Annotated in this window: 54 protein-coding genes (2 of these 54 running past the window's edge); 18 read left to right on the plus strand and 36 right to left on the minus strand. The window is 67.7% G+C overall.

Annotation, left to right across the window (positions count from 1 at the left end; all coding sequences use genetic code 11):
* The 5 genes from N7640_RS11975 to sdhC all read right to left on the minus strand — a co-directional run.
* Positions 1 to 279, minus strand: partial view of a 2-oxoglutarate dehydrogenase E1 component gene (locus tag N7640_RS11975; RefSeq protein ID WP_279904462.1) — the beginning only. The gene continues 2553 nt to the left of window position 1, outside the view; 279 of the gene's 2832 nt are visible here — the first part of the coding sequence; it begins with the start codon at positions 277 to 279; the stop codon falls past the left edge of the window.
* A gap of 245 nt (positions 280 to 524) precedes the next feature.
* Positions 525 to 1244 (minus strand): succinate dehydrogenase iron-sulfur subunit, encoded by a 720-nt coding sequence (locus tag N7640_RS11980; protein ID WP_220814497.1) that lies wholly within the window; start codon positions 1242 to 1244, stop codon positions 525 to 527.
* Between the two features lie 11 nt (positions 1245 to 1255).
* Complete coding sequence (gene sdhA / locus N7640_RS11985; protein ID WP_220814498.1) at positions 1256 to 3031, minus strand: succinate dehydrogenase flavoprotein subunit; 1776 nt, start codon at positions 3029 to 3031, stop codon at positions 1256 to 1258.
* Positions 3032 to 3034: 3 nt separating this feature from the next.
* Positions 3035 to 3403, minus strand: coding sequence for a succinate dehydrogenase, hydrophobic membrane anchor protein (sdhD, locus tag N7640_RS11990; protein ID WP_220814499.1), 369 nt, complete (start codon positions 3401 to 3403; stop codon positions 3035 to 3037).
* Positions 3397 to 3783, minus strand: a complete 387-nt coding sequence (gene sdhC, locus N7640_RS11995; RefSeq protein ID WP_220814500.1) for a succinate dehydrogenase, cytochrome b556 subunit — start codon at positions 3781 to 3783, stop codon at positions 3397 to 3399. The genes sdhD and sdhC overlap by 7 nt, the downstream gene beginning before the upstream one ends.
* 347 nt (positions 3784 to 4130) lie before the next feature.
* On the opposite strand from sdhC, the gene gltA reads away from it, so the two are divergent.
* Positions 4131 to 5420, plus strand: a complete 1290-nt coding sequence (gene gltA / locus N7640_RS12000; protein WP_220814501.1) for a citrate synthase — start codon at positions 4131 to 4133, stop codon at positions 5418 to 5420.
* Between the two features lie 54 nt (positions 5421 to 5474).
* On the opposite strand, the gene N7640_RS12005 is transcribed toward gltA, so the two are convergent.
* From N7640_RS12005 to N7640_RS12015, 3 genes are read right to left on the minus strand one after another with little or no spacing between them, the layout of a single operon-like run.
* Positions 5475 to 6083, minus strand: coding sequence for an START domain-containing protein (locus N7640_RS12005; protein ID WP_279904463.1), 609 nt, complete (start codon positions 6081 to 6083; stop codon positions 5475 to 5477).
* A 59-nt stretch (positions 6084 to 6142) separates the two neighbouring features.
* The gene (locus N7640_RS12010) at positions 6143 to 6394 is read right to left on the minus strand and encodes a YkgJ family cysteine cluster protein (protein WP_279904464.1); all 252 of its coding nucleotides are present in this window, start codon (positions 6392 to 6394) and stop codon (positions 6143 to 6145) included.
* Positions 6395 to 6452: 58 nt separating this feature from the next.
* The gene (locus N7640_RS12015) at positions 6453 to 8648 is read right to left on the minus strand and encodes an alpha-glucosidase (RefSeq protein ID WP_279904465.1); all 2196 of its coding nucleotides are present in this window, start codon (positions 8646 to 8648) and stop codon (positions 6453 to 6455) included.
* Positions 8649 to 8769: 121 nt separating this feature from the next.
* Here N7640_RS12015 and N7640_RS12020 point away from each other — a divergent pair, with 121 nt between their 5' ends.
* Positions 8770 to 9111 carry a DMT family protein gene (locus N7640_RS12020; protein ID WP_279904466.1) on the plus strand — a complete coding sequence of 114 codons (342 nt, stop codon included), beginning with the start codon at positions 8770 to 8772 and terminating at the stop codon, positions 9109 to 9111.
* A gap of 78 nt (positions 9112 to 9189) precedes the next feature.
* Here the strand turns inward: N7640_RS12020 and N7640_RS12025 are convergent, their stop codons facing one another.
* Positions 9190 to 10062, minus strand: a complete 873-nt coding sequence (locus N7640_RS12025; protein ID WP_220814506.1) for an NAD(P)-dependent oxidoreductase — start codon at positions 10060 to 10062, stop codon at positions 9190 to 9192.
* Positions 10063 to 10287: 225 nt separating this feature from the next.
* Here N7640_RS12025 and N7640_RS12030 point away from each other — a divergent pair, with 225 nt between their 5' ends.
* The 3 genes from N7640_RS12030 to rhtA all read left to right on the plus strand — a co-directional run bounded on the left by N7640_RS12030 (position 10288) and on the right by rhtA (position 12224).
* Complete coding sequence (locus N7640_RS12030) at positions 10288 to 10830, plus strand: exonuclease domain-containing protein (protein ID WP_279904468.1); 543 nt, start codon at positions 10288 to 10290, stop codon at positions 10828 to 10830.
* 68 nt (positions 10831 to 10898) lie between these two features.
* Positions 10899 to 11180 (plus strand): pyrimidine/purine nucleoside phosphorylase, encoded by a 282-nt coding sequence (locus N7640_RS12035; protein ID WP_220814508.1) that lies wholly within the window; start codon positions 10899 to 10901, stop codon positions 11178 to 11180.
* 183 nt (positions 11181 to 11363) lie between these two features.
* On the plus strand, positions 11364 to 12224 hold the full coding sequence (gene rhtA, locus N7640_RS12040) for a threonine/homoserine exporter RhtA (protein WP_279904470.1): 861 nt from the start codon (positions 11364 to 11366) through the stop codon (positions 12222 to 12224).
* Here the strand turns inward: rhtA and N7640_RS12045 are convergent, their stop codons facing one another.
* The 6 genes from N7640_RS12045 to N7640_RS12070 are packed head-to-tail and all read right to left on the minus strand — an operon-like array spanning position 12225 to position 17692.
* A complete protein-coding gene (locus N7640_RS12045; RefSeq protein WP_279904471.1) occupies positions 12225 to 13331 on the minus strand; it encodes a saccharopine dehydrogenase NADP-binding domain-containing protein in 1107 nt (368 codons plus the stop codon).
* Positions 13332 to 13345: 14 nt separating this feature from the next.
* Positions 13346 to 15121, minus strand: a complete 1776-nt coding sequence (locus N7640_RS12050; RefSeq protein WP_220814510.1) for an ABC transporter transmembrane domain-containing protein — start codon at positions 15119 to 15121, stop codon at positions 13346 to 13348.
* Positions 15118 to 15558 (minus strand): thiol-disulfide oxidoreductase DCC family protein, encoded by a 441-nt coding sequence (locus tag N7640_RS12055; RefSeq protein ID WP_279904472.1) that lies wholly within the window; start codon positions 15556 to 15558, stop codon positions 15118 to 15120. Before N7640_RS12055 ends, N7640_RS12050 begins: the two co-directional genes overlap by 4 nt.
* Before the next feature lie 33 nt (positions 15559 to 15591).
* Positions 15592 to 16164 (minus strand): DUF1287 domain-containing protein, encoded by a 573-nt coding sequence (locus N7640_RS12060; RefSeq protein WP_279904473.1) that lies wholly within the window; start codon positions 16162 to 16164, stop codon positions 15592 to 15594.
* Between the two features lie 3 nt (positions 16165 to 16167).
* Positions 16168 to 16566: a GFA family protein gene (locus N7640_RS12065; protein ID WP_220814513.1), complete on the minus strand. Its 399-nt coding sequence runs from the start codon at positions 16564 to 16566 to the stop codon at positions 16168 to 16170.
* A gap of 13 nt (positions 16567 to 16579) precedes the next feature.
* On the minus strand, positions 16580 to 17692 hold the full coding sequence (locus tag N7640_RS12070; RefSeq protein ID WP_279904474.1) for an ATP-NAD kinase family protein: 1113 nt from the start codon (positions 17690 to 17692) through the stop codon (positions 16580 to 16582).
* Positions 17693 to 17805: 113 nt separating this feature from the next.
* Between N7640_RS12070 and N7640_RS12075 the strand changes: the two genes are divergently transcribed.
* A complete protein-coding gene (locus tag N7640_RS12075) occupies positions 17806 to 17979 on the plus strand; it encodes a PA1571 family protein (RefSeq protein ID WP_279904475.1) in 174 nt (57 codons plus the stop codon).
* A 3-nt stretch (positions 17980 to 17982) separates the two neighbouring features.
* Here the strand turns inward: N7640_RS12075 and pdxB are convergent, their stop codons facing one another.
* Positions 17983 to 19113 carry a 4-phosphoerythronate dehydrogenase PdxB gene (gene pdxB, locus N7640_RS12080; RefSeq protein WP_279904476.1) on the minus strand — a complete coding sequence of 377 codons (1131 nt, stop codon included), beginning with the start codon at positions 19111 to 19113 and terminating at the stop codon, positions 17983 to 17985.
* A gap of 124 nt (positions 19114 to 19237) precedes the next feature.
* Between pdxB and N7640_RS12085 the strand changes: the two genes are divergently transcribed.
* On the plus strand, positions 19238 to 20605 hold the full coding sequence (locus N7640_RS12085; protein ID WP_279904477.1) for an MATE family efflux transporter: 1368 nt from the start codon (positions 19238 to 19240) through the stop codon (positions 20603 to 20605).
* A 63-nt stretch (positions 20606 to 20668) separates the two neighbouring features.
* Here N7640_RS12085 and tusA read toward each other — a convergent pair whose 3' ends face one another.
* The 3 genes from tusA to N7640_RS12100 form a co-directional block, all read right to left on the minus strand.
* A complete protein-coding gene (tusA, locus tag N7640_RS12090) occupies positions 20669 to 20920 on the minus strand; it encodes a sulfurtransferase TusA (RefSeq protein WP_220815997.1) in 252 nt (83 codons plus the stop codon).
* Positions 20921 to 21028: 108 nt separating this feature from the next.
* On the minus strand, positions 21029 to 21571 hold the full coding sequence (locus N7640_RS12095; protein WP_220815998.1) for a FlgO family outer membrane protein: 543 nt from the start codon (positions 21569 to 21571) through the stop codon (positions 21029 to 21031).
* Positions 21568 to 22236 (minus strand): hypothetical protein, encoded by a 669-nt coding sequence (locus N7640_RS12100; protein WP_279904478.1) that lies wholly within the window; start codon positions 22234 to 22236, stop codon positions 21568 to 21570. The genes N7640_RS12095 and N7640_RS12100 overlap by 4 nt, the downstream gene beginning before the upstream one ends.
* Before the next feature lie 235 nt (positions 22237 to 22471).
* Here N7640_RS12100 and N7640_RS12105 point away from each other — a divergent pair, with 235 nt between their 5' ends.
* Complete coding sequence (locus N7640_RS12105; RefSeq protein WP_279904479.1) at positions 22472 to 22822, plus strand: helix-turn-helix transcriptional regulator; 351 nt, start codon at positions 22472 to 22474, stop codon at positions 22820 to 22822.
* A 147-nt stretch (positions 22823 to 22969) separates the two neighbouring features.
* Here the strand turns inward: N7640_RS12105 and rlmM are convergent, their stop codons facing one another.
* Entirely contained in the window at positions 22970 to 24019 is a 1050-nt protein-coding gene (gene rlmM, locus N7640_RS12110) for a 23S rRNA (cytidine(2498)-2'-O)-methyltransferase RlmM (protein WP_279904481.1), read from the minus strand.
* Positions 24020 to 24149: 130 nt separating this feature from the next.
* Here rlmM and acnA point away from each other — a divergent pair, with 130 nt between their 5' ends.
* The gene (gene acnA / locus N7640_RS12115; protein WP_279904482.1) at positions 24150 to 26891 is read left to right on the plus strand and encodes an aconitate hydratase AcnA; all 2742 of its coding nucleotides are present in this window, start codon (positions 24150 to 24152) and stop codon (positions 26889 to 26891) included.
* Between the two features lie 105 nt (positions 26892 to 26996).
* Here the strand turns inward: acnA and N7640_RS12120 are convergent, their stop codons facing one another.
* From N7640_RS12120 to N7640_RS12175, 12 genes are all read right to left on the minus strand, one after another.
* On the minus strand, positions 26997 to 28439 hold the full coding sequence (locus N7640_RS12120; protein ID WP_220816003.1) for a mannose-1-phosphate guanylyltransferase/mannose-6-phosphate isomerase: 1443 nt from the start codon (positions 28437 to 28439) through the stop codon (positions 26997 to 26999).
* A gap of 81 nt (positions 28440 to 28520) precedes the next feature.
* The gene (locus tag N7640_RS12125) at positions 28521 to 29624 is read right to left on the minus strand and encodes a mannuronate-specific alginate lyase (protein ID WP_279904483.1); all 1104 of its coding nucleotides are present in this window, start codon (positions 29622 to 29624) and stop codon (positions 28521 to 28523) included.
* 14 nt (positions 29625 to 29638) lie between these two features.
* Positions 29639 to 30289, minus strand: a complete 651-nt coding sequence (locus tag N7640_RS12130) for an alginate O-acetyltransferase AlgF (RefSeq protein WP_220816005.1) — start codon at positions 30287 to 30289, stop codon at positions 29639 to 29641.
* Between the two features lie 22 nt (positions 30290 to 30311).
* Positions 30312 to 31469 (minus strand): alginate O-acetyltransferase, encoded by a 1158-nt coding sequence (locus N7640_RS12135; RefSeq protein WP_279904484.1) that lies wholly within the window; start codon positions 31467 to 31469, stop codon positions 30312 to 30314.
* 12 nt (positions 31470 to 31481) lie between these two features.
* Positions 31482 to 32975, minus strand: coding sequence for an MBOAT family protein (locus tag N7640_RS12140; protein WP_279904485.1), 1494 nt, complete (start codon positions 32973 to 32975; stop codon positions 31482 to 31484).
* 39 nt (positions 32976 to 33014) lie between these two features.
* Positions 33015 to 34427: an alginate O-acetyltransferase gene (locus N7640_RS12145; RefSeq protein ID WP_279904486.1), complete on the minus strand. Its 1413-nt coding sequence runs from the start codon at positions 34425 to 34427 to the stop codon at positions 33015 to 33017.
* Positions 34424 to 35959, minus strand: coding sequence for a mannuronan 5-epimerase AlgG (gene algG / locus N7640_RS12150; protein WP_279904487.1), 1536 nt, complete (start codon positions 35957 to 35959; stop codon positions 34424 to 34426). The genes N7640_RS12145 and algG overlap by 4 nt, the downstream gene beginning before the upstream one ends.
* Positions 35960 to 35969: 10 nt before the next feature.
* Positions 35970 to 37388: an alginate export family protein gene (locus tag N7640_RS12155; RefSeq protein WP_220816010.1), complete on the minus strand. Its 1419-nt coding sequence runs from the start codon at positions 37386 to 37388 to the stop codon at positions 35970 to 35972.
* An 18-nt stretch (positions 37389 to 37406) separates the two neighbouring features.
* The gene (locus N7640_RS12160; RefSeq protein WP_279904489.1) at positions 37407 to 38759 is read right to left on the minus strand and encodes an alginate biosynthesis protein AlgK; all 1353 of its coding nucleotides are present in this window, start codon (positions 38757 to 38759) and stop codon (positions 37407 to 37409) included.
* Positions 38756 to 39979: a PilZ domain-containing protein gene (locus N7640_RS12165; RefSeq protein ID WP_279904490.1), complete on the minus strand. Its 1224-nt coding sequence runs from the start codon at positions 39977 to 39979 to the stop codon at positions 38756 to 38758. The genes N7640_RS12160 and N7640_RS12165 overlap by 4 nt, the downstream gene beginning before the upstream one ends.
* 64 nt (positions 39980 to 40043) lie before the next feature.
* Complete coding sequence (locus N7640_RS12170; RefSeq protein ID WP_220816012.1) at positions 40044 to 41525, minus strand: glycosyltransferase family 2 protein; 1482 nt, start codon at positions 41523 to 41525, stop codon at positions 40044 to 40046.
* A 90-nt stretch (positions 41526 to 41615) separates the two neighbouring features.
* A complete protein-coding gene (locus N7640_RS12175) occupies positions 41616 to 42926 on the minus strand; it encodes a UDP-glucose/GDP-mannose dehydrogenase family protein (RefSeq protein WP_220816013.1) in 1311 nt (436 codons plus the stop codon).
* 669 nt (positions 42927 to 43595) lie between these two features.
* Between N7640_RS12175 and N7640_RS12180 the strand changes: the two genes are divergently transcribed.
* A complete protein-coding gene (locus tag N7640_RS12180; protein ID WP_220816014.1) occupies positions 43596 to 45161 on the plus strand; it encodes a PAS domain-containing methyl-accepting chemotaxis protein in 1566 nt (521 codons plus the stop codon).
* Between the two features lie 35 nt (positions 45162 to 45196).
* Here N7640_RS12180 and N7640_RS12185 read toward each other — a convergent pair whose 3' ends face one another.
* Positions 45197 to 45703 (minus strand): DUF1993 domain-containing protein, encoded by a 507-nt coding sequence (locus tag N7640_RS12185; protein ID WP_279904492.1) that lies wholly within the window; start codon positions 45701 to 45703, stop codon positions 45197 to 45199.
* A gap of 246 nt (positions 45704 to 45949) precedes the next feature.
* Here N7640_RS12185 and N7640_RS12190 point away from each other — a divergent pair, with 246 nt between their 5' ends.
* Positions 45950 to 46288 carry an MmcQ/YjbR family DNA-binding protein gene (locus N7640_RS12190; RefSeq protein WP_279904534.1) on the plus strand — a complete coding sequence of 113 codons (339 nt, stop codon included), beginning with the start codon at positions 45950 to 45952 and terminating at the stop codon, positions 46286 to 46288.
* Here the strand turns inward: N7640_RS12190 and N7640_RS12195 are convergent.
* Positions 46285 to 46968, minus strand: a complete 684-nt coding sequence (locus tag N7640_RS12195; RefSeq protein WP_279904493.1) for a DUF1294 domain-containing protein — start codon at positions 46966 to 46968, stop codon at positions 46285 to 46287. The genes N7640_RS12190 and N7640_RS12195 overlap by 4 nt on opposite strands.
* A 2-nt stretch (positions 46969 to 46970) precedes the next feature.
* Complete coding sequence (locus tag N7640_RS12200) at positions 46971 to 47801, minus strand: undecaprenyl-diphosphate phosphatase (protein WP_220816017.1); 831 nt, start codon at positions 47799 to 47801, stop codon at positions 46971 to 46973.
* A gap of 185 nt (positions 47802 to 47986) precedes the next feature.
* Here N7640_RS12200 and N7640_RS12205 point away from each other — a divergent pair, with 185 nt between their 5' ends.
* From N7640_RS12205 to N7640_RS12220, 4 genes are all read left to right on the plus strand, one after another.
* Positions 47987 to 49618, plus strand: coding sequence for a methyl-accepting chemotaxis protein (locus N7640_RS12205; protein WP_279904494.1), 1632 nt, complete (start codon positions 47987 to 47989; stop codon positions 49616 to 49618).
* Positions 49619 to 49625: 7 nt separating this feature from the next.
* Positions 49626 to 50240 carry a hypothetical protein gene (locus N7640_RS12210; protein WP_279904495.1) on the plus strand — a complete coding sequence of 205 codons (615 nt, stop codon included), beginning with the start codon at positions 49626 to 49628 and terminating at the stop codon, positions 50238 to 50240.
* A gap of 110 nt (positions 50241 to 50350) precedes the next feature.
* The gene (locus N7640_RS12215; RefSeq protein ID WP_279904496.1) at positions 50351 to 52228 is read left to right on the plus strand and encodes a di-heme-cytochrome C peroxidase; all 1878 of its coding nucleotides are present in this window, start codon (positions 50351 to 50353) and stop codon (positions 52226 to 52228) included.
* A gap of 11 nt (positions 52229 to 52239) precedes the next feature.
* Entirely contained in the window at positions 52240 to 53385 is a 1146-nt protein-coding gene (locus tag N7640_RS12220; protein ID WP_279904497.1) for a catalase family protein, read from the plus strand.
* A 40-nt stretch (positions 53386 to 53425) separates the two neighbouring features.
* Here the strand turns inward: N7640_RS12220 and N7640_RS12225 are convergent, their stop codons facing one another.
* Positions 53426 to 53653: a PLDc N-terminal domain-containing protein gene (locus tag N7640_RS12225; RefSeq protein WP_279904498.1), complete on the minus strand. Its 228-nt coding sequence runs from the start codon at positions 53651 to 53653 to the stop codon at positions 53426 to 53428.
* Positions 53654 to 53795: 142 nt separating this feature from the next.
* Between N7640_RS12225 and N7640_RS12230 the strand changes: the two genes are divergently transcribed.
* The 3 genes from N7640_RS12230 to N7640_RS12240 form a co-directional block, all read left to right on the plus strand.
* Complete coding sequence (locus tag N7640_RS12230) at positions 53796 to 54320, plus strand: sigma-70 family RNA polymerase sigma factor (RefSeq protein WP_279904499.1); 525 nt, start codon at positions 53796 to 53798, stop codon at positions 54318 to 54320.
* 2 nt (positions 54321 to 54322) lie between these two features.
* Positions 54323 to 55279, plus strand: coding sequence for a FecR domain-containing protein (locus N7640_RS12235; protein ID WP_279904500.1), 957 nt, complete (start codon positions 54323 to 54325; stop codon positions 55277 to 55279).
* Positions 55280 to 55358: 79 nt separating this feature from the next.
* Positions 55359 to 55638, plus strand: the 5' end (the start) of a protein-coding gene (locus N7640_RS12240; RefSeq protein ID WP_279904501.1) for a TonB-dependent siderophore receptor. It continues 2186 nt past the right edge of the window; only the first 280 of its 2466 coding nucleotides appear in the window; its start codon is at positions 55359 to 55361; its stop codon lies beyond the right edge, outside the window.

A 55638-nucleotide genomic window follows, 5' to 3' on the forward strand; every position in this document is an offset into this window, starting at 1 on the left:
CTGCTTCTTCTCGTGCTCGCTGCTGACGCTTCCGGCGGAAACCGGCTGGGCGCGGCGCTGGTTCTTGGCCAGCAGCACGAAATGATCGCGGACGGTGGAGTGCGAAACGTCGGTGGCGGCGTCGCCGTCGGCCGGCAGCTTCTGGAAGTAGGTGCGCCACTCTTCGGGCACAGCGTTGGGATCGTGCAGGTAGAGCTCATAGAGCTCTTCCACGTAGGCCGCGTTGCCACCGGATAGGTGGGCGCTGTCCCACATGCGCTGCATCACGCTTTCTTGCATGCTTGGTCACCCTCGGTAAGGGGACACCACCGGCGTAGAAGCCGTAGCTGGGCCATTCGAAGTCCTGAAGCAGCGACCTGGTAAGCCACTACGGATCCCGCAGATAGTCCGGGTACCAGCCCGGATGCCCCTGCTGGTCGTCATTTTTCTTTCAAAATAAGAACCCTGGCTTTGTGAGCTGGGGCTCTGGCTTTACTGCGCCGGCGAATCGCTCCGCCGACGCAGGTGCAACGTGAAACGGTGTATCAGGTACCGCTCTGCAGCAGCATGTTACGTACGTGACCGATGGCCTTGGTCGGGTTCAGACCCTTGGGGCACACGTTGACGCAGTTCATGATGCCGCGGCAGCGGAACACGCTGAACGGGTCATCCAGGGACGCCAGACGCTCGGCGGTCTTGGTGTCGCGGCTGTCGGCCAGGAAGCGATAGGCCTGCAGCAACGCAGCGGGACCGAGGAACTTGTCCGGGTTCCACCAGAAGGACGGGCAGCTGGTGGAGCAGCACGCGCACAGGATGCACTCGTACAGACCGTCCAGCTTCTCGCGCTCTTCCGGCGACTGCAGACGCTCGATGGCCGGCGACGGCGTATCGTTCTGCAGGTAAGGCTGCACCTTCTCGTACTGCTTGTAGAAGATGCTCATATCGACGACTAGGTCACGAATGACCGGCAGACCCGGCAGCGGGCGGATGACCAGCTTGTTGCCCTTCACCACGGTGGAGATCGGGGTGATGCAGGCCAGGCCATTCTTGCCGCTGATGTTCATGCCGTCGGAACCGCAGACGCCTTCGCGGCAGGAGCGACGGTAGGAGAAGCCCTCGTCCTGCTCCTTGATCAGGGCCAGCACGTCGAGAACCATCAGGTCCTTGCCGTCGATCTGCACCTGGAAGTCCTGCATGAACGGCGAGGAATCCTTTTCCGGGTTGTAGCGATAAACGCTGACTTGCAAAGTGTTACCAAGAGACATGGTGGCCACCCTTAATAAGTACGTACTTTGGGTTCGAACGCCGGAACGGTCTTCGGCGCGAAGTTGACGGCGCGCTTGGAGACGCGCTTCTCACCCGGGAAGTACAGGGAGTGGCACAGCCAGTTGGTATCGTCGCGATCCTCGTAGTCCTCGCGGGCATGGGCGCCACGGGATTCGGTACGGGTGTCGGCGGCGATGGCGGTGGCTTCGGCCACTTCCAGCAGGTTCTGCAGCTCCAGCGCTTCGATGCGCGCGGTGTTGAAGGCCTGGCTCTTGTCGGCGATCTTGACGTTGGCGATGCGCTCGCGCAGCTCGGACAGCTGGGCAATACCCTTCTTCATGTATTCGCCGGTACGGAATACGCCGAAGTAGTTCTGCATGCAGGCCTGCAGCTCTTTACGCAGCGGAGCCACGTCTTCGCCGCTGCTGCGCTCGTTGACGCCGGACAGGCGCTTGAGCGACTGCTCAATGTCGGTTTCGCTGGCACCACGGACTTCCACGCCTTCCTTCAGCGCTTTTTCCAGGTGCAGACCCGCGGCCCGACCGAACACCACCAGGTCGAGCAGCGAGTTGCCGCCCAGGCGGTTGGCGCCGTGTACCGATACGCAGGCGACTTCGCCCACGGCGAACAGGCCTTCGATGATCCTGTCGTTGCCGTTGGCGTCCTGGGTGATGGCCTGGCCATGGATGTTGGTGGCAACGCCGCCCATCATGTAGTGGCAGGTCGGGATCACCGGAACCGGAGCGAGCACCGGGTCGACGTGGGCGAAGGTCTTGGACAGTTCGCAGATGCCCGGTAGGCGGCTGTGCAGCACTTCCTCGCCGAGGTGGTCGAGCTTCAGCAGCACGTGGTCCTTGTCCGGGCCACAGCCGTTGCCGGCGATCACTTCCTTGACCATGGAGCGGGCGACCACGTCGCGACCGGCCAGGTCCTTGGCGTTCGGAGCATAGCGCTCCATGAAGCGCTCGCCGTGGGCGTTGATCAGGTAGCCACCCTCACCGCGGCAACCCTCGGTGACCAGTACACCGGCGCCGGCGATGCCGGTCGGGTGGAACTGCCACATCTCGATGTCCTGCACCGGCACGCCGGCACGCAGGGCCATGCCCACGCCATCACCGGTGTTGATCAGGGCGTTGGTGGTCGAGGAATAGATGCGACCGGCACCGCCGGTAGCCAGAACCACGGCCTTGGAGCGGATGTAGACGGTCTCGCCGGTCTCGATGCAGATGGCGATGACACCGACCACCGCGCCGTCCTGGTTCTTCACCAGGTCCACGGCGTACCACTCGTTGAGGAACGAGGTACCGGCCTTCAGGTTGGCCTGGTACAGGGTGTGCAGCAGGGCGTGACCGGTACGGTCGGCCGCGGCGCAGGTACGGGCAGCCTGGACGGACGGATTGTCCGGGCCCTTGGACTGACCACCGAACGGACGCTGGTAGATGCGGCCCTGCTCGGTACGGGAGAACGGCAGGCCCATGTGCTCAAGCTCGAACACGGCCTCCGGGCCGACGGAGCACATGTATTCGATCGCGTCCTGGTCACCGATGTAGTCGGAGCCCTTGACGGTGTCGTACATGTGCCAGCGCCAATCGTCGTTCGGGTCGGCCGAGGCGATGGCGCAGGTGATGCCGCCCTGGGCGGATACGGTGTGCGAACGGGTCGGGAAGACCTTGGTCACGACGGCGGTCTTGTGGCCGCCCTGTGCCAGTTGCAGTGCGGCACGCATGCCCGCACCACCGCCACCGACGATGATGGCGTCATAAGGAAGAGTACGAATGCTAGACATGGATCAGAAACCCCACAGGATCTGCACACCCCAGACGAACACGACGAACTGGAGCACGCCGCAAACCGCCTGGACGAGAAAACGCACACCGGTCGCCCAGCGGCCGATGGCCATGGGCGTCAGGTAATCGGTGGTGATGGTCCACATACCGACCCAGGCGTGCACGATGAGCGCGACCAGAGCCAGCAGGCTGAAGATGCGCATCGCAGTGTGGGAGAACAGACCATGCCAGTCGGCGTAGGTGAGGCCCGGATGAGCCACCACGAATCCGATCAGGAACAGGAAATAAGCCGCGAGAACGACCGCAGAGACACGCTGGACCATCCAGTCATAGAGGCCCGAGCGCGAGAAGTTGGTTACGTTGGTTACCATACCCAGACCCCCGCCAGAACGATGATCACAACCGATACGGCGATGACGATCTTCGAGCCCAGCTTGCCGCCTTCCAGCGACTCGCCGACACCCAAGTCCATGATCAGGTGGCGTACACCGGCCACCAGGTGGTACAGCAGGGCGGACAGCAGGCCCCAGATGATCAGCTTGGCCAGCGGGCTGGCGAGACACGCCTGAACTTCTGCAAAGCCTTCCTCGGACGCCAGGGATTTGTCGAGTGCGAACAGCACGATGACGATACCCAGGAAGAGGATGACACCGGAAACACGGTGCAGAATGGACGTATAAGCTGTGATCGGGAGTTTGATTGTCCTGAGATCTAGGTTTACAGGTCGTTGGCTATTCACGGCTTTTTTCACACTAGAGGCCCCTAACAAGCAGGGCAAGTTGTCGGGAAGTGCACTGGTCAGGTACCCCTCACCAAGGGAGTGCCAGCCGTCTAATTGTAGGCCTTTAAGCCCCTGACGGCCGGGCGCAGAGTATAGACAGTTAGGTAACTAATGACAACGTAATGGCCCACCCCAAAAAGCGGATTGCGCGCCCTCGACAAATCACGTATTAGGCCCCTCCCCGCGCCCTGAAAAAGGGCTGAAACCCGTCTGCCGCGTGGGTTCTGGTAAATTGACTTTCAGATTTATGTCTCTATAGTGTCCCGGGCCCTGCGTGGGGGGCTTCTGATGATTTCAAGCATAAACAGGAGGCCGACATGGCTGACAAAAAAGCGCAGTTGATCATCGAGGGCAGTGCCCCCGTAGAGCTGCCCGTATTGACCGGCACCGTAGGTCCCGATGTTGTCGATGTGAGGGGCCTGACCGCGACGGGTCGCTTCACCTTTGATCCTGGCTTCATGTCCACCGCCTCCTGCGAGTCGCAGATCACCTATATCGACGGCGACGCCGGCGTCCTGCTGCACCGAGGCTACCCCATCGAGCAACTGGCCGAGAAGTCCGACTACCTGGAAACCTGCTACCTGCTGCTGAACGGCGAACTGCCGACCGCGGAGCAGAAGGCCAAGTTCGTCAGCATCATCAAGAACCACACCATGGTTCACGAGCAGTTGAAGAGCTTCTTCAACGGCTTCCGCCGCGATGCCCACCCGATGGCCATCATGTGCGGCGTGGTCGGCGCCCTCTCCGCCTTCTACCACGACTCCCTGGACATCAATAATCCGCATCACCGCGAAGTCTCGGCCATGCGCCTGATCGCCAAGATGCCGACCATCGCGGCCATGACCTACAAGTACTCCATGGGTCAGCCAATGATGTATCCGCGCAACGACCTGAACTACGCGGAAAACTTCCTGCACATGATGTTCAACACCCCGTGCGAGATCAAACCGATCAGCCCGGTACTGGCCAAGGCGATGGACCGCATCTTCGTCCTCCACGCTGACCATGAGCAGAACGCCTCCACTTCCACCGTGCGTCTGGCCGGTTCCTCCGGCGCCAACCCGTTCGCCTGTATCGCCGCCGGCATCGCCGCCCTCTGGGGCCCGGCCCACGGCGGTGCGAACGAAGCCGTGCTGACCATGCTGGACGAGATCGGCAGCGTCGAGAACATCGATACCTTCATCGCCAAGGCCAAGGACAAGAACGACCCGTTCAAGCTGATGGGCTTCGGTCACCGCGTGTACAAGAACCGCGACCCGCGTGCCACCGTGATGAAGAAGACCTGCGACGAAGTCCTGGGCGAACTGGGCATCACCAACGACCCGCAGCTGGAACTGGCCATGCGCCTGGAAGAGATCGCCCTGACCGATCCGTACTTCAAGGAACGCAACCTGTACCCGAACGTAGACTTCTACTCGGGTATCATCCTCAAGGCCATCGGCATCCCGACCAGCATGTTCACCGTGATCTTCGCCCTGTCGCGTACCGTTGGCTGGATCTCGCACTGGAAGGAAATGCTCTCCAGCCCGTACAAGATCGGCCGTCCGCGCCAGCTGTACACCGGCCACACCCAGCGCGACTACATCAAGCTGGAAGACCGCAAGTAAGTTCTGCGGGTAAAGAAAAAGGCTGCCAAATGGCAGCCTTTTTTCATTCTGGTCTCAGCGTTTCTCGGCCAGTTCGCGCAACCCCTTCAGGGTATTGAAGGGCGCATCCACCACAAAGCTGTTCGCCAGCCAGGACGGCACGCTGCCGCCCGGCTCGGTATGCACCTGGTAGGTCACCTCGACCTTGCCCTCGCCCTTCGGCTCCAGGCGCCAGTAACCCTGCAGGCTGGCGACCCGGGTGTAGTCCTTGTCCAGCGGAAGGTACTGCGGCTGGCCGTCCATCCTGCGGGTCAGGATGCCGTCGGCGCCCTGCTCCGAGACCACGTGGAGGATCGAGTCGCGGGCATCCACCGGCCAGGGCATCTTGAAGCGGGTATGGACCCAGCTCTCCATGCCCTCGTGCTTGAGCAGGCTCTGTTCGGCGCAGGCGTGAATCCAGGCGCACGAGCCCTTCACGTCCTCCTGCAGCTTGCGCAGGGTGTCCACGTCGCTGGCGATGGTGGTCACGCCGCGGTAGGCCTTGTACTTGGAGCCCGGCACCTCGCTCAGGTAGACCTGGATGCCATCCTCGTCCTTCGCCAGTTTCCAGTCCTCGGCGTGGGCCAGGCCAGCCGCCAGCAGGCTGAGGCCACAGACGGCGGCCACTCGACTCAATGCGATCATCGTTGCTCCTTGGGATGTGGGCCCGCCGGCAGCACCGCCGGGCCTGGGGTTCGACTCGCTCAGGCGGTGACTTGTTCCAGCCAGCCGAGCAGGCGGATCGCCTCGTCGCGGCTGCCGCCACAGACATAGTCGGCAGCGGCGAACGCCGAGCACACGGCAGGCCGGTCGGGGCGGCCGAAGATGCCGCAGAGGAATTCGGCGGTGAGGTGCAGGCAGCGCTCGCCCGCGGCCTTGCCGTCGGGCATGCCGGGAATCGGGGAACTGATGGAAGGCGCGATGCAGCAGGCACCGCAGCCGGCACGACACTCCATGAAGACCTCTCATGCGCTGGGCGGCGGCGATCTTAACGCCTGCGCGCCCGGCCTTCCATCACCTGATGTCGCGCAGCTTCTCCAGGCTGGCCGCCAGCGCGGCGCCCTCGGGATAGAACACCGCTGGCTGGCCCAAGGGCACTGGCACCTTCACCGGCTCGCCGGCACGGGCCCGCAGCGTCCTGCCCGACCACAGGTGCACCCAGTTACCGGCCGGCAGCAGCACCTCCAGTTCGCTCACCCCAGGCTCCAGCACCGGCGCCACCAGCAATTGGTCGCCGAGCAGGAAGCTGCGCGGCAGCGCCTGCTGTCCGGCCGGATCGTCCGGATAGTGCAGCCACAGCGGCCGCATCAGCGGCATGCCGCTGCGCGCGGCCTCCTCCATCAGTTGCCGGCGATAGGGCGCCAACGCGGCGAAGATCTTCGCGCAGCGGGCGAACCGGGCCAGCAGCTCGGGCGAGCTGTAGACCTGCCGGTTGGCGTCCGGCCGGTTGCCTTCGTGGCTGCGCAGCAGGCTGGTGAAGGCGGAGAACTCCATCCAACGCGACAGCAGCTCATCGTCACGGTGGTAGTCCTTCAGCGGGTGGCTGATGGTAGTGTAGCCGCCGGTGTCGCTGTGGTTGAGGGCGAAGCCGGACAGGCCGCCGGAGAGCATGCCCAGCAGCGCGCTGTGCAGGCCGTCGTGGGCATCCCAGGTGACCAGCTGGTCGCCGGCCCACAGGCTGGTGGTCAGCCCCGGGCTGCGGCTGAAGGCCGAGCGCATGAAGAAGAACAGCTCGCCCTGCCCGCCCGCTTCCTCCAGCAGCTCGCGGTTGAGCCGCGCCCACTCCTCGGGATAGCGGTTGTGCGCCAGCGCCGCCGGTTCGCCGCTGGCCAGCCGCGCCTCGTAGGGCAGCGCCTCGCCGAAGTCGGCCATCCAGCCGGAGAAGCCCCGGGCCAGCATTTCCTCGCGCAGCACCCGCTTGAGCCACTGGCGCGCCTCGGGGTTGCTCAGGTCGAGCATGCCGGCGCTGAAGCTGGTGTTGAGCAGCGACAGCGGCTGGCCGGTTGCGTCGCGCAGCAGGTAGCCACGCTCGCGCGCCTCGGCGTACAGGTTGCGGGCGGCGCCGGGCTGTTCGGCCATGTCCACCAGGAAGGGATTCACATAGGCCAGGCTGCGCACACCACGGGACTGCAGCTCGCCGTTGAGCGCCGCCCAGCCCGGGTAGTGCCGCTCGTCCAGGCTCCAGTTCCACCACAGCTGCTTGCCGAAGCTGGTGCTGCGCTGGCCGACCCAGTCCTGCAGCCAGACACCGGCCAGCGGCACACCGGCCTCGTCCAGCTGGCGCAGGATGCCACGCACCCGCTCGGTGCCGCCCTGCAGCCCGACGATGGCGCCACGCTGGGTCCAATCCGGCAGCGGCGGCATGCGCCCGACCACCGCGGTGTGCTGGGCGATCTGCCCGGGTGCGTCCGCCGCCGTATAGATGCGCGCGGCCAGGCGTCCCTCGTGCACTTCGAGCTGTACCCGGTGCGCGTCGCGCAGGTCGAACACCTGATAGGCACCCGACTCGCTGAAGAAGCTGCGCCCCGCGCTGCTCAGATAGTGCGGCACCGGCGCGTAGGTGGTCCACCAGTCGCCGCCGGCGCGGGCGGTCAGGTTGGCGGCGGTGGTGATGGGCTCCAGGCCGCGCCCGACGCCCTGCTCTTGCACCAGGATCGGCACCCGCCGGCCGGCCAGGTCGAAGGTGCTGAACTGTTCGCCGAAGCCGTGGAAACGCTCGTCGGGCTCGCGCCGCCAGTCGAGGTAGAGGCGGTTGAGGCGCTCGTCGTCCAGCGCCACGGCCAGGCGCACGCCGCGCTCGCCATCGTCTTCGAGGATCAGCGCATAGCCGCTTTCGCTGCCGTCGGCGCAACCCAAGACGCCGCGCAGCAGCAGACGCCCGTCGCGCGGCTCGATGGCGTCCAGGCGCTGCCGCTGGCAGAGCAGTTCGCGCCGCTCCTCGACGAACATGGCGCCGCGATGCTCCTCCACCTCCTCATGGCCGCGCCCGGCGGCCAGGAAGCCGCCGTCGGTGGCCCACAGCACGCGCTGGCCCGCGAGCAGCCGCAGGCTCCGGCCATCCCACTCCAGGCGATTGGCGCCCAGGGCGAACTGGCGCGCCGAATCCAGGGCCGGCGCCACTTCCAGCTCGGCCCGGATGGCGCGCTGCTGCCAGGCCTGCCAACCGCTCCAGGCCGCGAATGCCGCGACACCCGCCAGCCCCAGCAGCATTCCACCGCGAATCCACCTGACCACGCCCTTCCCCCCCGAATGAATTGATCGGCGGCCGGGACTTGGCCGGCCGCTCGCAGCTCTTTAGGCTTGCGGCTTTTCCTTGCGCGAGAACACCGCCATGCCGGTCTGGATGCAAACCGCCGCCCTGCTCACCCTGTCCAACATCTTCATGACCTTCGCCTGGTACGGCCACCTGAAGACCATGAACAGCAAGCCGTGGCTGGTCGCGGCGCTGGTCAGCTGGGGCATCGCGCTGTTCGAGTACCTGATCATGGTGCCGGCCAACCGCATCGGTTACACCGAGCTGTCGGTCGGCCAGCTGAAGATCATGCAGGAGGTCATCACCCTGGCGGTGTTCGTCCCGTTCAGCGTCTACGTGATGCAGCAGCCGCTGAAACTGGACTACCTGTGGGCGGGCCTGTGCCTGCTCGGCGCGGTGTACTTTATCTTCCGCACCTGAGGCCGCCGCGACCGAGCGCGTCGGAACGGGCGTCGAATGGCGCCAACGGGCCCGCCCGGCGCCGGGCGGGCGATTGGCTCAGGGGCGCTGCTTGAGGCGGGCGATCAGGCTGGAGGTATCCCAGCGGCCGCCGCCCATGGCCTGCACGTCGGAATAGAACTGGTCGACCAGCGCCGTCACCGGCAGCTGCGCGCCGTTGCGGCGGGCTTCTTCCAGCAGGATCGACAGGTCCTTGCGCATCCAGTCCACGGCGAAGCCGAAGTCGAACTTGCCGTCCAGCATGGTCTGGTGACGGTTCTCCAGCTGCCAGGACTGGGCCGCGCCCTTGCTGATCACCTCCATCGCCGCGTGGCCGTCCAGGCCGGCGCACTGGGCGAAGTGCAGCGCCTCGGCCAGGCCCTGGACCAGGCCGCCGATGCAGATCTGGTTGACCATCTTGGTCAGCTGGCCGCTGCCCACCGGGCCCATCAGCTTGACCATCTTGGCGTAGGCGTCGATCACCGGCTCGGCGCGCTTGTAGAAGTGCTCCTCGCCACCAACCATCACCGTCAGCATGCCGTTTTCGGCGCCGGCCTGGCCGCCGGACACCGGCGCGTCGAGGAAGCCCAGGCCGCGCTCGGCGGCGATGGCCGCCAGCTCGCGGGCGACATCGGCCGAGGCGGTGGTGTGGTCGACCAGCACCGCGCCGGGCGCCATGCCGGCGAAGGCGCCGTCCGGGCCGAGCACCACGCTGCGCAGGTCGTCATCGTTGCCCACGCAGGTCATCACGAACTCGGCGCCCTGGGCCGCCTCGCGCGGAGTGGCCGCCGACTCGCCGGCGAATTCGTCCTCCCACAGCTGCACCTTGGCCGGGGAGCGGTTGTACACGCAGGTCTCATGCCCTTCGCAGGCCAGATGCCCGGCCATGTGGAAGCCCATCACGCCCAGACCGATAAACGCCACCTTTGCCATGCCAATCTCCTCACTGACTGATGTCCAAGCATAGCCCGGATCGGCGCGGCGCCGGCCGGCACAGCTGAATGGCAAAACTGTGCGCGCGGCGTCTGCGCCCCGTCGCCCCGGCGAACACGCTTCACGTCGGCACCTCAAAAAGGCCGCGTCGGCCATCGCTTCCGGCGATTCTTTGCCCACCGCACGACCGCCGACCATACTGCTTCGCAACCCGAGGAGACCCGCATGCGCCAATGGCTGATCATCGACCTGGAAGCGACCACCGAGGAAGGCGGCTGGCCGGTGGAAGAGATGGAAATCATCGAGATCGGCGCCAGCCTGGTGGCGCCCGACGGCCACGAGCTGGAGCACTTCCGGCGCTTCGTTCGCCCAGTGCGCCGCCCCTGCCTCACCGCCTTCTGCCGCGAACTCACTCATATCAGCCAGAGCCAGATAGACGGCGCCGCGCCACTGGACCAGGTCTGGCCGCAGTTCGAGCGCTGGCTGGAGCCGCACCTGCCGCATCTCGTCGGCTGGGGCAGCTGGGGCGACTACGACCGCCGCCAGCTGCAGCTGGAATGGCAGCACCACCAGCTGCGCAGCAGCCTGCAGGCCATCCCCCACCACAACCTCAAGCAGGACTTCGCCAGGAGTCGCCGGCTGGCCCGCCCCGTCGGCCTGCACGGTGCATTGCAGCTCACCGGCCTGCAGTTCCAGGGCCAGCAGCACCGCGCCCTGGAGGACGCGCGCAACACCGCCCGCCTGCTGCCGTTGATATTTGCCGCCTGAGGGCTGACTGGCGCGGCCCGCTTGGGCATACTGGCGGGCCTTTTTTCACCCCTTCCGAGGAGCCCGCCATGTTCAAGGTCAACGAATACTTCGACGGCACCGTCAAATCCATCGCCTTCGCCATGAACGAAGGCCCCGCCACCATCGGCGTCATGGCTCCCGGCGAGTACGAGTTCGGCACCGCCCAGCTGGAAGTGATGCACGTGGTCGCCGGCGCCCTGACCGTCAAGCTGCCGGGCAGCGACAACTGGGAAACCTTCGAGGCCGGCAGCCAGTTCACCGTGCCGGGCAACAGCAAGTTCCAGCTGAAGGTCGCCGTGGACACCGCCTACCTCTGCGAATATCGCTGAGCCTGGCCTGATTGGAAGAACCGGCCCCAGTGGCCGGTTTTTTATTGGCTATGTTCCATTGGTAATCGCGCTTGTAGGGTGCGCCGCGCGCACCGAGGTCCTGCGCCGGCTTGCCGGTGCGCATGGCGCACCCTACTACACACTTGTTGCCCCTTCGCTCCCAGTACCTCCCCGGATTCCAGCATGCCTCGCGCCACCTCCATCGCTCTGCCCATCGCCCTGCTGGTGGTCGCCATGACCTCCATCCAGAGCGGCGCCTCCCTGGCCAAGAGCCTGTTCCCCCTGGTCGGCGCCGAGGGCACCACCGCGCTGCGCCTGAGCCTGGCCGCGCTGATCCTGTGCGTAGTGATGCGGCCCTGGCGCACCCGCCCCAACTTCGCCGCCTGGCGTTCGCTGCTCGGCTACGGCCTGTCGCTGGGGGCGATGAACCTGCTGTTCTACATGTCGCTGAAGACCATTCCGCTGGGCATCGCCGTGGCCCTGGAGTTCACCGGCCCGCTGGCCCTGGCGCTGTTCTCCTCGCGCCGGCTGCTGGACTTCGTGTGGATCGTCCTGGCCGTGCTCGGCCTCTGGCTGCTGCTGCCGGACACCGCCGCCGACGACCATCTGGACCCGACGGGCATGGCGCTGGCCCTGGCCGCCGGGGTCTGCTGGGCGCTGTACATCCTGTTCGGGCAGAAGGCCGGCGCCGCCCATGGCGCGCAGACCGTGGCCTTCGGCACCCTGGTGGCGGCCCTGCTGGTGTTCCCGGTGGGCCTGTGGCAGGTCGGCGGCGAGCTGTTCTCCCTCGACCTGCTGCCGGTGGCCCTGGCCGTGGCGGTACTGTCCTCGGCGCTGCCCTACAGCCTGGAGATGTTCGCCCTCACCCGCATGCCGGCGCGCACCTTCAGCGTGCTGATGAGCCTGGAGCCGGCCATCGCCGCCTGTCTGGGGCTGATCTTCCTGAGCGAACGGCTGAGCCCGATCCAGTGGCTGGCAATCGGCGCCATCATCCTCGCCTCGACCGGCGCGGCGGCGACCATCCGCCCGCGCGGCCACGCCTGATCAGTACTCGCGCAGGGCGCTGGTGATCGCCAGCCCCTCCAGCTCCGCCAGGTAGTCCTCGCGGCTCAGCAGGCCCAGGCAGGGCATGGCGCCACGCGCGTCCAGGGTGCCCGCCGCCAGCTTGCGGGCCAGGGCCACCGCGGCCATGCAGGGAATGTTCGGGCCGTCGTTATCTTCCGCCAGCAGTTCCCAACACAGGCGCAGCGGCCGGCCATCCGTGCCCACGCCTTCCAGGCGCACAAACATGCCGCTGCGGCCGTCGCCGAAGCCCTCCAGCGCCACCGCCCGGCGCTGCAGGAAGCCCGCCAGCGGCACGGCGTCACGCAGCAGCCCGGCACGCACCAGCCAGGACAGCGCCCAGGTGCCGAACTGGGTCGGAAGCAGGCCGACGCCGGCGGAGAAACGCACCTCGCGCACGCCCGGATAGCGTTGGGGGAACAGCTCCAGATCGGGGATATCGCAGTTGGCCACCCAGCGCGGGCCGAGCGGCGCCGGGAAGTCGTGGCGGGCCAGGTCCTGCCAGCCATATACGGTCCGCCATGCGCCGCCCCGCCACTGGCGGAAGGGCTTGCCGCAGTAGTTCAGCACCGCCGCCACCGTGGACACGCCGGGCGTCTTCTCCGAGGAGCTGATGCCATGCCAGATCAGGTCCAGCCGCGAGAAGCGCGGCAACAGCGCATCGACCACCGCGCCGGCCAGCGCCGGCACCGAGCTGGCGCCGCCGCACACCAGCACCCCGGCCGCCTTCGCCGCCGCGTCCAGCTCGCCGATGCCGCAGACGAAGGCCCGCGCGTCGGCCAGGTCGGCGTAGTGCATGCCGGCGGCCATGGCGGCCCGTGCCACCCGGTAGTCCTGCCCCTGGAACGGGCCGGCGGTAGAAATCAGCAGGTGTGCCCCGGTGGCGCGCAGGCGCTCGGCCAGGTCGGGGGCGTTCATATCCAACCGCAGCGCCTGGCCGTCGCTCTGCTCGGCCAGCGCCTCGGCCCTGGCCAGGTCGCGCCCGGCGATCCACACGGGCATGTCCGTGGTCGCCGCCAGCCGCTGCACGATCACCTGGCCGAAGTTGCCGTAGCCGCCCAGCACCACCACGCCGAAATCCTTTGCCACACGCGCTCCTTCGCTCAGTCGCCTGCGCGGCGCTCGGTATTGAACTGCAGCTCGGCCAGCCGGGCGTACAGCGGGTTGCTCAGCACCAGTTCGCCGTGGCTACCGATGGCCTGCAGACGGCCGCGGTCGATCACCGCGATGCGGTCGGCGTTCTTCACCGTGGCCAGGCGGTGGGCGATCACCAGGGTGGTGCGCCCGCGCATCAGTTCCGGCAGCGCTTGCTGGATCAGGTGCTCGCTCTCGGCGTCCAGCGCGCTGGTGGCCTCGTCCAGCAGCAGGATGGGCGCGTCGGTGAGCAGCGCGCGGGCGATGGCCAGGCGCTGGCGCTGGCCGCCGGAGAGTCCCAGCCCGGCCTCGCCCAGGTGGGTCTGGTAGCCCTGCGGCAGGCGCTCGATGAATTCGTGGGCGTGGGCGGCCCGCGCCGCCGCCTCGACCTCCGCGTCGCCGGCCTCGGGCCGGCCGTAGCGCAGGTTGTCCGCCACGCTGCCGTAGAACAGCGCCGGGTTCTGCGACACCAGGGCGAAGCAGCGGCGCAGGTCGGCCGGGTCGAGCCGGTGGATCGGCAGGCCCTCGACCAGGATCTCGCCCTCCTGCGGGTCGAAGAAGCGCAGCAGCAGGTCGAACAGGGTCGACTTGCCGGCGCCCGACGGGCCGACCAGCGCCAGCGTCTCGCCGGGGCGCACGGCCAGGTCGATGCCGTCGATGGCCGGGTGCTCCGGTCGGCTCGGGTAGCTGAAGCGCACCCCGCGCAACGCCACGGCGCCGCTGACCCGCTCGGGCAGGCGCAGCAGGTCCTCGCCCGGCGCGGTGATCAGGTTGCGCGTGCGCAGCAGCTCGGCGATGCGTTCGGCGGCGCCGGCCGCGCTCTGCAGCTCGCCGATCACCTCGCTGATGGAGCCGAAGGCCATGCCCACGATCAGGCTGTAGAACACGAAGGCGGCCAGGTCACCGCCGCTGATGCGCCCGGCGATCACATCCATGCCGCCGACCCAGAGCATCACCCCCACCGCGCCGAGCACCAGCACGATGACCACGGTGATCAGCCAGGCGCGCTGGCGGATGCGCCGGCCCGCCGTGGCGAACGCCGCCTCCACCGTGCCGGCGAAGCGGGCCCGGTCCTGGGCCTGGTGGTTGTAGGCCTGCACCGTCTTGATCTGGCCCAGGGTCTCGCCGATGTAGCTGCCCACGTCAGCGACCCGGTCCTGGGTCTGCCGCGACAGTTCGCGCACGCGGCGGCCGAAGATCAGGATCGGCGCCACCACCAGCGGCAGCGCCGCCACCACGATGGCGGTCAGCTTGGGGTTGGTGACGAACAGCAGCAGCACCCCGCCGACCAACATGATGCCGTTGCGCAGGGCCATGGACAGCGAGGAGCCGATCACCGTCTGCAGCAGCGTGGTGTCGGCGGTCAGCCGCGACTGGATTTCCGAGGCGCGGTTGCTCTCGTAGAAGCCCGGGTGCAGGCCGATCAGGTGGTCGAACACGCGCCGGCGGATGTCAGCGACGAAGCGCTCGCCGATCCAGCTGACCAGGTAGAAGCGGGTGAAGGTGCCGACGGCCAGGGCCAGCACCAGCACGAAGAACAGGCCGATGGAGTGGCGCAGCGCCTCGGGCGACTGGGTGGCCAGGCCCTGGTCCACCAGCAGGCGGATGCCCTGGCCCATGGACAGGGTGATGGCGGCGGTGAACAGCAGCGCGGCCAGCGCGCCTACCAGGCGCCAGCGGTACGGCGAGACGAAGCGCCAGGCCAGGCGCAGCGCCTCGCGCCGGCTTTCGGACAGCAGGCTCATGGGCGCGGCTCGGCGGAGTCGAGGAAGCGGCGCTCGTGGTCCGGGTCGGGCAGCAGGCAACTGTCGTAGCGGCCGAACAGGCGGTAGCGGTTCAGCGCGATGCGGTCGTAGCACCAGTCGCGCAACGGCTGCGGCAGCACGCGCAGCCCGGCCAGCAGGCGCCAGGGGCCGGGCAGCTGGCCGACGATGCGCAGCACCGCGTCGGAGCGGACGAACAGCGCCTCGCCCTCCACGTAGGCCATGGTCTCGAACGCGTCGGTGGGCAGGCCGAACCAGGCCAGGATCGCCTGGCCCTCGGCGGATTGCACCGAGCAGAGGCGGAAGCGCCGCTCGCGGTCATGGCGGATCAGGAACTTCGCCCAGCCGTTGCACAGCCGGCACACGCCATCGAACAGCACGACGCGCTCGCCGGCCTGGATGTGGGGTGGTAACGCCATGGATGCCTCCCGGGTCTGACCCGCGATGCTAACTCATCGGGGGAAGCGATAGTGGCCGGTGATGCGGTAGGCGAACAGGATGTCCTCCTCCTGCGTACCACGGCCGATGTTGTGCAGCACCAGCGGCACGCCGGTGGCGCTGCGGCGGTCCGAGACGATGCCGATGTGGGTCAGGCCGCGCCCCAGGTCCCAGGTGACGACGTCGCCGGCCCGGTAGCCCGCCGGCTCGTCGCTCACCGCCAGGGCCATGCCCTGGCGCTGGAACCAGGTCATCAGATTGGGCACCCGGCGGTGGTCGATGTTGCGGTCCGGGCGCTTCAACCCCCAGTTCTTCGGGTACAGCGAGAAGTGCCCGCGCATGTCCTCGTGCACGCTCTTCTGCAGGTCCAGGCCCTGGACGCGCAGGGCGCGGATCACCACGTCGGTGCACACGCCGGTGCTCGCCGGCACGTCGCCGCCCGGGTAGTCGAGCTGGCGGTAGACCGGGTCGTAGCCCAGAGTCACGCCGACCTGATCGCGGGCGTCGAGCACCAGGCGCTGCGGGTCGATGGCGCTGGCCCAGGCCGGCGCCAGCGCGAACAGCAGCAGTAGCAGGAGGTGGCGCATCGGTCACTCCTTACGTTCGGCGTAGCGCGGCAGGTCGTCGTGCAGCTCCCACCAGTTGGCCCGGGAGTCGGCGTAGATGTGCCAGCCGGGCCGGCTGGCGACCTCGCCCTCCAGGCTGCCGGCGCGGATGCGCAGCACGCCCGGCAGCTTGCTGGTGCGGCTGTAGATCGGCGAGCCGCAGCGCGAGCAGAACACCCGCTGCTTGCCCGGCGAGGACTCGAACGCCTGCAGCCGCTCGGCGCCGCCGAGCAGGCGGAAGGACGCCTCCGCGACCGGGATGTTGCTGGCGAACGGCGTGCCCTGCGCGCGCCGGCACTGGCCACAGTGGCACAGCTGGATGGGCGGCAGCTCGCCCTCGATCTGGTAGCGGACGTCGCCGCACAGGCAGCTTCCCTGGTGCATGGTTTTCTCCCGGTCAGGCCAATGGATAGAGCAGTTCTTCCTTGTAGCCCGCCCACACCCGCACGGCATCGGGGAAGGCGTCGTCCAGCGCCGGATCGCCGCTGTCCACCAGCAGCGGGCGCCCTTCCAGGGTGCCGAGCTTGCGCTTGGTGGCCACCACCCGCAGGTGGTCGAGGCCGATGGCGCGCAGCACCCGCGGGCTGATCTGCTGGTTGCCGCGGCCGATGATATGCCCCTGGCCGCCGATGGCGGTGACCAGCAGGCGCGCAGGATAGCCGTCGACCAGCTCGAACAGCTGGGCCTCGGTCACGTCGCGGGCGATCACCGCGCCGTCCTCGATCACGTCGACGCCCAGCAGGGTGGTCTCCAGGCCCAGGTTCTGCGCCAGGCCGTGCAGGGTCGAGCCAGGGCCGAACACGTAGCGCACACCCTCCTCCCAGCTTTCCCGCAGCCAGTCGGCCAGGTCCACCAGCACCAGCTCCTCGGACTCCATGCCGGCCTGCTTGACGTGCTGCATGAACTCGCCCTCCACCGGCACGCACAGCTCGCCGTACCAGCGGGCACTGAGCCGGCCGTCGCGCAGCGCCGCCTCGTCGAGGTCGCGCACCTCGCCGCTGGACAGGCGCACCAGGCCGCCCTCGACCAGCCTCAGGGCTATCTGGCCGGCCGCTCGCGGGCTGATCGCGTAGACCCCGGAGTGGATCTTGACCCCCGCGGGGATGCCGAGCACCGGCTGGTCCTCCCGCGCCGCCGCGCACACGTCGCGGGCCGTGCCGTCGCCGCCGGCGAACAGGATCAGCGCGCAACCGGCGTCCTGCAGGGCGCGCACGGCGGCGCGGGTGTCCTCGGCGGTGGTCGGCCCCGCCCCCAGGCTGCCGAGCACCCGGTGGGCGTAGCCCAGCTCGCCCAGCAGGTCGGCGCCCATGGCGCCGGGAAAGGTGATGAACGCCAGGCGCCCGGCCACCGGCCGCAGACACTCCAGGGCGATGCGCGTGCGCTCCGCCGCGCGCGGCTCGGCGCCACGGGCCAGGGCCTCGGCGGCCACGCCGTCGCTGCCCTTGAGCGCCGCCGGTCCGCCGAGGCCGGCCAGCGGGTTGATGATCAGGCCCAGATGGAAAACACTCATAGCCACTCCAATCGAGGCGCGCCCTTGGCCGCGCCGAAAGAACCTCTCGCGTCCGCTGTCACGGCGCCTTCATCTGCCCTTTCTAGACTGCCTTCACAGCCTGGAGAACGCTCATGAACGCACAACAGCAGTCCCCGCAACCCCGCTTCGCCCCGCTCGATCCGCAGCAGCCGGTGGGCGGCTCCGTCATCGACGCCGAGGGCCGGGAAATCCCCATCACCGAGCAGATGATCCAGCAGGCCTGTCGCGAACTGGAGCGGCGCTGGCAGGCGGCTCGCCAGGCCTGACGCTCAAGACAGCTCGCAGCCCAGCGCCCTGACCAGCTCCGCCAGGCGTGGCGCCTCGCCGTCCAGGCGCACGCGCAGGCCGTCGATCTCGCGGCGATAGGGATAGTGCTTGCGCAGCGCGTCGAAGGCCGCCTTGCGCTGCGCCGCGTCGCCCACCAGCGAGCGGCGGAAGTCGGCATCGTCGCGGCGCGGGTCGTACACCGCCCGGCACAGGCTCGCCAGCGCCCACTCGGAGCTCGCCCCGGTGTGCAGGGCCATGGCCTCCAGCCAGGCCGGCGGCAGCAGGTCGGCCAGCCGCACCCGCTCCTCCAGCCCCATCGCCGCGCAGTAGGCGCGGTAGATCTGCGCGGTGCCGCGCAGCTTGCCGTCCAAGCTGTAGCCGGCGATATGCGGGGTGGCGATGCGGCACAGCGCGGCCAGCTCGGGGTCGGCCAGCGGCTCGCCCTCCCACACGTCCAGCGCCACCTGCAGATCGGCACCCGCGCGCAGGTGGGCCTTGAGCGCCGCGTTGTCCACCACCGGGCCGCGGCTGGCGTTGATCAGCCAGGCGCCCGGCCGCAGTGCGTGCAGTTGCTCGGCGCCGAGCAGGTGGCGGGTGCCGGCGTCCAGCGGCGTGTGCAGGCTGATCACATCGCATTCGCGCAGGATGGTCGCCAGATCGACGAAGTCGCCACCCTCGGCGGCCTGGCGTGGCGGGTCGCAGACCAGCACCGGCCAGCCCAGGCCGCGCAGCACCTGCACCAGGCGGCCGCCGACCTGGCCGGCGCCGAGCACGCCGTAGCGCAGCCCGGCCAGCGGCCTGCCGGTGGTCTCGGCCAGTGCCAGCAGGCAGCCCAGCACGTAGTCCACCACGCCCCGGGCGTTGCAGCCGGGGGCGCTGGACCAGGCGATGCCGGCCTCGGCGAAATAATCGAGGTCGAGATGGTCGGTGCCGATGGTGCAGGTACCGACGAAGCGCACCCGGCTGCCCTCCAGCAGGGTGCGGTCGACCCGGGTCACCGAGCGCACCAGCAGCACCTCGGCGTCGCACAGGGCGGCGCGGTCGATGCCACGGCCGGGATGGCGGGCGATCGGGCCGAAGGCGGAGAAGAATTCGTCGAGCAGCGGGATGTTTTCGTCGGCGACTATCTGCATGGAGCACTCCAATCACGAGCCGCCATTCTAGGCGCTCTGCGCTCGTCCCGGTAAACCGCGCTTTTCTGACCAGGGGGACAGGGCTAGACTAGCGCGCCTTTTCGCACCGCCCGCCGGACCTCCCATGCCCGCCCTATCCCGCCCCGCCCGCGCCCTGGCCGAACTGCGCGCCCTGCTGTCGCTGGCGACACCGATCATCATCGCCCAGCTGGCGCACACCGCCATGGGCTTCGTCGACGCCGTGATGGCCGGCCGCGTCAGCCCGCGGGACCTCGCCGCCGTGGCCCTGGGCAACTCGCTGTGGGTGCCGGTGTACCTGCTGATGACCGGCCTGCTGCTGGCCACCACGCCCAAGGTGGCGCAGCGCTTCGGCGCCGGCAACCACGGCGAGATCGGCCCGCTGGTGCGCCAGGCCCTGTGGCTGGGGCTGGTGATCGGCTGCTGCTGCGCCGCCCTGCTGTGGAACGCCACGCCGGTGCTGCGCCTGATGCAGGTCGAGCCGGAGCTGACCGACATGTCCATGCGCTACCTGCACGGCATCGCCTTCGGCTTCCCCGCGGTCGCCATCTACCAGGTGCTGCGCTGCTTCAGCGACGGCCTCGGCCGCACCCGGCCGAGCATGATCATCGGCATCGGCGGGCTGCTGCTGAACATCCCGCTCAACTACGTGCTGATCTACGGCCATCTCGGCATGCCGGCCCTCGGCGGCGTGGGCTGCGGCTGGGCCAGCGGCATCGTCATGTGGATGATGCTGCTGGCCCTGCTGTGGTGGATGCGCCGCGCGCCCTACTACCAGGCCAGCCAGCTGTTCCGCAGCTTCGACCGGCCGCAGTGGCCGGTAATCAAGCGCCTGCTGTCGATCGGCGTGCCCATCGGCGTGTCGATCTTCGCCGAGGCGAGCATCTTCTCGGTGATCGCCCTGCTGATCGGCGGGCTGGGCGCCACGGTGGTGGCCGGCCACCAGATCGCCCTGAACTTCAGCTCGCTGGTGTTCATGATCCCCTATTCCCTGGGCATGGCCGCCACGGTGCGGGTCGGCCAGGCGCTGGGCCGCGGCCAGCCGCGCGACGCGCGCTTCTCGGCAGGGGTGGCGATGGGCACGGCGCTGGGCTATGCCTGCCTGTCGGCGAGCCTGATGTTCGCCCTGCGCCACGAGATCGCGCAGATCTACACCTCGGCCCCGGAAGTGATCGTCATCGCCGGCGGGCTGATCGTGTATTCCGCGCTGTTCCAGTTCTCCGACGCCATCCAGGTGACCGCGGCCGGCGCCCTGCGCGGCTACCAGGACACCCGCGCAACCATGGTCTTCACCCTGTTCGCCTACTGGGGCATCGGCCTGCCGGTGGGTTACGCGCTGGGGCTGAGCGACCTGTTCGGCGAGCCCTCCGGGCCCAAGGGGCTGTGGCAGGGCCTGGTGGTCGGCCTGACCTGCGCCGCCGTGCTGCTCGGCATCCGCCTGCAGCGCAGCGCGCGCCGGCACATTCGCGCGTGATCGGCGGGCGGTGGTGACGCGGGTTGCACCCGCCCTACGCGGGTGATGCACGGCGCCGGGAGATCAATCGAGCTTCTTGCGAATCCAGTACTGGTAGGTGCCGCCATCCTCGCCCTGCTCCAGCAGCTCGTGGCCGAGGAACAGGCAGAACTTGGGAATGTCGCGCTTGGTCGAGGGGTCGGTGGCGAGCACCTGGAGCAGGCCGCCGGCCGGCAGGTCGCGCACCTTGTTGTGCAGCATCATCACCGGCTCGGGACAGAACAGGCCGGTGGCGTCGAGGATGGCATCGGGGGCCAGGCTCTTCGGGTTGGACATGGTAGGGCTCCGCAGACAGGCGCGTATTGTCACGCAAAGCCGCCCGCCGGACCACCTCTGCCGCCGGCCCGCCCGCCTCCGCCACGGAAGCGGGCGGCCGTGCGCGGCTCAGTAGCGCCGGTTGCGCAGCATGGTGCGGACGTTGCCGTCGATCGGCAGCGCGTAGTCGTGCACCGCGAGGATCACGTTGGTGTTCGGCTGGATCACCTTCAGGTTGACGAAGACGTAGTCCTTGCTTTCGCCGTAGGTGCCCACCACCACCGCCTGGGCCGAGTAGGAACTGGCCAGTTCGTGGATTTCCCGCGTCAGCATCAGCTCGCCCTGGCTCTGGGACATGTAGACGTTGTTGCGGAACTTCATCTCCACCATGCGATAGCCGGCCTGGGTGAAGCGCGCGGAGATCTGCTCGGAGATCAGCCGACCCAGGGTGGACGAGTTTTCCAGGGCGTCGATGTTGACCAGCGTGGCGATGATCATGGTGCCGCCACCGCCGGGCATCTGCGCCAGCAGGGCGTCGGCCGCCTGGTGGTTGGTGGGGATGAAGGGGTTGCTGCGCGCGGCCGCGTAGCTCGGCCCCTTCTCCGTCGGGGCGCAGCCGGCCGTGCCAAGCAGGCTCAGCGCCAACAGCGAAACCAGCAGGGAACGTCTCATCGGCTGTCCTCCTTGACCGGCAGGACGGCGCTGCGGGCGTACAACCCCCAGTCCGCGTCGGTGGTGTAGTAGGCGGTGCTGGTCTGGGCGTAGTAGCGCTCGTCGCTGGACACACTGGTGGTCACGATCAGCTCGCTCTGCGGCACCTCGGCGGCGTACCTGGAGCCGAACCAGTTGGCCGCGTCCAGGGCGACCGCGCCGCCCATCATGGCCGCGCCCGGCGACACGTTGCTGTAGAGATTGCGCAGCACCCACAGCCCGCCCGCCAGCGTGGTCAGCTCGCCGGCCGCCCGTGGCTTCTGGCGGCCTTGGGAGAAGCGCAGCGGATTGGCGGAGACCTCCACCAGCAGGGTACCCGGCCGGTCCGCCGTCTTCATCACGGGGTGCCCCGAAGCACTGAGGATGCCCACCAGCTGGGTGGTGAACGCCTGCTCGAAAGGGCTCTGCCCGGCGCCCTGGCGCACATGCAGCGGCGCGCCGTCGGGCAGGGACTTGATCAGTTGCGTGGCCGCATCCTCGGCGATCAGCTGCCAGTGGGAAGCCGCCTGCAGCTTCTGCTGCTCCTGGCTGGGAAAGTGGGTCGGCTGCGGCGCTTCCGCGTAGCGCGTGCAACCGCTCAGCACCGCGCTCCCCATGAGCAGGCCCGTGATGATTGTTCTTTGCATAGTCGATCCTTGGATGAGAGACGCGGGCTGCCCCCGCTGGCCATTCGGCGCCGTCTGGACCTCTCGCAGGCCTGCCGTGCAAAGCCTCCCCCACGACTTCCCCGATCGGACTCCAGATACAGCACTAGGCATATTAGATCATCTAATTACCTAGACATATTGAAGCCTAACGGAAGGATTGTGAACGCTCAATCATTTCGCGCATGGATTTGGACATGACAAATTAGGTTTACCCGTGCGCCAGAAACTCGCAGCTACCGTAGGCAAGACCATCGCAAGGCACCGCGCCGCGCTGGGCATCACGCAGGAGCAACTCTCACTGGCACTGGAAGTGGACCCGATCACCATCTCCCGCTTCGAGCGGGGCGTCAGCCTGCCTTCCCTGGCGACCATCCAGCGGCTGTGCGAGATATTCGGGGTGTCCCTCAGCGAATTCTTCGCCGAGGACGGGGCGCCGGGCGCCCATGGCGAAGCCAGCGCGCTGCAGGCGATGCTCGACTCCCTGCACGAGGAGGAGCGCGCCTTCGCCCTCGAGACCCTGACCCGGTTCTGCCGCCTCACCACCAGGCGGCGCAGGCAGCCCTGAGCCCCCGCCACGCGGCGGGTCGGGGTATGGGATGGGGTGTGGGAGCGGCCTTGGCCGCGAGCTTTTATCCGGGCCACGCAGGAGCAACAGCCAGAAGCTCGCGGCCAAGGCCGCTCCTACACAGGGCGTACAGCCGAAGTGGCGCGGCTACAGCCGGCGCAGGTGGCAGGTGACCTCTTCGCGGTCGTGGTACAGCTGCTTGCAGGCGATGGACACCTTGATCCGCCGTGCGGCGAAGGCATCCTCCAGGCGCTGCAGCAGCTTGCACACCTCGGCGTAGCGCTGCTTCATCGGCAACTTGAGGTTGACCACCGCCTCGCGGCAGTGGCCCTCGCCGATCCAGGTCTCGACCATCGCCGTGGTGCGCGCCGGCTTCTCGACGATGTCGCAGACCATCCAGTCCACTGGCTGTCTGGGCTTCCAGGTGAAGCCGTCGACCATCAGGTGGGTGACCAGGCCGGTGTCCATCAGGCTCTCGGCCATCGGGCCGTTGTCGATGGCGGTGACCAGCATGCCGCGCCTGACCAGCTGGTAGGTCCAGCCGCCGGGGGCGGCGCCCAGGTCGACGCCGGTCATCTCGTCCGACAGGCGCGTGGCCCACTGCTCGCGGGGGATGAAGAAGTGCCAGGCCTCCTCCAGCTTGAGGGTCGAGCGGCTGGGCGCCTCGCGCGGGAACTTCAGGCGCGGGATGCCCATCGGCCAGGGCGCCAGGTTGCCGGCCTCGGCCAGGCCGAGGAACACCTCGCGGCCGCTCTTGAAGGTCAGCAGCAGGCGCGGCTTGCCCGCGTCCTCCACCAGCCTGCCGGCCTTCTCCAGCGCCTTGCGCAGCGGCCCCTCGAACTTCTTGCAGAAATTCGACAGCTCCTTGCCCTCGTTGGTATCGAACACCTCCAGCCACAGGCCGCCGCACACCGGGTAGTCGGCCAGCGCCTCCAGCAGCACGCCGATGCGGTCGCTCTCCGGCAACCCCAGGTAGTCGCCGCGGGCCCACTGGCGCGGGAAGATCAGCCGGCCGAAACGCAGGCCCTGCATCAGGCGCTCGGCGCCGCCGGGCTCCAGGCAGATGAGTTCGGCGTGGGCGCTGTTCGGCCTGGACTTGGCATAGCCGGCCACGTTCAGGCGCGCGGCGTGGTCGCTGATCTCGGCGCAGACCTCGCCCTCGAAGCCGGGGCGGCAGTGCAATAGTACGGTGTTCATCGGCGGTTCTCCTCAAGCCGCGCATGATAGCGAAGTCGGGAACCCCGGGCTCGCTCTGCCGGTCCAGACCAGTGGCAGGAGCTGACCTGACGGTCTAGTTTCAGAAGTTCAACCGAGCAGGAGAGCCGCCATGTCCTCCCTGGATAGCCTGAGTTGCCGTCGTGAACTGAAGGTGGGCGCCAAGACCTACCACTATTACAGCCTGCCGGAGGCGGCCAGACGCCTCGGCGACATCGACAAGTTGCCCATGTCGCTCAAGGTGCTGCTGGAAAACCTGCTGCGCTTCGAGGACGACGTCACCGTGAACGCCGCGGACATCCACGCCATGATCGACTGGCTGGGGCAGCGCAGTTCCGAACACGAGATCCAGTACCGCCCCGCGCGGGTGCTGATGCAGGACTTCACCGGCGTGCCGGCGGTGGTCGACCTGGCCGCCATGCGCGCGGCCATGGCCGAGGCCGGCGGCGACCCGCAGAAGATCAACCCGCTGTCGCCGGTGGACCTGGTGATCGACCACTCGGTGATGGTCGACCGCTACGCCTCCCCCGCCGCCTTCGCCGCCAACGTCGACATCGAGATGCAGCGCAACGGCGAGCGCTACGCCTTCCTGCGCTGGGGCCAGAACGCCTTCGACAATTTCCGGGTGGTGCCGCCGGGCACCGGCATCTGCCACCAGGTCAACCTGGAGTACCTGGCCCGCACCGTCTGGACCAAGGAAGAGGACGGCGCCGTGTGGGCCTTCCCCGACACCCTGGTGGGCACCGACTCGCACACCACCATGATCAACGGCCTGGGCGTGCTGGGCTGGGGCGTGGGCGGCATCGAGGCGGAGGCGGCCATGCTCGGCCAGCCGGTGTCGATGCTGATTCCCGAGGTGATCGGCTTCAAGCTCAGCGGCCGGCTGCGCGAGGGCATCACCGCCACCGACCTGGTGCTGACCGTGACCCAGATGCTGCGCAAGAAGGGCGTGGTGGGGAAATTTGTCGAGTTCTACGGCGACGGCCTGGCCGACCTGCCCCTGGCCGACCGCGCCACCATCGCCAACATGGCGCCGGAATACGGCGCCACCTGCGGCTTCTTCCCGGTGGACGACATCACCCTCGGCTACCTGCGCCTGTCCGGCCGCCCCGAGGACAGCGTGCAGCTGGTCGAGGCCTACGCCAAGGCCCAGGGCCTGTGGCGCGAGCCCGGCCACGAGCCGCTGTTCAGCGACAGCCTGGAGCTGGACCTGGGCGAGGTCGAGGCCAGCCTGGCCGGGCCCAAGCGGCCCCAGGACCGGGTCCTGCTGCCCGATGTGCCGCATGCCTTCGACGGCCTGATCGACCTGCAGCTCAAGCCGCCGGCACAGGAGGAAGGCCGCCTGCTCAGCGAGGGCGGCGGCGGCGTGGCGGTCGGCAACGCCGCCCAGGTCGGCGAGGCCGAGTACCGCTACGAGGGCAGCACCTACCGGCTCAAGCACGGCGCCGTGGTGATCGCCGCGATCACGTCCTGCACCAACACCTCCAACCCAAGCGTGATGATGGCCGCCGGCCTGCTGGCGAAGAAGGCGGTGGAAAAGGGCCTGCAGCGCAAGCCCTGGGTCAAGAGTTCGCTGGCGCCGGGCTCCAAGGTGGTGACCGAGTACTTCCAGGCGGCCGGCCTGACGCCCTACCTGGACCAGCTCGGCTTCGACCTGGTCGGCTACGGCTGCACCACCTGCATCGGCAACTCCGGGCCGCTGCTCGAACCGATCGAGAAGGCCATCCAGCAGGGCGACCTGACGGTGGCCTCGGTGCTATCCGGCAACCGCAACTTCGAGGGCCGGGTCCACCCGCTGGTGAAGACCAACTGGCTGGCCTCGCCGCCGCTGGTGGTGGCCTACGCCCTGGCCGGCAGCGTGCGGGTCAACCTCACCGAGGACCCGCTCGGCGACGATAGCGAGGGCAACCCGGTGTACCTCAAGGACATCTGGCCGAGCCAGCGGGAGATCGCCGAGGCCGTGGCCAAGGTGGACACGGCGATGTTCCGCCGGGAATACGCCGAGGTGTTCGCTGGCGACGCCCAGTGGCAGGCCATCGCCGTGCCCCAGGCAGCCACCTACGAGTGGCAGGCGGACTCCACCTACATCCAGCATCCGCCCTTCTTCGAGGGCATCGCCGGGGCGCCGCCTAAGGTCGGCGACGTCCACGGCGCCCATGTGCTGGCCCTGCTCGGCGACTCGGTGACCACCGACCACATCTCCCCCGCCGGCAACATCAAGCAGGACAGCCCGGCCGGCCGCTACCTCAGCGAGCACGGGGTGGCGCCGGTGGACTTCAACTCCTACGGCTCGCGGCGCGGCAACCACGAGGTGATGATGCGCGGCACCTTCGCCAACATCCGCATCCGCAACGAAATGCTCGGCGGCGAGGAAGGCGGCAACACCCTCTATGTGCCGAGCGGCGAGAAGCTGGCGATCTACGACGCGGCCATGCGCTACCAGGCCGAGGGCGTGCCGCTGGTGATCTTCGCCGGCAAGGAATACGGCACCGGCTCCTCTCGCGACTGGGCGGCCAAGGGCACCAACCTGCTCGGGGTCAAGGCGGTGATCGCGGAGAGCTTCGAGCGCATCCACCGCTCCAACCTGGTGGGCATGGGCGTGCTGCCGCTGCAGTTCCAGCCGGGCCAGGACCGCAAGGGCCTGGGCCTGACCGGCCGCGAGCGGGTCGACATCCTCGGCCTGGACAACGTCGAGCTGCGCCCGCACATGACCCTGACCCTGGATATCCGGGGCGACGACGACAAGCGCCAGCAGGTCGAGGTGCTGTGCCGCATCGATACCCAGAACGAGGTGGAATACTTCAAGGCCGGCGGCATCCTGCACTACGTGCTGCGCCAGTTGCTGAAGGGGTAGCCGGGCAACGGTGCGCACGGCGCACCCTACCGTGCGGACGTTTCCTGGTGCGTAGGGCGGGTGAAACCCGCGCGCGAGCACACGCGGGTTTCACCCGCCCTACTTTCAGCCGACCGTGGCCGTCTGCGCCGGGGTCCGCCCGTAGACGTCTTCCAGGCGTTCGATGTCGTCCTCGCCCAGGTAGCTGCCGGACTGCACCTCGATGATCTCCAGCGGGATCTTGCCGGGGTTCGCCAGGCGGTGCACCGAGGCGATGGGGATGTAGGTGGACTGGTTCTCGGTGAGCAGGAAGGTCTTGTCGTCGCAGGTCACCTGGGCGGTGCCGGACACCACGATCCAGTGCTCGGCGCGGTGGTGGTGCATCTGCAGCGACAGCTGCGCACCGGGGCGCACGGTGATGTGCTTGACCTGGTGGCGGTGGCCGTTGTCCACCGAGTCGTAGCTGCCCCAGGGGCGGTAGACGGCGCAGTGGCTCTGGGTCTCCTGGCGGTTCCTGGCGTCCAGGGTGTTGACCAGCTTCTTGACGTCCTGCACCGCGCTCTTGTGAGCGATCATCACGGCGTCCTTGGTCTCCACCACCACCACGTCGTCCATGCCGATCAGGGTGACCAGCTTGGATGTGCCGTGCACGAAGCTGTTGTGGCTGTTGTGGGTGACCACGTCGCCCTTGAGCACGTTGCCGTCGCTGTCCTTCTCCTGCACGTCCCACAGCGAGGACCAGGAGCCGACGTCGTTCCAGCCGGCGGCCAGCGGCACCACGCAAGCGCGGCTGGTCTTCTCCATCACCGCGTAGTCGATGGAGTTGTCCGGGCAGCACTCGAAGGTGCCGGCGTCGATGGTCAGCACGCCGTTGCCCGCCTTGCTGCGCTCCAGGGCCAGCACGCAGGTGTCGTAGATGTCCGGCTCGTGGGTGCGCAGCTCGTCCAGGTAGCGGCTGGCGCGGAACAGGAACATGCCGCTGTTCCAGTAGTAGCCGCCGCTGCGCACGAACTCGGCGGCGCGCTCGTGATCCGGCTTCTCGACGAACTGCTGGACGCGGAAGGCGCCCGGCACCAGGTCGTCGCCGTCCTCGCCGCGGGTCGCCTTGATGTAGCCGAAGCCGGTCTCCGGGCTGTGGGCGGGAATGCCGAACAGCACCATCTCGCCCTCCTCGGCGGCGACGCGGGCCAGCTCCAGCGCCTTGCGCAGGGCCAGTTCGTCATCGATCACGTGGTCCGCCGGCAGCACCAGCAGCAGCTCGTCGCGGCCCTCGGCGATCATCTGCAGCGCAGCCATGGCCACCGCCGGGGCGGTGTTGCGGCCGAAGGGTTCGAGCAGCATGGCCTGGGTCGAGCCGCCGATCCTGTCGAGCTGCTCGTTGACGATGAAGCGGTGCTCGACGTTGCACACCACGGCCGGTTTCTGCATGCCCTCGAAGCTGAGGCGCTGCAGGGTCTGCTGGAACAGGGACAGTTCGCCGGTGAGGGCGAGGAACTGCTTGGGGTACAGCTTGCGGGACAGGGGCCAGAGGCGGGAACCGCTACCACCAGAGAGGATTACCGGGATCATGTCGTCATTCTCCATTCAATGTCTGTTGTGTCGTCCCGCACCGCGCGGGTGCGCGGCCGGGCAGGTACATCAGGACCAAACTCAAGGCAGTTGCCCGGAAAACAGCTGGGTCAGGTCGCCGCCGAGCCGGTAGGTGCTCAGCGGTTCGATGGATCGCCGCCACTGCTGCGTGCTGTCCGAGCAGCGGTACAGCGCGCAGTACGGCTCCAGCCAGGCGTAACGGCTGCTCTGGCGCAGGTCGATCTCTTCCTGCCGGCGGCCGGTCTTCTCTTGGAATATGGCGGGGTCGCGCAGGCCGGCCTCCACCTTCTGCACCAGGCGCTGCATGGCGCCGTCGTTCTCGCCGCGCAGATCGAGGCCGTTGGCGTTGGCGAAGGCCGACACCATCAGCAACGGCGCGATGCTGTAGTTGTGGTAGGACAGCGCGCGGGTCTCGCGCACCAGCTCGCGCGGCAGGTAGCCGTCGGCGGTGATCTGCTCGACCCCGTGGCGGTACTGCTCCACCGACCAGTCGAACAGGTCGCGCCGGTCGAGGATCACGGCGGTGGCCATCACCGACCAGGCCGCCCAGTAGTTGTGGTTGTTGCTGCGCTCCCTGGGGTAGGCGTTCCAGTCGGCCACCACCTTGTCGGCGAGCCGGCCGAACCAGGCCTCCACCTTCCGGCTCTGCTCGGCCTGCCCGGCCAGTGGCCGGGAGGTGGAGAACTTCAGCCGCAGGTAGGCGCCGGCCAGGCTGCCGAGGGTCCATTTGCGCACCGACATGCCGGTGTGGTTGTACTCCTCGCTGAGCAGCGCGCCGGCGTCGGCCCAGTTCTCCAGCCAGGTCATGGCGCAGTCCGCTTCCTGCTGCCGGCCGTACTTGAAGTAGCGGCCGACCATGCGGTTGACGCCCTTCTCCATGTCGCGCATGTCGTCGGTCAGCTTGAGGTAGCGCTGCTCCGCCGCGGGGTTGAGCTTGTCGCGGGCCTTGTCGGAACCCTGGTACTTGCTGGGGAAGTCCAGCCTGCCGGTGTAGGCCGGCGGCGGCGCCTCGCAGGCCCGCGACTTGCCCTGTGCCTCCGGTGCGGCACGGTAGTAGCCGGTGGGCGCCACCAGCGTGGCGCTGCCCGTCGAGCCACCGTCGTGGCTCGGCGAGCAGCCCGCCAGCAGTGCGCCAAGCACCGCGGCGGACAGCATCGAACGCATCGGCATTCGCCGCATCACTCGGCGCCCGCCGGACGCTGCACCCAGACCGGGCTCAGGTTGGAGCCGCTGCCGGTGACGTAGAGGGCGGCCACCTCGCCGCGCTCCAGCACCAGCTGGTTCAGGTCGCTGACCTTCTGGTCGCCGGCGAACAGCGCCAGGCGCACCTTGACCGGGTTGATCTCGCGGTCGCCGCGGGCCTTGCCGGCCACGGCCGGGATCACCTCGGTCTTGCCGTCGGCGGTCTTCAGGCTGACCGGGGTGTCGGACAGGTTCTGGATGCGCACCAGGGCCTTCTGGCGGTTCTTGAAGGCGGGGTCTTCCACCAGGTTCAGCTCGCCGCTGGGCAGGCGCACCAGGGTGTAGTACTGGTCGGCCTTGAGGTTGACCGGCAGTGACTTGCCCGCGGCGCTGGCGCTGTAGCTGCCGGCCGGGAGGAAGGAAAAGTCGCTGCTGCCGCGGGGCTGCACGTCCTTGATGTTGACCGAGCCGAGGCTCAGGTCCAGCTCCGAGGAGCCGGCGTTGTAGGCACGGACGAAGGCCGAGCCGGCCGGCGCGGTCGGGCCGTAGAGGCCGCCCTCGTCGGCGTGGGCGACGTTGAAGGTGGCTGCGAGGCTCAGGCAGCCCAGTCCCAGGGCCAGCTTGCGAAGGGTGGTTTGCATGGTCATCTCCTTTGGTGAGTGCTCGTCTTCAGGGCGCCGCCACGGATTTGGCGGGGCCTTTGGCGGCCAGCTGCTGCTGGGCCGGTTCATGGCCGGAACCCAGTTGGGCCAGCCATTGGGGATCGAATTCGCTGAGGTCGCTGGGCAGGGTCAGGTAGCGCTCGGGCACCTCCCACAGCACCAGCTTGAGGCCCTGGGTCTCTTCCTCGCCCTTGGCCAGCAGGCGCAGCATCGGCACCAGCGGGCCGTGGCCGTCCTCGGCGTAGTTGTAGAGGTCGGTGCCCAGCGACTGGCGCAGCGCGCCGAGGAAGTTCCACTTCGGGTTGGCGCTGTAGCTGGTGCCGACGAGGGCCACCTGGGGCGCGCTGTCGCCGAACAGGTCGCCGCCCGCGCCGTCGCCGTTCTGCTCGGTCACGCGCTTCTCCAGCGGCTCCTTGGCCGGCTGCATGGCGGCGAAGTACGGGTCCAGCGGCAGGTAGCTGAGCAGGTCGCCCTTGTGGGTCTCGCTGCCGACCTGGCGGGTCGCGTAGCTCAGCTCGCCGTGGGGCAGCAGGTGGCGCCGCTGCAGGTCGTCTGCCACGGCGCGGGCGGCCAGCTCGGCGCCCAGCGGCGTCCAGTGGGTGTCGGTGCGCAGGAACACCAGGCCCTGCTGCTTGCCGCCTTCCAGCGCGGCGTACAGGTCCGCGCCCTGCAGGCCGAGCTGGCCGAGGCGCTCGCGGGCCTGGTCGTACAGCGCCTGCTGCTCGGCCACCGGGCGCTGCTCGGCGACGAACTCCGGGTAGAGCCGGGCCTTGGCCGGCAGCAGCACGACCTGCAGCTGGATGCCCCGGCTGCGTAGCTCGTCGCGCACGCGGGTGATCAGCTTCCAGTTGTCCTCGACCTGGTCGGGCTTGGTCGCCGGCTTGAACTCCTCGCTGGTGAACAGCCAGCCGTCGCGGCCGATCACCACGCCGGGGCGGCCCTCGCCGAACAGGCCGTATTCCACCGCCGCCCAGACGTTGGTGCCGAACTCCTTGACCGGGAAACCCTTGTCGTAGTGCTTCTCGATGGCATGGGTCAGCTTGCCGTTGAGGAAGGTGGTCTCGCCGGCCGCCGAGAAGCGGAACAGGTTGGGCATCGACGCCACCGACAGGGCCACGAGGACCAGGGCGAAGGTGGCGCTGTAGAGGATGTGGATGGTGCGCATGTCGGCTCCTCCTCAGAACTGGAAGTACAGGAAGGGTGAAAAGCTTTGCGCCGACAGCTTCAGGACCGAGGCGACAAACAGCAGCAGGACCAGCAGCCGGCCGAGCGCCACGGCGTAGGCCGGGGCGACGCCGGCGGCCACCGCGGTGGCGCCGCCGAGCGGGGCGACGGTGCCCTCCTCGCCCGCCTTCGCCTTGGGCGCGCGGCTGGCCAGGGGGTTGGTGTAGAACTGGCGCAGGCCGAAGACGACGATGACGCCGTAGGCCAGCACCAGGGTGCCGATCTGCAGGCTGGTCAGCTGGGCCAGGGTCAGGTCGGACAGGCGCCACTCGGAAAACTCGAACATGGCGGCGTACATGCGCCAGGCCACGTCCAGGTTCTCGGCGCGGAAGATCACCCAGCCGGTCACCACCAGCAGGAAGGTGAAGGCCCATTTCAGCGGATTGATGGTGCGCGGCGCGGCGTCCACGCCCAGGGCCCGCTCGATGGCCAGCCACATGCCGTGCCAGGCGCCCCAGATCACGTAGGTGAAGTTGGCGCCGTGCCACAGGCCGCCCAGCAGCATGGTCAGGAACAGGTTGCGATAGGTGGCGAAGGTGCTGCCGCGATTGCCGCCCAGGCTGATGTACAGGTAGTCGCGCAGCCAGGTGGACAGGCTGATGTGCCAGCGCCGCCAGAACTCGGTGATCGACTGGCTGATGTAGGGCTGGTTGAAGTTCTCCATGAAGCGGAAGCCCATCATCAGGCCCAGGCCGATGGCCATGCTGCTGTAGCCGGCGAAGTCGAAGTACAGCTGCGCGGTGTAGGCCACGGCGCCCAGCCAGGCCTCCCCCGTGGTCGGGTCGGACAGGGCGAAGCAGTGGTCGGCGATGGGCGCCACGCTGTCGGCGATGAACACCTTCATGATGAAGCCCTGCATGAAGCGCGTGCAGCCCTCGGCGAACTTGTCCACGGTGTGGGTGCGGTGGTTGAACTGGTCCACCAGGTCGCGGAAGCGCAGCACCGGGCCGGCGATCAGGTGCGGGAAGATCGCCACGAAGGCCGCGAAGTCGATCAGGTTGTGGGTCGCCGGGGTGTCGCCGCGGTACACGTCGATGATGTAGCTGATCGACTCGAACACGTAGAACGAGATGCCGATGGGCAACAGGATGTGGGTCAGCACGAAGGGGTCCATGCCGAACGAGCTGACCACCATGTTGAAGCTCTCGACCCCGAAGTTGGCGTACTTGAAGTAGCCCAGCACGCACAGGTCGACCACCACCCCGAGTATCAGCCAGCGTTGGGCCGCCTTGGTGCGCACCCCCGCCGCGCCGATGCGCAGGCCGATCCAGTAGTTGAACACGGTGACCCCGGCGAACAGCGCGAGGAAGTCCACCCGCCACCAGGCGTAGAAGATGTAGCTGGCGACCAGCAGCAGCAGGTTGCGATACCGGTTCCCGCACAGGTAGTACAGCGTGAGGAAGATCGGCAGGAACAGGAACAGGAATACGTTGGACGAGAAAACCATCCTAGCTTCTCCAGAAAAGAGGTTGACCCAGGGCGCGCATCAGTTGCTCGCCATTCGCTGGCTGCCGTCGTGGCGACGGCACACGGTCGCCTCCACGGTGAGGCCTTCGGGCATGTTTTCCGGCGCGTCCACCTCGAGCCCCATCAGGGTCAGGTCGCGCCAGTCGCCCTCGTCACGCAGTTCGAAGAGGTAGCGGCCGCCGGTGTCGATGCGGTCGCTCTGCTCCAGGTCGAAGCGCTCCTTGCGCCCGCTGAAGTACCAGACGGTGGACTTGGTGTCGTGGATGCCCGGGTCGCTGAAGCGCAGGTCGATCATGTGGTCGGCGCTGCGCAGCTCCTTCAGCCCGCTGGTGCCGTTGAGGAACACCTGAGTGCTGCCCGGCCCCAGCTTGGCCTTGCCGGTGAGCAGCGCCGGCTGGCCGGCGCAGCCGTTGTCGACCATGGGCACGGCCTGGCGGTAGAAGTCGCGCAGGGACATGTCGTAGTGGGTGGCGAATTCCCAGACGACCACCTTCGGTGGCTTCTTCTGGAAATCCTCGCTGGCCAGCAGCTGCAGCATGGCGCTCTCGTAGCCGCCGCCGGTGACCGCCATGTTCATCACCTGCACGCCGCTGTACTGCTCCAGGTAGCCGGCGAAGTTGTAGGCCACACCGCTGTTACTGGTGCCCACCAGCACGACTTCCGGGCTGGACTCGTCGCCGAACAGGCTGTCGCCGGAGCTCTCGTCGGCCGGCTCGGTGGCGAAGCGGTCGACGTACTCGGTGTCGTAGGTGTTGTTGCAGATCTTGCCCGCCGCCTCGCCCGAGCTGCCGGGGCTGCCGAGGATGCCGACGCGCTTGGTGACGAACTCCTTCTTCGGCATGTCGGCGTAGGCCGGAATCTGCTTCAGCACCTCGGCGGTCAGCCTGGCCGCGTCCTTGGCCCCGCGCGGGGTCCAGTGGTGGTCGTCCTTGAAGAAGAAGTCGGTGTCCTTGCCCTGCTCGTCGAACAGCGGCGAGTAGTCGGCGGCCCAGATGCCGATCCGGCGGAATTCGCCGATGGTCTTGATGTAGTTGGCGCGGGCGGTCTCCCAGTCGAACCTGCCCTGCCACTCGGGCGTCAGCTTGCGCCGGTTGACCAGGCCCTTGGTCGGCTGGAACACGATCAGCAGCTCCACCCCGCGCGCCTTGAGCGCGTCGCGGAAGCGCTTGAGCTGGGCGTAGCCCTCCGGCGTGGTGCCGATGTCGGTGCGCAGGTCGTTCTTGGTGCGGAACAGCCAGCCGTCCTGGCCGTCGATCAGGGTGCTGTGGAAGTCGAGTTCCTTGGTGTCGTAGCTGGCGGGGTTGGACGCCGCCGGGCACAGGCCGCCGATCAGCTCGATGTCGTAGGTGGGGAACTGCGCCGCCGCGGCGGACGAAGCGGCCAGCAGCAGGCCCAGCGCCAGGGCGCCGCGAGGGCTTGGGAAACGGTTCATCGTTTGGCCTCCATGTCCGTGCCGAGGTAGTCGATCAGCACCGGCTTGTCCTGCCGCACCATCAGGTCGAGGATCTTGTCCTGGTAGGGGCCGAGGATGCCCGGCAGGGTGATGCCGGCGCTCTTGGTCGGGGACAGCATCTGCACCCGGTACAGCTCCAGGCTCAGGGGCGAGTCCACCCCCATCGGCCCGGAGGCGTTGGCCACCAGCTTGCCGCCGACGATGAGCATGGAGATGTTGGTCTCGAAGGGGTCGAGCAGGAGGTCGCGGTCGGTGTTGCTGAGGTCCTTCACGTGGCCATAGACGCCGAGCTTGCCGTTGCTCACCACCAGGTTCTCGTACAGCTTGACGTTGACGCTGTTGCGTACCCGGATGCCGTGGCGCTCGTTGTTGTAGGCCTTGTTGCCCCACAACAGGTTGTCGCCGCTCTCGTAGATGGTCACGCCGTCCGACTTGTTGCGGTACGTCTCGTTGTAGGCCAGCACGTTGTTCACGCTGCTGCGGTCGATGACGATGCCGGACAGCTCGTTGTCGTAGGAGCGGTTGTTGAAGATCCAGCTGTCGTTCACCTCCCGCGAGACGATGATGCCGTGCTTCTCGCGGGTGCCGTAGGCGGTGTTCTCGGCGATGATCAGCCGGCGCGAGCGGTCGTGCGGGTCGATGCCGTAGACCAGGTTGTTGCGGTAGGTGTTGCCGCGGATCACCACGTCGTCGGCCTCGTAGCAGTAGAAGCCGTACCACATGTCATCCCACATCGAGTTGAGCAGCCAGCCGGTGGGGTGGTCCCGGCCCATCTTCGGCGCCATCGACGGGCTGTACTGGGAGATCGAGAAGCCGTAGGACTTGCTCTTGGTGTAGCCGAGGCTGGAGATCGTCGAGTTGACGATGTAGGTCTCGGTGCCACCCCAGGCGTTGATGAACGGACGGAACTCGCCCTTCTTCTCGAACCAGTCCTGGCGGTTCTCGGCCTCGCGCCAGGCGGTGATCCGGCTGTCGGTGACGAACAGCTTGCCGTCGTTGATGACGAAGGCGCCGCGGTCCTTGGACAGGCGCAGGTCCTTGGTCTTCTCGTCCACGTGCAGGGTCGCGCCTGGCATCACCACCAGCGGCAGGCGCAGCACGTAGATGCCGGGCTCGACCTCCTGGAAGTACTTGGGCTGCGCCCTGGCCAGGTCGGCGGGGGTGACGTAGCCACCCTCCACCACCAGCGCCTGGGGCATGCCGCCCTGGCGGGTCACCCATTCGCGCAGGCGTTCGTCGCCACCGGTGAACTCGGTCAGCTGGTCCATGCCGATCATGCGCCGCAGGCTGACCTGGCCCGCCGGCTGGGTGACGATCTTCTCGTACACGGCCTCGGGGGTGAACGGCGTCAGGTCCGGCAGCTTGGGCGGGTCCATCTTCAGCGGCTCGGCCGGCGCGCTGCGAATCTGGTAGGCCTCCGGCGATACCTCGGTATTCACCGCCTGGGCGCCGGCCGCGTAGAGCAGCCAGGCGCAGGTGCCTAGCACAAGGCTTCTGGTGGGCTGGATCATGGCTCGCTCCTCAATATCGCCAGATCACATCGAGCATGACCCGATGCATGCTGGAATCGGTGCCGCTGGCGAAGGCGTCGCCAGGGAAGAACACGCCGCCGCGCAGACGCACCAGCGCCGAGTCGGCCTCGACCACACCCAGTTCGGAGCGGTCGAAGTAGCGGGTCAGCACCAGGTCGACTTCCTGGCCCAGGTCCTTGTCGCCGGGCTCCAGGGCGACGTTCAGGCCGCTGGCGCTGTCCAGGTCCTCGTCCACCCGCCAGAAGCGGTGGTAGACCAGGCTGGCGTCGTACTTCCGGTCCAGCACCCAGCTGCCGAACAGCGATGCGGCCTGCAGGTTGTTCAGCTCGCCGCGGTAGGCCTCGCCGAAGCGGTGGACGGAGGAGCGGGTGCCGGTGAAGCGCGCGCGGTTGCTCTGCAGGTCGGTCTGCATGAACTGCTCGGAGTCGTCGGCGTCGCCACCGCCGCTGGCCCGCGACAGGGTGCCGCCGAGGCGCCAGTTCTCGTCGATGTTCCAGCGCAGGCCGAGGTCGACGGCCCAGCCGTCCAGGTCCTGGTCGCGGCTGCCCACGGCCCGGCGCTCGCCGCTGGCGCTGCTGGTCTGCAGCAGCTCGGCGTCGCCGCGCATCAGAGTGGCGGCCACCCAGTAGTTGACGGGCGCGGTGCTGCGCGGATTGAAGAAGTCGCCGTTGAGTTCGGCGCCGAACCAGGTGACGTCGCCGGTGTAGCGCTTGCTCAGCTCGTCGACCGTCTCGCCGGCGTGGGCCAGGCTGCCGTTGTCGCGGCTGTGGTGCAGCTTGAGACCGGCCCAGTGGCCCGGGCGCCACTGGGTGGAGAGGCCGGCCAGGAAGTGCTGGCGGTCCTCGTCCTGGGGCGCCAGGTCGTCGAGGTCGGTGCGGTAGTCGCTGAAGCGCTCGGCCACCGCCACCTGGGCGTTGAGCAGGGTGGTGTCGAAGTTCCAGCGCAGCGCCTCGATGTTGGTGTCCCACCACAGGCCGTCGTCGGCGCGGATGCGCTGGCGGCCGAAGCGCAGCGACTCGCCCGGGTAGGCAGTGAGGCCGGAGTAGTCGACCCAGAGTTCGTGCAGGGCGAGGAAGTTCTTCTCGCGCTCGCGGCTGTCGGTCGCTTCCAGGGTGTCGTTGTTGACCTGGGAGGACTCCAGCACGTCGGTGGCGACGAAGGCCTCGCCCATGGCGTAGCCGGACCAGTTGCCGCGCGAGCCGTACACCCAGGGCCGCGCGCTGGCGCCGAGGCCGTTGAAGTCGCCGCCGTCGCGGGTGCCCAGGTCCAGGTCTTCGATGGACTGGGCGGTGAGCTTGAAGTTGATGCCGTAGTCGAGGCTGGATGCCTCGTCGGCACGCACGCCATTGACGGTCAGTGTCCCGCTGGCCGCGATGACGAAACTGAGAAACGATCTGCTGAAGGTCATAGCATGTCCCGTGCTTGATTATCGTTGGGTGTGCAGGCTGACCTGCTCGCCGCCGCTCCGCGCCGCCCTCTCCCGCTCCACCATGGAGCGCACCCGCGCCATGTCGCCGGGCTGCAGGCGGGGCGTCATGCGCTCCATCCACATGTCGGCCTGGGGCATGCCCTGCTCCTTGGCCAGGGTGGCGAAGCCGTAGGCGTACACCGGGTTGATGCGGATGCCGCGGCCGTCGCCGAACAGCTGGGCCAGGGCGACGTCGGCCTGCGGGTTGCCCGCGCGCGCGGCGATCAGCAGCTGCTCCAGCGCCTTGTCGGCGTGGACCCGGCCGAGCTTGCCCTCGCGGTAGAGGCGGGCCAGGATGAGCCGCGCCTTGGGGTCCTGGGGGATGGCGGTGAGCAGGTACTGCTCGGCCTTCGCCGGCTCGGCCGGCACCAGCTGGCCGTTGAGGTAGATCTGCCCGAGGGCCACCGCGGCGCGGCCGGAGCCCGCCTCGACGCCTTTTTCCAGGTACTCCAGCACCTGCTCGGTCTCGCCCAGCTGCGGGTTGCGCCGCACCAGGTCGGCGAGGCCGGCCCAGGCGTCCGGCCACACGGGAGCGATGGCCTCGTACAGCTGCCTGGCCTCTTCCGGGCGCGGCTGCCCGGCGCCGTCGCCGGCCAACACGCGGGCCACCGTCTGCACCTGGTTGGGCGCGACGCGCTGGGAGCGGAAGTCGTTCTCCATGCGCTCGGCCAGCCCCTTCACCGCCTCCTCGTCACCCTGGATGCGGTAGACGGCGGCCAGCTCGGCGTAGCAGTCGCTCACCTCAGACAGCCAGGCCTCACAGGACGCACGAATCTCGTCCAGGTGCGCCTCGTAGTCGCCACGGGCGCGGTACAGCATCACCCAGCCCAGGCGGGCCTGGGGCATGCCCTGGGCCTGCCACTCGCTCAGCTGTCGCTCGATGGCCGCCAGGTCGGCGCTCTGCGGGTCTTCCAGCTGCAGGCGCACCAGCGCCAGCAGCACGCTCTGGTCGCCGCTGGCGATGCCTGCCCGCAGCAGTTCGACCGCCTCCTGCCGCTCGGCCGGGGTCGCGTTGGGCTTGTTCACCAGCCACTTGCCGAGCTTGACCCGGGCGATGGGCGACTCCGCCGCCACGCGGCGGTAGATGGACTCGCCCTCGGCCTGGCGGGCCGCGTCGGGCTGCTGCACCAGCACATCGGCCAGCCCCATCTCAGCGTCGGCGTAGCCCAGTTCGGCCAGCGGCCGGAAGTTCTCCTCCGCGACCTGCAGGTCGCCACCGGTCCTGGCCTGCTTGGCCAGTTCGAGATCGGGCAGCTGCGCGCAACCGGCGGCGGTCAGGCACAGCGCGATCGCTGACAGCCGAGCGTTCATTCGCCGGCCGCCACGTTGCGGGAGTCGCCGGCGGGCAGCAGCTTGCTGGCCAGCACCTCGCCCTCTTTCACCAGGCGATCGTCGAAGACGTTGCCGAACGGGCGGATGCGCACGTCCACCGGGCGCTTGGCCAGCTCGGTGCCGAGCGGCTCGTCCGGCTGGATCATGACCCGGATGTCGGACGCCAGGCCGCCGTCCTGCAAGGCCAGGGTGGTGATGTGGCCGGCCCGCTCCTCCTTCTCGCCGGCGACGATGAAGCTGACCGCGGTGCCGGGCTGCAGCTCGTTGAAGGCGCGGTACGGGAAGCGCGCCTCGACGGTGGCCACGCTGTCCACCGGCGACATCAGGAACACTGCCGAGCCCTTGCCGGCGGTCTGCCCGTCGCCGATCAGCTGGGCGGTCACGCGGCAGTCGCAGGGGCTGGTCAGGGTGCCCTGGAAGGTCTTGCCGAACAGGCGCTGGAGGTTGTCCGGGGTCAGGTCCTCGGTCGGCAGCACGCCCTTGAGCACGTCCATCATGTTCGACGAGAAGGTACCCACCGGCGCGCCCTTGGCCACCGTGTCGCCAACCTTGACCAGGGCCTGCACCGCGCCCTCGCGGGGCATCGACACCTGCTGGCCGGGCACCGCGACCTGGGCCGAGTCGGCGTGGGTGATGAAGTAGATGTCGTACAGCTGGTACAGCACGTAGCCGGCGGCGACCACGCCGACCATGAACAGGCCGAAGCTCAGGCTGACCGCGCGCATGCGGCCGAACAGGCCGGCCGGCGCGGCGTCGCCGCCCTTGCGCGGCTTGGTGAAGTTGTCGCGCTGCAGGGTGCTGATCAGGTCGCCGACGTTGATCAGCTCGCCGCTGAGGAAGGAGCTGATCACGTAGCGCAGCGCCGCCTGTTCGCGCGGGCGCAGGTGGTGGAACTCGCAGCCGGCGCGGCGCGAGCCTTCCAGCGAGCGGACCTGGAATTCCACGTCCATGGCGAAGCCGATGCCTTCGACCTCGAACATCAGCTTGCCGTGGCAGTACTGGCCTTCCTTGAGCAGGCTGTTGCCCGGCTGGAAGGAGAAACCGCCGACCGACAGATCGAGCAGCGGCGCCTCGATCTCCTGGCCCTGCGGGGTGACGTAGCGGATCCTGGCCGGCAGCTTGAGGCGCGCGTACTGTCGCTGGGCTTCGGCTTCGTGGACCACGTTGCTGTTGATGCTGGGGCTGATCACTGCGCTCATGTTCGTTCCTTTATGCAATCGAGAGTCTGGGGGCGAGAGTTCTGGAGAGTTGGCGGGCGGCCGCTCACACCATCCACATCAGGGTGGCGACGAAGACACTGCCGGCAGAAAAGGTCATGGCCCGCGACGACCAGGTGTTGAACCAGCGCTGGAAGCTGGCGAGATCGCGGTCGAGCTTGGTCTTCTGGCGCGTCCAGGACTGCTGGTCGAGGCGGAAGAACACGTACACCTTCACCAGTGCGCCGACGATCTGGTTGTAATAGAGGATCAGCGGGTAGGCCGGCCCGATGCTGTGGCCGGACGCCAGCAACAGCAGGGTCAGCACCAGCCGGGTCAGGCCGATCCACAGCAGGTAGATCAGCAGGTAGGCGAAGCCGTACTTGATGCTGGCGATGATCGCCACCGAGGGGCCGAGCAGGCTGGTCCACATCGACACCCGCTGGTCCAGCAGGACCACGCTGGTGAAGGCGCCCAAGCGGCGGATGCCGAGGCCCAGGGCCCGCGAGTTCTGCCGCAGGTTGTTGCCGTACCAGCGGAACATCAGCTTGCGGCTGGCCTTGAGGAAGCTCTTCTCCGGCGGGTGCTCGACCGTGTTGATCGAGGCGTCCGGCACGTAGAAGGTGTCGTATCCCAGGCGCATCAGGCTGTACCAGCTGGACTTGTCGTCGCCGGTGAGGAACTTGAAGCGGCCGAGGCGCCAGTGCTCCAGATGGTCGTTCTCCACGTCCATGATGAAGCCCGGGTCGGTCACCACCTCGGCGCGGAACACCGACATGCGCCCGGTCAGGGTCAGCACCCGCTTGGACAGGGCCATCGAGCACATGTTGATGTGGCGCTGGGCGAAGCGCAGCTTGTGCCACTCCTGCATCACGTAGCTGCCGCGCACCTCGCAGAACTCGTTGGTGGTGAGCCCGCCGAGGTTGTCGAACAGCTTGAAGTACGGCGCGGTCTGGCGCACCACACCGGCGGTGAGCACGGTGTCACCGTCCACCACCGCGACCACCGCGCGCTCGTCCGGCTGGTGCCGGGAGATGGCGCGGAAGCCCTGGGCCAGGCCGTCGCGCTTGCCGGTGCCGGGAATCCGCACGATGTCCAGGCGCACCCGCTCCGGCGGGGACAAGCGGTTCCACAGGTTCTTGACCAGCAGCTCGTCGGACAGCTCGACGATCGAGCACACCACGGTGCTCGGGTAGCCGCAGTCGATCGCCTCCTGGATCACCGAGCGGTACACCGCCGCGGTGGTCAGCGCGTCGATGCGGAAGCTGGTGACCAGCAGGTAGACGTGGGAGGGATCGCCCGCCTCGCCCAGCCGGCGCGCCTTGCGCCGGTAGTACGGGTAGACGATGTAGAGGAAGATCAGGCCGCGAACGTAGTGGATCGCGCCCATCGAGTAGCGCCAGATGCCCACCACCCCGAGGAGCAGCAGGAAGTCGGCGGACTCCGGATCGAAGATGCTGTGGGGCAGCAGCAAGGCCATGCCACCCAACGCAGACAAATAGAACAGCCAGCCTGCGGCGTTGCGCAAGCTACCCTGAACACTTTCCATGAAATGTCACCCCGTTTGAGTTACCGCTCTGCAACGGGGGCGTCGTTGTTGTTGTTGTAACGCCCTGTGCACCTTGTCCTGCAGCAGTCGCTACCAGCAGAGGCCTTCTTTCACTTCGTCGCTGCACTGGCGCATGAAGCCGACAAGGTCGATCAGCTTCTTGCCGGGCGGCAGTTGCTGAACCACGGTCTCGAACAGCTCGTCGCCGTTGCCCAGCACGATGACGTCCGCCTCGGCCACCACCTGGGCCAGGTCCGAGCGCAGCAGCGAGGAGACGTGGGGGATCTTGGACTCGATGTACTCGCGGTTGGCGCCGTGGACGCGGGCGTACTCGACGTTGCGGTCGAAGATCTTCAGGTCGAAACCCTTGCCGATCAGCATCTCGGCCAGTTCGACCAGGGGACTCTCACGCAGGTCGTCGGTGCCGGCCTTGAAGCTCAGGCCGAGCAGCGCGATGCTGCGCTTGTCCTGGCTGGCGATGAGGTTGTAGGCGTTGCGCACCTGGGCCTCGTTGCTCGGCATCAGCGAACTGATCAGCGGCGACTCGACATCCAGCTGGGTGGCGCGGTAGTTCAGGGCGCGCACGTCCTTGGGCAGGCAGGAGCCGCCGAAGGCGAAGCCGGGGCGCATGTAGTACTTGGAGAGGTTGAGCTTGTGGTCCTGGCAGATCACGTCCATCACCTCGCGGCCATCGACACCCACCGCCTTGGCGATGTTGCCGATCTCGTTGGCGAAGGTGATCTTGGTCGCGTGCCAGACGTTGCAGGTGTACTTGATCATCTCGGCGACTTCGACGCTCTTGCGGATGATCGGGGCGTCCAGCTCGCCGTAGATCTCTTCCAGCAGGTCGCCGGAGGTCTGGTCCAGCTCGCCGATCACGGTCATGGCCGGGAAGTCGTAGTCCTTGATCGCGGTGCTCTCGCGCAGGAACTCGGGGTTCACCGCCACGCCGAAGTCCTTGCCGGCCTTCAGCCCGGAATAGCGTTCGAGGGTGGGGATCACCACGTTGCGCAGGGTGCCCGGCAGCACGGTGCTGCGCACCACCACGGTATGGCGGCTGTTCTTCTCCGGCAGGACCTTGCCGATCTGCTGGCAGACTTCCTCGATGTAGGACACGTCGAGGTCGCCGTTGCGCTTGCTCGGCGTCGGCGGCGCCAGGAAGGAAATGTCGGTGTTCAGCACCGCTTCGCGCATATCCAGCGTGCCGCGCAGCTTGCCGCTGGCGACCCCCTTCTGCAGCAGCTCTTCCAGCCCGGGCTCCACGATCGGCGACCTGCCGTCGTTGATCAGATCGATCTTCAGCGGCGAGATGTCCACCCCGATGATCTGGTGCCCTCTGGCCGACAGGCACCCCGCACACACAGCCCCAACATAGCCCAGCCCAAAGATGCTGATACGCATTGGACGATCTCCTCCTTGCGTGGATCGATGCGACAGCCCCATGGCTGACGCTCACTTCGCGACGAGACCGGACAACAGGTACTGCAACTTCCTCTGGTCTCTGTTTACCGCTTCGGCTGTTATCCGTTCCATCTAAAGTGAAACAGGAAGTTCAATCAGCCTCGAGCAAAACAGATGCCACTCAAAACGACAAAGTTCCGTGGCGGGCAGTAGGAAAGTTAAATATCTGAAAACAGTGATCTAGTTTTCATATTGAGGCGCCGCTTCGACACAAAGATGCCATTAGTTTGACACCAATCTGTAGGGGAGGCTCTGGAGCGCAGAATACAGCGGATTTTTAGAAAGCCAAACCTAGATTTCAAACGGCCATCAAGAATTAAAAGTGCAATTAGCATAACACTCCAAATTCTATCGACAATTTTATGACGCCATAAAACAGACAATATCAATGACTATAAGAAAGAGCGGCAAAGTGCCATATCATGGCAACTAAGCGGAGCGGCGACATAACTAACCACGATAAGTTTCATCACCACCCCGTGGAACTAATCGGCAATAAGGAGTCGGCAGCCCGAAAATACTTATCCGCTCGGACAGGTAATCCCCTAAACTTCCGCGCTCCACGGCCGATTTGCTAGGCATAGCCCACTCGAACAAGAAGCCCTCCGGATGAGAAACAACCAGCCCGTCACCCAGCGCGAACGCACCTTTCCCGACCAGCAACGCCTGATCTCCACCACCGACCTGAAAGGCCAGATCACCTATTGCAACCAGGCCTTCGTCGAGATCAGCGGCTTCGCCCGCGAAGAGCTGCTGCGGGCGCCGCACAACATCGTGCGCCACCCGGACGTGCCGCCGGCGGTGTTCGACCACATGTGGCAGACGCTGAAGAAGGGCCGCCCGTGGATGGGCGTGGTGAAGAATCGCAGCAAGAACGGCGATCACTACTGGGTCAACGCCTACGTCACGCCCATGCTCGAGAAGGGCCAGGTGGTGGGCTACGAATCGGTGCGGGTCAAGCCCACCGCCGAGCAGGTGCAGCGGGCCGAGGCGCTGTACCAGCGGATCAATGCCGGCAAGGCGGCGATCCCCGCCACCGACCGCTGGCTGCCGGTGCTGCAGGCATGGCTGCCGTTCATCCTGATCAGCCAGATCGGCTTCATGATCGGCCACTGGATCGGTTCGACCTGGGGCTTCCTGCTGGCCGCCCTGCTCTCCGTGCCGCTGGGCCTGGCCGGCCTCGGCTGGCAGACCCGTGGCGTCAAGCGCCTGCTGCGCCTGGCCGACCAGACCACCTCGGACCCGCTGATCGCGCAGATGTACACCGATAGCCGCGGCGCCGAAGCACGCCTGGAAATGGCCATGCTCAGCCAGGAAGCGCGCCTGAAGACCTGCCTGACCCGCCTGCAGGACACCGCGGAGCGCCTGACCAGCCAGGCCAAGCACGCCGACCACCTGGCCCACAGCAGCTCGGCCGGACTGGAGCGCCAGCGGATCGAGACCGAACAGGTGGTGACCGCGATCAACGAGATGGCCGCCACCACCCTGGAGGTGGCCAACAACGTGGCGCGCACCGCCATCGCCACCCAGGAGGCCAACCGCCTGACCGGCGAGGGCCGCCATGTCGCCTCGGAGACCCGCGAGGCGATCCAGCGCCTGTCGGTCTCCGTCGGCGAAACCGGCGAGACGGTGTCGCGCCTGGCCCAGGACAGCAACGAGATCGGCGGCGTGGTCGACGTGATCAAGGGCATCGCCGACCAGACCAATCTGCTCGCCCTCAACGCCGCCATCGAGGCGGCGCGGGCCGGCGAGATGGGTCGCGGCTTCGCCGTGGTAGCCGACGAGGTGCGCTCGCTGGCCCAGCGCACGGCGGAATCCACCGGGCAGATCCACGCGCTGATCGCCAAGCTGCAGCGCACCGCCGAAGAGGCGGTGATGACCATGGAGATCGGCCGCAGGCAGGCCGACGAAGGCGTGGAGCACGTGCTGCAGGCCGACCAGGCGCTGCAGGGCATTAGCGAGGCGGTGGGCAACATCGCGGACATGGCCAACCAGATCGCCGCGGCGGCCGAGCAGCAGAGCGCCGTGGCCGACGAGATCAATCAGAACATCACCACCATCGCCCAGCTGGCCGACCAGACCTCGGGCGAAGCGCAGAACACTGCGCTGCTCAGCGAGGAACTCACCTCCACCGCCCAGGACCAGTATTCCCTGGTGGAGCGCTTCAACCGCTGATCGTCGTCACCCGCCGGCCCGCCCGGGCCGGCCGCTCACGCCCGTCCGAGATAATCCATCTTGCCGATTTCCAGGCCGTTGTGGCGCAGGATGGCGTAGGCGGTGGTGACGTGGAAATAGAAGTTGGGCAGCACGAAGCGCAGCAGGTAGTCCGGGCCGCTGAAGCGCAGTTCGCTGCCCGGGACCTTCAGGACGATCTCGCGCCCTTCCCCGCTGTCGATCTGCTCGGGCGTCAGGCTGCCAATGAACTCCAGCGTGCGGCCGATGCGCGCCTGCAGTTCGTCGAAGCTGCTCTCCGTGTCCGCGAAGCTGGGCACCTCGACCCCGGCCAGGCGCGCCGCGCAGCCCTTGGCGGCGTCGCTGGCGATCTGCACCTGGCGGGTCAGCGGGTGCATGTCCGGCGCCAGGCGCGCGTCGAGCAGCACGGCGGGGTCGATCTTCCTGGCTTCGGCATGGGCCGCGGCCTTGTCGAGAATGGCCGACAGGTTGCCGAACATGCGGACGAACTGGGGCACGGAGGCCTGGTAGAGGGACAGCGACATGGAGAACTCCTTGGCGGAAGAAGGACGAAACTCTGCTAGGTTCTGTACGAAAAGTCGTCGAGCGAAGGTCAGGCAAGGGCTAGGCGCCCCCACAAAAACAGGCGAAGAAGCGGAGTTTACGTGCTGTAAATGAGCATTCTGAGACGCCGCGTCCCGGCCTGTTTTTAACGCAGCATCACCGAGCACAGGCACTTTTCGTACAGAACCTAGGTTAGCCGCCACCACGACGGAGAGGCAGGAACCATGATGACCCCGGAGCAGATCGCCGCATTCTGCCTGCAGCTGCCAGGCGCGCGCGAGGACTACAAATGGGGCGGCGCCCGGGTGTTCTCGGTGGCCGGCAACAAGATGTTCGCCCTGCTCAGCGGGGGCCTGGCCTTCAAGGTGGCGCCGGAGCTGTTCCTCGGCATGGTCGACCGGCCGGGCATCCGCCCTGCCCCCTATCTGGCCCGGGCCTACTGGGTCAGCATGAACGAGCCCTACCCGCTGGGTGATGACGAGATGCGTGAGCTGCTGACCCGCTCCCACCAGCTGGTGGTGCGCAAGCTGCCGAAGGTTCGCCAGGCGGGGCTGCTGCTCGACTAGAGCGGCAGCAGATGGCCCAGGTAACGCCCGCCCAGCGCCAGCTGGTCGATCCAGAAGGCCTGGTGCAACGCGACTATCGCCCAGAACACCAGCTGGAAGGACGCCTTGCGCGTCTTGTGGCGGAACACCTGCTGGGCCACCAGGGCGCCGGGCCAGCCGCCCGCCAGCTCGGCGATGTGCAGGCTGTTCTCCGGCGTGCGCCAGCGCCCCTTCTGCGCGGACTGCTTGTCCAGCCAGTACTGGCCGAAGCTGAACAGGCTGACCAGCGGATAGGCCAGCGCCACCCAGACCACACCGCGTTCCAGCAGCGCCAGGGCGCCCCAGGCCGGCAGCGCGCACAGCGCCGCCAGCACCAGCAGCTTGGCCTGCAGGTTGCGGATGGCCGGTGAATCCGGGCCGGGCTGGCGCGGGTTCCTGGCGGCTTTCGGCGTGCCCTGGCCCGGTTTGCGGCGAATGGCCGGGCGATCCAGGCTGAGCGCCAGGTGGCGCATGTGCTGGGCTCGCGGCCGGCCCTGCTCGTCGCGCCCGGCGACGTAGGCCACCGCATCGCCGGCCTGAAGGCGCCGCTCCCCGCGCACCGCGGAGATGTGCACGAACAGCTGCTCGCCGCCACCGTCAGGCAGGATGAAGCCGAAGCCCTTGTCGTCGTTCCAGCTCTTCAGGATGCCTTGTCGTTCCATGCTCAGCCCTGGGCGCTGCTCCAGTCGATCAGGTGGAACTGCCAGGTGGCCAGGATCAGCAGGCCGAAGGCGATGCGGTACCAGGCAAACAGCGCGTAGCTGTGGTTGGCGATGAACTTGAGCAGGCCGCGCACGGCGATCATGGCGAAGATGAAGGACACCACGAAGCCCAGGGCGAACACCGGCAGGTCGCCGGGCTGGAACAGGTCGCGGTACTTGTAGCCGGAATACACGGCCGCGCCGACCATGGTCGGCATCGCCAGGAAGAACGAGAACTCGGTGGCGGCGCGACGCGACAGGCCGAACAGCAGGCCGCCGATGATGGTGGAGGCCGAGCGCGAGGTGCCCGGGATCATCGCCAGGCACTGGGCGAAGCCGATCTTCAGGGCTTCCTTCCAGGTCATGTCGTCCACCTCCTCGACGGTGATCTCGTGCTGGCGGCGCTCGGCCCAGAGCATCACCACGCCACCGACCACCAGCGCGACGGCCACGGTGACGGCGTTGAACAGGTACTCGTGGATCAGGTCGGCGAAGGCCACGCCGATGACCACCGCCGGCAGGAAGGCGATCAGCAGGTTGGCGGTGAAGCGCTGGGCCTGTCGCTGCCGCGGCACGTTGAACACGGTGATGAGGATCTTGCGGCGGTACTCCCACATCACCGCCAGGATGGCGCCGAGCTGGATGATGATGTTGAAGGCCATCGCCCGCTCGCCGCCGAAGCCGAGCAGGTCGGCGACGACGATCTGGTGGCCGGTGCTGGAGATCGGCAGGAACTCGGTCAGGCCCTCGACGATGCCCAGGATCACTACCTGCAGGGCTGTCCACAAATCCATGAAATACCTCGGCACTGGCCGCCTCAGAGAAGCGGCCGATAACGGAATAGACGCCTGGTCGCAGACGGAAAACGGCGGGCATCCTACCAGATAGGCACCTCTGCGCGCCTCCTTGCCAACGGCGGATGGCGCAGCGCCTAGACTGGCTGTTGGCTATTACAAGAACTGACCCGGAGCCACCCCTCATGAGCAGCCTGCGCACCCTTCCCATCAGCCGCCGCCTGTGGCTGATCCTGCTGTCGTCCATCGTCATGCTGCTGCTCCTCACCGGACTGATGCTGCAGCAGATCCACACCGGCCTGTACCAGGCCAAGGCGCAGCAGACCCGGCATCTGGTGGAAAGCGCCATCGGCGTGCTCAAGCACTACCAGGGCCTGGAGAGCGGCGGCCTGGCCCGGGAGGAGGCGCAGCGGCAGGCGATGGAGATCATCCGCGGCCTGCGCTACGACCAGGACGACTACTTCTGGATCAACGACATGACCCCGACCATGGTCATGCACCCGACCAACCCCAAGCTGGAAGGCCGCCAGCTCGGCGACCTGAAGGACCCGGACGGCAAGTTCCTGTTCAACGAGATGGTCGCCATCGCCAGGCAGAGCGGCGCCGGCCAGGTCGACTACCGCTGGAACAAGCCGGGCTCCGAGGAGCCGGTGCCGAAGATTTCTTACATCGAGCTGTTCCAGCCCTGGGGCTGGATACTCGGCACCGGCGTCTACGTCGACGACGTGCAGGCCGAGTTCCGCGCCCAGGCCCTGCGCGCGCTCGGCATCCTGGGCGTGATCGCCCTGCTGCTGGCCGGCCTGGTCACGCTGATCGCGCGCAGCATCGCCCGCCCGCTGGACGAAGCGGTCGACGCCATGGCCAGCATCGCCAGCGGCGACGCCGACCTCACGCGCAGCCTGGACAACCACGGCCGCGACGAACTGACCGCCCTGGGCGGCCACTTCAACGCCTTCACCGGCAAGCTGCGCGGAGTGATCGGCGAGTCGCTGCAGGCCGCCGGCAGCCTCAACGAGGCCTCGCACTCCCTCGGCGGGATTTCCGCCAACGCCCGCCAGTACAGCCAGCAGCAGTCGCAGCAGATGGAACTGGTCGCCACCGCCGTCAACCAGGTGTCCTATGCCGTGCAGGACGTGGCGAAGAACGCCGAACACGCCGCCGGCGAGGTGCGCCAGGCGGAACAGCAGGCGCTGCAGGGCCAGCAGAACATCGACGGCAGCCTGCGCCAGATCGACCAGCTGTCCGAGACCATCGCCCGGGCCGTGCAGGTGATCCAGGACCTGGCCCAGGAAAGTACCCAGATCGGCAGCGTGCTGGAGGTGATCCGCTCCATCGCCGAGCAGACCAACCTGCTGGCGCTGAACGCGGCCATCGAGGCGGCGCGGGCCGGCGAACAGGGCCGCGGCTTCGCCGTGGTGGCCGACGAGGTGCGCATGCTGGCCCAGCGCACCCAACAGTCCACCGCTGAGATCCACGGCATGATCGAGCGCCTGCAGGGCAACTCCGAGGCCGCGGTGAAGGTCATCGACGCCAGCAGCCAGGCCTCTCGGCAGACGGTCGAGCAGGCCCGCCAGGCCGGCGAGAGCCTCGACCAGATCGCCGCCTCCCTGCGCAACCTGACGGGCTTGAATGCCTCCATCGCCAGTGCCACCCTGCAGCAGTCCCACGTGGTGGACGACATCAATCAGAACGTGACCCAGGCCGCCAGCCTGGCTCACGAGAACGCGCTGGCGGCCGAGCAGTTCAGCGAGGCCAGCGGTCACCTCGGCCAGCTCGCCGAGCGACTGAACCGCCTGCTGGGCCAGTTCCGGGTATGAGGTGACGATGAGCGGCATGGAGCATCAGGAGGTCGATCTCGGCCAGCCGCAGAACCAGGACCTGGTCTGGGACCTGGACAGCATCGCCCGCCGCGAGCTGGCCGAGCGCTTCATCAGGCTGTTCGAGAACCGCCTGTGCGTGTACTCCGAGTCCACCCGCCAGCTGTACACCAACTACGACCTGCACTTCCCCTCGGACTACGGGCGCAAGATGGTGGTGCTGCCCAATCCCTACGCCTTCCACGACACCCTGCACGGCATCGAGCCCGTGGCCGTGCGCAAGACCGGGCTCTGCGTGCTGCCCGGCGTGGTACTGGGCAAGCCCGGCCTGCTGCTGACCACCCAGACCGGGGACGGCCGCCCGGCGCCCAGGACCATGCCGTTCAAACAGGCCCTGGCGCAGATCATCAGCAACCAGAAGAAGGTCAACGACGTCTTCCTGCCCATCCTGATGAAGGGCGACCTGCGCGAGTTCGACCAGAAGATGCCCTACATCCACCTGCATCGCCTGCAGGTGCAGCGGCTCACCCGGCTGTCGTCGTTCGAGCGCGACGACATCCAGCAGACCATCACCCGCAAGCTGCTGATGCTCTACCGCCAGGCCGACAGCCTGGGCTGCTGAAGCACGCGCGGCGCAGCCGAACGACAGACAAGAGTAATGGCGACTTGCCAGGGGCCTTGCGGATTGGCATAACGTACCCCACAAGAAATAACCACAAGGATGTTGATGTCATGCGCCTGATACGCCGTGCTCTGCTGTTCATCCTCCTGCTGGCGCTCGGTGCCCTCGCCGTCGTCCTCTACTACGTCGCCCGCCCCAACATCCCGGTGTTCGACGAGCCGCAGCAGGTGCACTACCTCGACCAGTGGGACGAACAGGCCCGCCAGACCTACTACTACACGCCGCAGGGCACCACGGTGAAGGGCCTGCGCTACGACTGGTTCACCGCCCTGGAACTGCCCTTCTCCCGCGACAAGTTCGCCAGCCCGGACTACCTGGCCCGCTTCGGCTTCCTCACCGACCCGCGGCAGCAGGCCAGCGAGCTGAACCCGGGCAACCTGCCGGTGGGCTTCGCCCGCCACCCGGACGACGAGACAGGCATCCACTACCTCGACATCACCTGTGCCGCCTGCCACACCGGCGAGCTGCGCTACAAGGGCCAGGCCGTGCGCATCGACGGCGGCGCCGCCCTGCACTCCCTGGCGTCCACCGTGCCCACCCTCAAGGGCGGCGGCTTCGGCCAGGCGCTGGGCATGAGCATGGCCTTCACCTACTACAACCCGATCAAGTTCGAGCGCTTCGCCCGGAGCGTGCTGGGCGAGCACGACGATGCCGCCCGGCGGCAGCTGCGCGCGGACTTCAAGGCCGTGCTCGACCGCCTGCTCGGCACCGCCTACAACGACTGGCATCGCGGTCTCTACCCGACCGAGGAAGGCTTCGGCCGCACCGACGCCTTCGGCCGTATCGCCAACGGCGTGTTCGGCGACGCCATCGACCCGTCCAACTACCGCGTGGCCAACGCGCCGGTCAGCTATCCGCAGCTGTGGGACATCTGGAAGTTCGACTGGGTGCAGTGGAACGGCTCGGCCATGCAGCCGATGGCCCGCAACATCGGCGAGGCCCTCGGCGTGGGCGCCACCCTGCACCTGTTCGGCGAGAACGGCGGCCAGTTGCCGGAGAACGAACGCTACCCCTCCAGCGTGCGCCTGCACGACCTCTACACCCTGGAGGAAACCCTCAAGCACCTGAAACCGCCGACCTGGCCGGAAGCCATCCTCGGCAAGGTGGACCTGGCGCTGGCGAGCCAGGGCCGCGCCCTGTTCGCCGAGAACTGCGCCTACTGCCACGCCCCCAACCCGGTGCCGCCGGACCGCCGCCTGGCACCGGAGCGCGACCCGGAGTGGCACATGCGCATCGTGCCGACCCGCATCATCGGCACCGACCCGACCACCGCCGACAACATCGCCGACCACCGCTTCGACATCCGCCGGCTGAGCTGGCGCAAGGACGAGCTGGCCCGGCTCGACGTCAAGCTGTTCGGCTCCAGCCTGGAGCAGGTGGACTTCGCCAGCATCTCCAGCGCCAAGGGCCTGGCCTACGTCACCGCCTACGTCGAGAACCGCGCCTACCGCGACGCCGGTATCGAGCAGCCCGAACGCGGCCGCATGGACGGCTACGACCTGGCCATCGGCGTGCAGGAAATCCGCGGCTACAAGGCGCGCCCGCTCGACGGCATCTGGGCCACCCCGCCCTTCCTGCACAACGGCTCGGTGCCCAACCTGTTCCAGCTGCTGTCGCCGGTGGTCGAGCGCGACACCCGCTTCTGGGTCGGCAACTTCGAGTACGACCCCCAGCGTGCCGGCTTCCTCACCGGCGAGTTCAAAGGCGGCTTCCTGTTCGACACCCGTGTCACCGGCAACGGCAACCGCGGCCACGAATTCCGCGACGGCTGCCGCAACGAGGGCGTGATCGGGCGCTACCTCGAACCGCAGGAGCGCTACGCCCTGATCGAATACCTCAAGGTGATGGGCGACGAGCGCCTGGAAAGCCGGCTCGTGCCCGTCGAAAGCCGCCCCTGGGCGCCCGGCCCCAACTGCCAGAGTTATTGAGGAACACCGCCATGCTGAAACGTTTCTGGCTCTGGCTCGGCCGCCTGCTCGGCCGCGTACTGCTCATCCTGCTGGTGGTCGGCGCCCTCGGCTGGGGCCTGGGTAGCGCCTACTACGCCTGGAAGTTCTCCGGTCCGGTCCCGGCCGAGGAGCAGATTCCCAAGGACGAGGCGGCCCTGACCCAGGGCATCATCGAGGACGCCGTGCGCATCGTCGAACAGCACCGCGACAACACCCGCGTGCTGCGCGACGCCCACGCCAAGGCCCACGGCTGCGTGAAGGCGGAGATGACGGTGCTGCCGGGCCTGGCGCCGGAACTGCGCCACGGCGTGCTGGCCGATCCGGGCAAGACCTGGCAGGCCTGGATGCGCCTGTCCAACGGCAACGCCTACCCGCAGTTCGACAGCGCCCGGGATGCCCGCGGCATGGCCATCAAGCTGCTCGACGTGCCCGGCGAGAAGCTGCTCAGCAGCAAGGCCACGGCCGGCAACCAGGACTTCGTGATGTTCAACAACTCGGTGTTCTTCGTCCGCGACGTGGCCGAGTACAAGCAGAACTTCGCCGCCCAGGCCTCCGGCCAGAAGGTGCTGGCCTTCTTCCCCAGCTGGGACCCACGCACCTGGGAAATCCGCCACATGCTGATCGCCCTGAAGACCCTGGCTCCCGCGCCGGACAGCCCTGTGGCCGCCACCTACAACTCCATCGCGCCGTTCAAGCTCGGCCCGCACAACATCAAGTACCGGGTCGTACCCGATCCGGAGCGCTGCCCGGCCTACGAGCTGCCGGCGCAGAACACCGCGCTGCCCAACTTCCTGCGCAACGCGCTGTACCAGCAACTGTCACTGGACCGGGTGCCGGCCTGCTTCGCCCTGCAGGTGCAGCGCCAGAACCCCGACTACTACATGCCCATCGAGGACACCAGCGTGGAATGGAGCGAGAAGATTTCGCCCTTCGAGACGGTGGCGACCCTCCGCGTGCCGGCCCAGGACTTCGATACCCGCGAACAGAACCTGTTCTGCGACAACCTCTCCTTCAACCCCTGGCACGCGCTGCCGGAGCACCGCCCCATCGGCGGCATCAACCGCCTGCGCAAGGCGGTGTACGAGGCCGTCAGCGTCTACCGCCACCAACGCAACGACGCCCCGCAGGCGCACTAGAACACCTTGCTGTCCACTGGGGTGCAAGGCGCCCCGGCAATCAGCGCGGAAAACCCCGCGCCCGGCGCGGCCCCATGATCAGCCAGTTGAACAGCCCGAGCAGCGGGAACAGCACCAGCAGCGCCACCCAGAGCACCTTCTGCGGGCGCCGGCTGGCGCTGCCCAGCACATGCCACAACGCCCAGGCGGTCAGCAGCAGATAAAGCAGCGCGGGTACGCCGTAGAACAGCCAGTCCGGCAGATCCATCACCATTGCAGCCACGGTCACTCTCCCAGTCTCTTTCTCACTAGGAAGAGGTTTTCTCGCGCCAGGTTCCATCGCCCGGCTTGCGGAGGCTCGGTCGGCCCGGATAGCATGCGAATGATTCTTATCTGATGCCGCGCGATCTGCGCCACAGGGATAGTCGTCGATGTCCGCAGACGCACCGCCGCTCCAGCAGGCACTCCACAGGCTGTACAGCGATCACCACGGCTGGCTGTTCATCTGGCTGCGGCGCAAGCTGGGCTGCGCGCACAACGCGGCCGACATGGCGCAGGACACCTTCGTGCGCATCATGGCCTCGCGCGATGCGCTGACCGCCATGCGCGAACCGAGGGCCTATCTGGCCACCACGGCCAAGCGCCTGATCATCGACCGCAGCCGTCGGCGCCAGCTGGAAGAGGCCTACCTGCGCGAGCTGGCGTTGACCGCCGAAGCGCTGGCCGAAGCGGGGTTTCGTTCGCCGGAGCAGATTCACGAGACCCTCGAGGCGCTGGAGCAGATCGCCTTCGTGCTCCAGGGCCTGAGCGCCAAGGCCCACCAGATATTCCTCCTGTATTTCCTGGAAGGCTGCAACCAGGCCGAGATCGCCCATCGCCAGGGAATTTCCGAGCGCATGGTGCGCAAGTACCTGACCCAGGCCCTGGCCCACTGCAGCCGCGCGCTGGATATCTGAAGATGAGCTCCATCCACGAACAGGCTGCCGACTGGCTGCTGCGCCTCGACGAAAGCGAGACCGACGATCGGGAGCGCGCCCGCTTCGAGGCCTGGTGCGAGGCCGATCCGCGCCATGCCGAAGCCGTGGAGCGCATGCGCAGATTCGTCGGCCAACTGCAGGGGCTGCGCGACCAAGGTGCGCCGGCCCACGCGGCCCTGAACGCGGCCTTCGCCAGCCGCCGCCCGCCACGCGGGAAGCGCGGCACCAATGCCCTGCTGCTGATACTGGCACTGCTCCTGCCCGGAGCGCTTGTGTGGCGCAGCATCGAGACAGGCCACCTGATGGCCGATCACGACACTGCCCGGGGACAGTGGCGCAGCCAGGTGCTCAGCGATCAGTCGCGCGTCACCCTGGGCGGCAACAGCGCCATGGACGTCCGCTTCGACGCCGAGCAGCGGCGTATCCATCTGTTGCGCGGCGAAGTGCTGGTGGAGGTGGCCCATGACGCCGTGCGCCCCTTCATCGTCGCTACCGAGCAAGGCGAGATCCGCGCCCTCGGGACGCGCTTCGTGGTTCGCAGAGAAGGAGACTCGACCCTGCTGCTCATGCTCGAGTCACGAGTGGCCGCCCACGGCAGCCGCAGCCCCGCCGCCACCCGGGTCGAGGCGGGACAACAGGCGCGCATTCTGCCGGATCGGGTCGAGCCGCTGGCCGACATCGATAGCGCCGTGGTCGAGGACGCCTGGCGCAACCACCAGCTGGTGGTGCAGGACCAGCCGCTGGGCCTGGTGCTCGACCAGCTGGCCCGTCAGCGTCGAGGCTATCTGCACTACGACGCCGAGGAACTGGCGGACCTGCGCATCTCCGCGGTCCTGCCGCTCGACGACAGCGAGCGCGCTCTGCAACTGATCGGCGAGGCCCTGCCGATCCAGGTACGGCGGGTCACACCCTGGCTGCTGCTGGTCGAGCGCCGCTGAAAGATCTTCGGCTGGTTCCGCATTGTTCGAGCGGTCCGTCAAGGAAGGAGCCAATACGACAACAGGAAGCTCCTCCGACATGACCATGAAGTCCTCGCGCCCCCGCCGGGTGCCAGTTGCCCTCGCCCTCCAGCTGGCCTGCGCCAGCTTCGCCTGTGTCCTGCCCGCCATGCCGGCGATGGCCCAGGACGTCGCCAACCGCCACTACGACATCCCCGCCGGCCCGCTGGGCACCACCCTCAACCGTTTCGCCCAGCAGGCAGGCGTCGCCCTGGTATTCCAGGAGCAGAACGTCAGCGGCCTAGGCAGCCAGGGATTGCAGGGCAGCTACGGCATCGACGAGGGCTTTGCCCACCTGC

It is taken from the genome of Pseudomonas sp. GD04015 (assembly GCF_029837675.1).
GTDB lineage: Bacteria > Pseudomonadota > Gammaproteobacteria > Pseudomonadales > Pseudomonadaceae > Aquipseudomonas > Aquipseudomonas paralcaligenes.

Bases quoted from the DNA above. Each gene is read 5' to 3' on its own strand.
- N7640_RS12060 (WP_279904473.1), bottom strand. From the start codon at position 16,164: ATGCGCCACCTCCTGCTACTGCTGCTGTTCGCGCTGGCGCCGGCCTGG.
- N7640_RS12155 (WP_220816010.1), bottom strand. From the start codon at position 37,388: ATGACCTTCAGCAGATCGTTTCTCAGTTTCGTCATCGCGGCCAGCGGG.
- N7640_RS12035 (WP_220814508.1), top strand. From the start codon at position 10,899: ATGTTCAAGGTCAACGAATACTTCGACGGCACCGTCAAATCCATCGCC.
- N7640_RS12025 (WP_220814506.1), bottom strand. From the start codon at position 10,062: ATGGCAAAGGTGGCGTTTATCGGTCTGGGCGTGATGGGCTTCCACATG.
- N7640_RS12210 (WP_279904495.1), top strand. From the start codon at position 49,626: ATGAGCGGCATGGAGCATCAGGAGGTCGATCTCGGCCAGCCGCAGAAC.
- N7640_RS12065 (WP_220814513.1), bottom strand. From the start codon at position 16,566: ATGCACCAGGGAAGCTGCCTGTGCGGCGACGTCCGCTACCAGATCGAG.
- N7640_RS12050 (WP_220814510.1), bottom strand. From the start codon at position 15,121: ATGAGCCTGCTGTCCGAAAGCCGGCGCGAGGCGCTGCGCCTGGCCTGG.
- N7640_RS12235 (WP_279904500.1), top strand. From the start codon at position 54,323: ATGAGCTCCATCCACGAACAGGCTGCCGACTGGCTGCTGCGCCTCGAC.
- N7640_RS12100 (WP_279904478.1), bottom strand. From the start codon at position 22,236: ATGCAAAGAACAATCATCACGGGCCTGCTCATGGGGAGCGCGGTGCTG.
- N7640_RS12160 (WP_279904489.1), bottom strand. From the start codon at position 38,759: ATGAACGCTCGGCTGTCAGCGATCGCGCTGTGCCTGACCGCCGCCGGT.
- N7640_RS12120 (WP_220816003.1), bottom strand. From the start codon at position 28,439: ATGATCCCGGTAATCCTCTCTGGTGGTAGCGGTTCCCGCCTCTGGCCC.
- N7640_RS12185 (WP_279904492.1), bottom strand. From the start codon at position 45,703: ATGTCGCTGTCCCTCTACCAGGCCTCCGTGCCCCAGTTCGTCCGCATG.
- N7640_RS12135 (WP_279904484.1), bottom strand. From the start codon at position 31,469: ATGCGCACCATCCACATCCTCTACAGCGCCACCTTCGCCCTGGTCCTC.
- N7640_RS12030 (WP_279904468.1), top strand. From the start codon at position 10,288: ATGCGCCAATGGCTGATCATCGACCTGGAAGCGACCACCGAGGAAGGC.
- rlmM (WP_279904481.1), bottom strand. From the start codon at position 24,019: ATGAACACCGTACTATTGCACTGCCGCCCCGGCTTCGAGGGCGAGGTC.
- N7640_RS12220 (WP_279904497.1), top strand. From the start codon at position 52,240: ATGCTGAAACGTTTCTGGCTCTGGCTCGGCCGCCTGCTCGGCCGCGTA.
- algG (WP_279904487.1), bottom strand. From the start codon at position 35,959: ATGATCCAGCCCACCAGAAGCCTTGTGCTAGGCACCTGCGCCTGGCTG.
- N7640_RS12020 (WP_279904466.1), top strand. From the start codon at position 8,770: ATGCCGGTCTGGATGCAAACCGCCGCCCTGCTCACCCTGTCCAACATC.
- N7640_RS12190 (WP_279904534.1), top strand. From the start codon at position 45,950: ATGACCCCGGAGCAGATCGCCGCATTCTGCCTGCAGCTGCCAGGCGCG.
- N7640_RS12145 (WP_279904486.1), bottom strand. From the start codon at position 34,427: ATGAACCGTTTCCCAAGCCCTCGCGGCGCCCTGGCGCTGGGCCTGCTG.
- N7640_RS12165 (WP_279904490.1), bottom strand. From the start codon at position 39,979: ATGAGCGCAGTGATCAGCCCCAGCATCAACAGCAACGTGGTCCACGAA.
- N7640_RS12170 (WP_220816012.1), bottom strand. From the start codon at position 41,525: ATGGAAAGTGTTCAGGGTAGCTTGCGCAACGCCGCAGGCTGGCTGTTC.
- N7640_RS12200 (WP_220816017.1), bottom strand. From the start codon at position 47,801: ATGGATTTGTGGACAGCCCTGCAGGTAGTGATCCTGGGCATCGTCGAG.
- N7640_RS12140 (WP_279904485.1), bottom strand. From the start codon at position 32,975: ATGGTTTTCTCGTCCAACGTATTCCTGTTCCTGTTCCTGCCGATCTTC.
- N7640_RS12095 (WP_220815998.1), bottom strand. From the start codon at position 21,571: ATGAGACGTTCCCTGCTGGTTTCGCTGTTGGCGCTGAGCCTGCTTGGC.
- N7640_RS12055 (WP_279904472.1), bottom strand. From the start codon at position 15,558: ATGGCGTTACCACCCCACATCCAGGCCGGCGAGCGCGTCGTGCTGTTC.
- N7640_RS12010 (WP_279904464.1), bottom strand. From the start codon at position 6,394: ATGGAGTGTCGTGCCGGCTGCGGTGCCTGCTGCATCGCGCCTTCCATC.
- N7640_RS12230 (WP_279904499.1), top strand. From the start codon at position 53,796: ATGTCCGCAGACGCACCGCCGCTCCAGCAGGCACTCCACAGGCTGTAC.
- N7640_RS12070 (WP_279904474.1), bottom strand. From the start codon at position 17,692: ATGAGTGTTTTCCATCTGGGCCTGATCATCAACCCGCTGGCCGGCCTC.
- N7640_RS11980 (WP_220814497.1), bottom strand. From the start codon at position 1,244: ATGTCTCTTGGTAACACTTTGCAAGTCAGCGTTTATCGCTACAACCCG.
- N7640_RS12015 (WP_279904465.1), bottom strand. From the start codon at position 8,648: ATGCTGCTGGGGCTGGCGGGTGTCGCGGCATTCGCGGCCTGGAGCGGT.
- N7640_RS12175 (WP_220816013.1), bottom strand. From the start codon at position 42,926: ATGCGTATCAGCATCTTTGGGCTGGGCTATGTTGGGGCTGTGTGTGCG.
- N7640_RS12125 (WP_279904483.1), bottom strand. From the start codon at position 29,624: ATGCGTTCGATGCTGTCCGCCGCGGTGCTTGGCGCACTGCTGGCGGGC.
- N7640_RS12205 (WP_279904494.1), top strand. From the start codon at position 47,987: ATGAGCAGCCTGCGCACCCTTCCCATCAGCCGCCGCCTGTGGCTGATC.
- N7640_RS12085 (WP_279904477.1), top strand. From the start codon at position 19,238: ATGCCCGCCCTATCCCGCCCCGCCCGCGCCCTGGCCGAACTGCGCGCC.
- N7640_RS12005 (WP_279904463.1), bottom strand. From the start codon at position 6,083: ATGATCGCATTGAGTCGAGTGGCCGCCGTCTGTGGCCTCAGCCTGCTG.
- pdxB (WP_279904476.1), bottom strand. From the start codon at position 19,113: ATGCAGATAGTCGCCGACGAAAACATCCCGCTGCTCGACGAATTCTTC.
- gltA (WP_220814501.1), top strand. From the start codon at position 4,131: ATGGCTGACAAAAAAGCGCAGTTGATCATCGAGGGCAGTGCCCCCGTA.
- N7640_RS12130 (WP_220816005.1), bottom strand. From the start codon at position 30,289: ATGACCATGCAAACCACCCTTCGCAAGCTGGCCCTGGGACTGGGCTGC.
- N7640_RS12215 (WP_279904496.1), top strand. From the start codon at position 50,351: ATGCGCCTGATACGCCGTGCTCTGCTGTTCATCCTCCTGCTGGCGCTC.
- sdhA (WP_220814498.1), bottom strand. From the start codon at position 3,031: ATGTCTAGCATTCGTACTCTTCCTTATGACGCCATCATCGTCGGTGGC.
- sdhD (WP_220814499.1), bottom strand. From the start codon at position 3,403: ATGGTAACCAACGTAACCAACTTCTCGCGCTCGGGCCTCTATGACTGG.
- N7640_RS12180 (WP_220816014.1), top strand. From the start codon at position 43,596: ATGAGAAACAACCAGCCCGTCACCCAGCGCGAACGCACCTTTCCCGAC.
- N7640_RS12075 (WP_279904475.1), top strand. From the start codon at position 17,806: ATGAACGCACAACAGCAGTCCCCGCAACCCCGCTTCGCCCCGCTCGAT.
- N7640_RS12195 (WP_279904493.1), bottom strand. From the start codon at position 46,968: ATGGAACGACAAGGCATCCTGAAGAGCTGGAACGACGACAAGGGCTTC.
- tusA (WP_220815997.1), bottom strand. From the start codon at position 20,920: ATGTCCAACCCGAAGAGCCTGGCCCCCGATGCCATCCTCGACGCCACC.
- rhtA (WP_279904470.1), top strand. From the start codon at position 11,364: ATGCCTCGCGCCACCTCCATCGCTCTGCCCATCGCCCTGCTGGTGGTC.
- acnA (WP_279904482.1), top strand. From the start codon at position 24,150: ATGTCCTCCCTGGATAGCCTGAGTTGCCGTCGTGAACTGAAGGTGGGC.